General features: G+C 35.4%; 50 protein-coding genes, 1 pseudogene and 1 other annotated feature (1 of these 52 running past the window's edge). Of the genes and pseudogenes, 15 read left to right on the forward strand and 36 right to left on the reverse strand.

What is annotated here, in order from left to right; all coding sequences use genetic code 11:
• The first annotated feature begins 103 nt into the window (after positions 1–103).
• Complete coding sequence (locus JZO69_RS06245; protein ID WP_207112035.1) at positions 104–1,591, forward strand: helix-turn-helix domain-containing protein; 1,488 nt, start codon at positions 104–106, stop codon at positions 1,589–1,591.
• 100 nt (positions 1,592–1,691) lie between these two features.
• Here JZO69_RS06245 and JZO69_RS06250 read toward each other — a convergent pair whose 3' ends face one another.
• The 8 genes from JZO69_RS06250 to nox form a co-directional block, all read right to left on the reverse strand.
• Positions 1,692–2,003: a HesB/YadR/YfhF family protein gene (locus JZO69_RS06250; RefSeq protein ID WP_207112036.1), complete on the reverse strand. Its 312-nt coding sequence runs from the start codon at positions 2,001–2,003 to the stop codon at positions 1,692–1,694.
• A gap of 190 nt (positions 2,004–2,193) precedes the next feature.
• Complete coding sequence (locus JZO69_RS06255; protein ID WP_207112037.1) at positions 2,194–2,859, reverse strand: potassium channel family protein; 666 nt, start codon at positions 2,857–2,859, stop codon at positions 2,194–2,196.
• 165 nt (positions 2,860–3,024) lie between these two features.
• Positions 3,025–3,657, reverse strand: a complete 633-nt coding sequence (locus JZO69_RS06260; protein WP_207112038.1) for a response regulator — start codon at positions 3,655–3,657, stop codon at positions 3,025–3,027.
• A complete protein-coding gene (locus JZO69_RS06265; protein WP_207112039.1) occupies positions 3,632–4,735 on the reverse strand; it encodes a sensor histidine kinase in 1,104 nt (367 codons plus the stop codon). Before JZO69_RS06265 ends, JZO69_RS06260 begins: the two co-directional genes overlap by 26 nt.
• The gene (gene liaF / locus JZO69_RS06270) at positions 4,732–5,463 is read right to left on the reverse strand and encodes a cell wall-active antibiotics response protein LiaF (RefSeq protein ID WP_207112040.1); all 732 of its coding nucleotides are present in this window, start codon (positions 5,461–5,463) and stop codon (positions 4,732–4,734) included. The genes JZO69_RS06265 and liaF overlap by 4 nt, the downstream gene beginning before the upstream one ends.
• 233 nt (positions 5,464–5,696) lie before the next feature.
• Positions 5,697–6,170 (reverse strand): transcription elongation factor GreA, encoded by a 474-nt coding sequence (gene greA, locus JZO69_RS06275; RefSeq protein WP_207112041.1) that lies wholly within the window; start codon positions 6,168–6,170, stop codon positions 5,697–5,699.
• A gap of 257 nt (positions 6,171–6,427) precedes the next feature.
• Positions 6,428–7,567, reverse strand: coding sequence for an endolytic transglycosylase MltG (gene mltG, locus JZO69_RS06280; RefSeq protein WP_430733253.1), 1,140 nt, complete (start codon positions 7,565–7,567; stop codon positions 6,428–6,430).
• Between the two features lie 478 nt (positions 7,568–8,045).
• Positions 8,046–9,383: a H2O-forming NADH oxidase gene (gene nox, locus JZO69_RS06285; protein WP_207112043.1), complete on the reverse strand. Its 1,338-nt coding sequence runs from the start codon at positions 9,381–9,383 to the stop codon at positions 8,046–8,048.
• A 258-nt stretch (positions 9,384–9,641) separates the two neighbouring features.
• On the opposite strand from nox, the gene JZO69_RS06290 reads away from it, so the two are divergent.
• Positions 9,642–10,145 (forward strand): cupin domain-containing protein, encoded by a 504-nt coding sequence (locus tag JZO69_RS06290; protein WP_207112044.1) that lies wholly within the window; start codon positions 9,642–9,644, stop codon positions 10,143–10,145.
• 52 nt (positions 10,146–10,197) lie between these two features.
• Here the strand turns inward: JZO69_RS06290 and JZO69_RS06295 are convergent, their stop codons facing one another.
• Together JZO69_RS06295 and JZO69_RS06300 are read right to left on the reverse strand one after the other, a co-directional pair.
• The gene (locus JZO69_RS06295) at positions 10,198–10,851 is read right to left on the reverse strand and encodes an HAD family hydrolase (RefSeq protein ID WP_207112045.1); all 654 of its coding nucleotides are present in this window, start codon (positions 10,849–10,851) and stop codon (positions 10,198–10,200) included.
• Positions 10,852–10,960: 109 nt separating this feature from the next.
• Positions 10,961–11,830, reverse strand: a complete 870-nt coding sequence (locus JZO69_RS06300; RefSeq protein ID WP_207112046.1) for an SPFH domain-containing protein — start codon at positions 11,828–11,830, stop codon at positions 10,961–10,963.
• Positions 11,831–12,003: 173 nt separating this feature from the next.
• Here JZO69_RS06300 and JZO69_RS06305 point away from each other — a divergent pair, with 173 nt between their 5' ends.
• Both JZO69_RS06305 and JZO69_RS06310 read left to right on the forward strand, forming a co-directional pair.
• Complete coding sequence (locus JZO69_RS06305) at positions 12,004–12,975, forward strand: ring-cleaving dioxygenase (protein ID WP_207112047.1); 972 nt, start codon at positions 12,004–12,006, stop codon at positions 12,973–12,975.
• 23 nt (positions 12,976–12,998) lie between these two features.
• Positions 12,999–13,619 (forward strand): flavin reductase family protein, encoded by a 621-nt coding sequence (locus tag JZO69_RS06310; RefSeq protein WP_207112048.1) that lies wholly within the window; start codon positions 12,999–13,001, stop codon positions 13,617–13,619.
• Between the two features lie 36 nt (positions 13,620–13,655).
• Here JZO69_RS06310 and JZO69_RS06315 read toward each other — a convergent pair whose 3' ends face one another.
• From JZO69_RS06315 to JZO69_RS06330, 4 genes are all read right to left on the reverse strand, one after another.
• Complete coding sequence (locus tag JZO69_RS06315; RefSeq protein WP_207112049.1) at positions 13,656–14,006, reverse strand: iron-sulfur cluster biosynthesis family protein; 351 nt, start codon at positions 14,004–14,006, stop codon at positions 13,656–13,658.
• Between the two features lie 52 nt (positions 14,007–14,058).
• Positions 14,059–14,550 carry a gamma carbonic anhydrase family protein gene (locus JZO69_RS06320; protein ID WP_207112050.1) on the reverse strand — a complete coding sequence of 164 codons (492 nt, stop codon included), beginning with the start codon at positions 14,548–14,550 and terminating at the stop codon, positions 14,059–14,061.
• Between the two features lie 125 nt (positions 14,551–14,675).
• Positions 14,676–16,442, reverse strand: coding sequence for a multidrug efflux ABC transporter subunit EfrB (efrB, locus tag JZO69_RS06325; RefSeq protein ID WP_207112051.1), 1,767 nt, complete (start codon positions 16,440–16,442; stop codon positions 14,676–14,678).
• Entirely contained in the window at positions 16,439–18,169 is a 1,731-nt protein-coding gene (locus JZO69_RS06330; RefSeq protein ID WP_207112052.1) for an ABC transporter ATP-binding protein, read from the reverse strand. Before JZO69_RS06330 ends, efrB begins: the two co-directional genes overlap by 4 nt.
• Positions 18,170–18,362: 193 nt before the next feature.
• Here JZO69_RS06330 and JZO69_RS06335 point away from each other — a divergent pair, with 193 nt between their 5' ends.
• The 3 genes from JZO69_RS06335 to rnjA all read left to right on the forward strand — a co-directional run bounded on the left by JZO69_RS06335 (position 18,363) and on the right by rnjA (position 20,927).
• Complete coding sequence (locus JZO69_RS06335; RefSeq protein ID WP_207112053.1) at positions 18,363–18,755, forward strand: YbaN family protein; 393 nt, start codon at positions 18,363–18,365, stop codon at positions 18,753–18,755.
• A gap of 287 nt (positions 18,756–19,042) precedes the next feature.
• The gene (locus tag JZO69_RS06340) at positions 19,043–19,255 is read left to right on the forward strand and encodes a DNA-directed RNA polymerase subunit epsilon (RefSeq protein ID WP_010770914.1); all 213 of its coding nucleotides are present in this window, start codon (positions 19,043–19,045) and stop codon (positions 19,253–19,255) included.
• A 1-nt stretch (position 19,256) separates the two neighbouring features.
• Complete coding sequence (gene rnjA, locus JZO69_RS06345) at positions 19,257–20,927, forward strand: ribonuclease J1 (RefSeq protein WP_207112054.1); 1,671 nt, start codon at positions 19,257–19,259, stop codon at positions 20,925–20,927.
• Positions 20,928–20,982: 55 nt separating this feature from the next.
• On the opposite strand, the gene JZO69_RS06350 is transcribed toward rnjA, so the two are convergent.
• The gene (locus tag JZO69_RS06350) at positions 20,983–21,432 is read right to left on the reverse strand and encodes a universal stress protein (RefSeq protein ID WP_207112055.1); all 450 of its coding nucleotides are present in this window, start codon (positions 21,430–21,432) and stop codon (positions 20,983–20,985) included.
• A 177-nt stretch (positions 21,433–21,609) separates the two neighbouring features.
• Between JZO69_RS06350 and JZO69_RS06355 the strand changes: the two genes are divergently transcribed.
• Positions 21,610–21,759, forward strand: a complete 150-nt coding sequence (locus JZO69_RS06355) for a hypothetical protein (RefSeq protein WP_207112056.1) — start codon at positions 21,610–21,612, stop codon at positions 21,757–21,759.
• A 301-nt stretch (positions 21,760–22,060) separates the two neighbouring features.
• Here the strand turns inward: JZO69_RS06355 and JZO69_RS06360 are convergent, their stop codons facing one another.
• The 4 genes from JZO69_RS06360 to JZO69_RS06375 all read right to left on the reverse strand — a co-directional run bounded on the left by JZO69_RS06360 (position 22,061) and on the right by JZO69_RS06375 (position 25,379).
• A complete protein-coding gene (locus tag JZO69_RS06360; protein ID WP_069636133.1) occupies positions 22,061–22,261 on the reverse strand; it encodes a cold-shock protein in 201 nt (66 codons plus the stop codon).
• A 147-nt stretch (positions 22,262–22,408) separates the two neighbouring features.
• Positions 22,409–23,077: a RadC family protein gene (gene radC / locus JZO69_RS06365; RefSeq protein ID WP_207112102.1), complete on the reverse strand. Its 669-nt coding sequence runs from the start codon at positions 23,075–23,077 to the stop codon at positions 22,409–22,411.
• A gap of 86 nt (positions 23,078–23,163) precedes the next feature.
• Complete coding sequence (locus JZO69_RS06370; RefSeq protein WP_207112057.1) at positions 23,164–23,823, reverse strand: HAD family hydrolase; 660 nt, start codon at positions 23,821–23,823, stop codon at positions 23,164–23,166.
• A 236-nt stretch (positions 23,824–24,059) separates the two neighbouring features.
• The gene (locus JZO69_RS06375; protein ID WP_207112058.1) at positions 24,060–25,379 is read right to left on the reverse strand and encodes a bifunctional folylpolyglutamate synthase/dihydrofolate synthase; all 1,320 of its coding nucleotides are present in this window, start codon (positions 25,377–25,379) and stop codon (positions 24,060–24,062) included.
• Positions 25,380–25,747: 368 nt separating this feature from the next.
• On the opposite strand from JZO69_RS06375, the gene JZO69_RS06380 reads away from it, so the two are divergent.
• Both JZO69_RS06380 and JZO69_RS06385 read left to right on the forward strand, forming a co-directional pair.
• Positions 25,748–28,315 (forward strand): YfhO family protein, encoded by a 2,568-nt coding sequence (locus JZO69_RS06380; RefSeq protein WP_207112059.1) that lies wholly within the window; start codon positions 25,748–25,750, stop codon positions 28,313–28,315.
• Between the two features lie 21 nt (positions 28,316–28,336).
• Positions 28,337–28,930 carry a TVP38/TMEM64 family protein gene (locus JZO69_RS06385; protein WP_207112060.1) on the forward strand — a complete coding sequence of 198 codons (594 nt, stop codon included), beginning with the start codon at positions 28,337–28,339 and terminating at the stop codon, positions 28,928–28,930.
• Positions 28,931–28,987: 57 nt separating this feature from the next.
• On the opposite strand, the gene JZO69_RS06390 is transcribed toward JZO69_RS06385, so the two are convergent.
• The 7 genes from JZO69_RS06390 to JZO69_RS06420 all read right to left on the reverse strand — a co-directional run bounded on the left by JZO69_RS06390 (position 28,988) and on the right by JZO69_RS06420 (position 38,488).
• On the reverse strand, positions 28,988–31,633 hold the full coding sequence (locus tag JZO69_RS06390; protein ID WP_207112061.1) for a valine--tRNA ligase: 2,646 nt from the start codon (positions 31,631–31,633) through the stop codon (positions 28,988–28,990).
• Between the two features lie 76 nt (positions 31,634–31,709).
• Positions 31,710–31,929 (reverse strand) — a binding site (T-box leader).
• Positions 31,930–31,973: 44 nt separating this feature from the next.
• Positions 31,974–32,465, reverse strand: a complete 492-nt coding sequence (gene tpx, locus JZO69_RS06395) for a thiol peroxidase (protein ID WP_207112062.1) — start codon at positions 32,463–32,465, stop codon at positions 31,974–31,976.
• 93 nt (positions 32,466–32,558) lie between these two features.
• Positions 32,559–33,212, reverse strand: coding sequence for a redox-sensing transcriptional repressor Rex (locus tag JZO69_RS06400; RefSeq protein ID WP_207112063.1), 654 nt, complete (start codon positions 33,210–33,212; stop codon positions 32,559–32,561).
• 153 nt (positions 33,213–33,365) lie between these two features.
• The gene (gene thiI / locus JZO69_RS06405) at positions 33,366–34,571 is read right to left on the reverse strand and encodes a tRNA uracil 4-sulfurtransferase ThiI (protein ID WP_207112064.1); all 1,206 of its coding nucleotides are present in this window, start codon (positions 34,569–34,571) and stop codon (positions 33,366–33,368) included.
• A 3-nt stretch (positions 34,572–34,574) separates the two neighbouring features.
• Positions 34,575–35,723, reverse strand: coding sequence for a cysteine desulfurase family protein (locus JZO69_RS06410; RefSeq protein WP_207112065.1), 1,149 nt, complete (start codon positions 35,721–35,723; stop codon positions 34,575–34,577).
• Positions 35,724–35,870: 147 nt separating this feature from the next.
• On the reverse strand, positions 35,871–37,592 hold the full coding sequence (gene ezrA, locus JZO69_RS06415; RefSeq protein WP_207112066.1) for a septation ring formation regulator EzrA: 1,722 nt from the start codon (positions 37,590–37,592) through the stop codon (positions 35,871–35,873).
• A gap of 230 nt (positions 37,593–37,822) precedes the next feature.
• On the reverse strand, positions 37,823–38,488 hold the full coding sequence (locus tag JZO69_RS06420; RefSeq protein WP_207112067.1) for an HAD family hydrolase: 666 nt from the start codon (positions 38,486–38,488) through the stop codon (positions 37,823–37,825).
• A gap of 194 nt (positions 38,489–38,682) precedes the next feature.
• On the opposite strand from JZO69_RS06420, the gene JZO69_RS06425 reads away from it, so the two are divergent.
• Positions 38,683–40,035: an aspartate kinase gene (locus JZO69_RS06425; RefSeq protein WP_207112068.1), complete on the forward strand. Its 1,353-nt coding sequence runs from the start codon at positions 38,683–38,685 to the stop codon at positions 40,033–40,035.
• Positions 40,036–40,145: 110 nt separating this feature from the next.
• Here the strand turns inward: JZO69_RS06425 and JZO69_RS06430 are convergent, their stop codons facing one another.
• From JZO69_RS06430 to JZO69_RS06445, 4 genes are all read right to left on the reverse strand, one after another.
• Positions 40,146–40,667, reverse strand: coding sequence for a pyrophosphohydrolase domain-containing protein (locus JZO69_RS06430; protein WP_207112069.1), 522 nt, complete (start codon positions 40,665–40,667; stop codon positions 40,146–40,148).
• A 163-nt stretch (positions 40,668–40,830) separates the two neighbouring features.
• The gene (locus JZO69_RS06435; RefSeq protein ID WP_207112070.1) at positions 40,831–41,670 is read right to left on the reverse strand and encodes a Cof-type HAD-IIB family hydrolase; all 840 of its coding nucleotides are present in this window, start codon (positions 41,668–41,670) and stop codon (positions 40,831–40,833) included.
• Positions 41,671–41,706: 36 nt separating this feature from the next.
• Positions 41,707–42,540, reverse strand: coding sequence for a DUF72 domain-containing protein (locus JZO69_RS06440; protein WP_207112071.1), 834 nt, complete (start codon positions 42,538–42,540; stop codon positions 41,707–41,709).
• 198 nt (positions 42,541–42,738) lie between these two features.
• Entirely contained in the window at positions 42,739–43,503 is a 765-nt protein-coding gene (locus JZO69_RS06445; RefSeq protein ID WP_207112072.1) for an acyl-ACP thioesterase domain-containing protein, read from the reverse strand.
• Positions 43,504–43,953: 450 nt separating this feature from the next.
• Between JZO69_RS06445 and JZO69_RS06450 the strand changes: the two genes are divergently transcribed.
• From JZO69_RS06450 to JZO69_RS06460, 3 genes are all read left to right on the forward strand, one after another.
• Positions 43,954–44,799, forward strand: coding sequence for a helix-turn-helix domain-containing protein (locus JZO69_RS06450; protein WP_207112073.1), 846 nt, complete (start codon positions 43,954–43,956; stop codon positions 44,797–44,799).
• 206 nt (positions 44,800–45,005) lie between these two features.
• Positions 45,006–45,590 carry a lytic polysaccharide monooxygenase gene (locus tag JZO69_RS06455; protein WP_207112074.1) on the forward strand — a complete coding sequence of 195 codons (585 nt, stop codon included), beginning with the start codon at positions 45,006–45,008 and terminating at the stop codon, positions 45,588–45,590.
• A 31-nt stretch (positions 45,591–45,621) separates the two neighbouring features.
• Entirely contained in the window at positions 45,622–46,671 is a 1,050-nt protein-coding gene (locus JZO69_RS06460) for a chitinase (protein WP_207112075.1), read from the forward strand.
• Between the two features lie 133 nt (positions 46,672–46,804).
• Here the strand turns inward: JZO69_RS06460 and JZO69_RS06465 are convergent, their stop codons facing one another.
• From JZO69_RS06465 to JZO69_RS06480, 5 genes and pseudogenes are all read right to left on the reverse strand, one after another.
• On the reverse strand, positions 46,805–47,428 hold the full coding sequence (locus tag JZO69_RS06465; RefSeq protein WP_207112076.1) for a recombinase family protein: 624 nt from the start codon (positions 47,426–47,428) through the stop codon (positions 46,805–46,807).
• Between the two features lie 47 nt (positions 47,429–47,475).
• Positions 47,476–49,617 carry a peptidase domain-containing ABC transporter gene (locus tag JZO69_RS06470; RefSeq protein ID WP_207112077.1) on the reverse strand — a complete coding sequence of 714 codons (2,142 nt, stop codon included), beginning with the start codon at positions 49,615–49,617 and terminating at the stop codon, positions 47,476–47,478.
• Positions 49,618–49,630: 13 nt separating this feature from the next.
• The gene (locus tag JZO69_RS06475) at positions 49,631–52,729 is read right to left on the reverse strand and encodes a type 2 lanthipeptide synthetase LanM family protein (protein WP_207112078.1); all 3,099 of its coding nucleotides are present in this window, start codon (positions 52,727–52,729) and stop codon (positions 49,631–49,633) included.
• A 228-nt stretch (positions 52,730–52,957) separates the two neighbouring features.
• A pseudogene (locus JZO69_RS16855) lies at positions 52,958–53,014 on the reverse strand (hypothetical protein); the annotation flags it as partial.
• Between the two features lie 132 nt (positions 53,015–53,146).
• Positions 53,147–55,885, reverse strand: coding sequence for a SpaA isopeptide-forming pilin-related protein (locus tag JZO69_RS06480; protein ID WP_242586611.1), 2,739 nt, complete (start codon positions 55,883–55,885; stop codon positions 53,147–53,149).
• Between the two features lie 227 nt (positions 55,886–56,112).
• Between JZO69_RS06480 and JZO69_RS06485 the strand changes: the two genes are divergently transcribed.
• Entirely contained in the window at positions 56,113–56,985 is an 873-nt protein-coding gene (locus JZO69_RS06485; RefSeq protein WP_207112079.1) for a helix-turn-helix domain-containing protein, read from the forward strand.
• 29 nt (positions 56,986–57,014) lie between these two features.
• On the opposite strand, the gene JZO69_RS06490 is transcribed toward JZO69_RS06485, so the two are convergent.
• Positions 57,015–57,671 carry the final stretch of a VWA domain-containing protein gene (locus tag JZO69_RS06490; protein WP_207112080.1) on the reverse strand. It continues 1,584 nt past the right edge of the window, so the window shows 657 of its 2,241 coding nt (coding positions 1,585–2,241); its start codon lies off the right edge, out of view; its stop codon occupies positions 57,015–57,017.

The following is a 57,671-nucleotide window of genomic DNA, read 5'->3' on the forward strand; positions in this document are numbered from 1 at the left end:
GTTATTATGTAAATAGTAAATGTTTTTTATGATATATTCATTTTTGTGAAAAGAATAACTTTTAATCAAAAAATTATAATTATTTATTGAAGGGAGACTAAATATGTTAGAAGACATCTTATTAGATGATGTTGCCCAGCGTAAAATCAGTGTTTTTAATCAACTCTTAACTACTGCAGACGGTACATACAGTATTCACTATTTTGAGCAATTCACAGACTTTTCTTATGCTCGCTTGAACTCAATATTCTCTGAAATACATGAAGATCTCATGGAAAAGCAAAACCTTAGTTTATTAACTGATCAAGGGAAGGTACAAATTGATTCCTCAAAATTAAGAGATATTCCCTACTCTCAATTTTTATTTCGAAAAAGTTTACCTTATAAATTTTTACTTGCTACGATTTTAGAAAATAATTACACTATAGAAAATTTTTGTAGAGATCATTTCATAAGCCGAGCATCCATTATACGAAGGCTTCAACCATTAATCAATTATTTAAAAACTTTTGATATTCAACTAAATTGTTCAAAGCTTCAACTTACAGGAAAAGAAAACTTAATTCGAATTGTTTATTTAAATTTTTTTTGGATTACATCTTATGGAGAGGATCTATTTTTAGCTTTGGGTGAAGTTAAAAGAGGAATCGACCTATTTGATCAAGAAGATCATCAGTGGATGACTTATGCTGAACCAAGAGAATGGTATCTATTAACCACTATTTCCAAATTACGAATCAAAAAAAAACATTTTATTATTGAGCCTCCTTTTAAGCAGTTGGTGTTTCCTAAAACCAATACTTCTTTTATTAAAGAACTGGAAAAATTCAGGTTACCCCAACACTACATAGATAGAGAAGCTACATTCCTTTCATTTATGATGTTTTATTGGAATGTTTACGTTTACGCAGACGATCCCAGAATAAGCTATGTAAAAGAGTACATGGATAGTGAACAACAGCCATTAGGTAATTTAATTGGACGTTTTGAAGAGTTTTACCTACCGTTATTTTCTGAAAGAAAACTAACTGTTGATGAAAAAGAATTACTTAATATCAATATTTTCATAACATGTCTAAATCACTCTGTTTTAGAAGATTCTTTACCATTAACAATCAATTTTATGGAAACTTGTATGAAAGAACAAAAACCTTTGTACGTACATCTTTCTTCAAAAGTCAGGGCGTTCCTAAAAGAAATTATTTTAGAAACTGAATTTGCCTGGATAAGAAACTGCTTAGAGGACTTGGTTTATATTTGTTCATTTTTGCTACTCCCTTTTTATGAAAGAAGTAATAAGAAATATCAGTTGAATGTCGGAATTATTTTATCGCCTAATGCGATTTTCCTTCAATCTCTCTATGATTTTTTAGAACAAATTTCGTTTGTTTCTGTTTCATTTGTTACCTCAACCTCTGATGACAGCTATGATTTTTATATAGCTACATCCAAACTTCTATTGCCTGATAAGATCAAGCAAGCTAAAAATTTTCAAATTATCCCTTTATCACCAGCATTAGATTATCAAGTAAAACTCATTGATACATTACATAAAAGATACACAGAAAAGTCTTCTTATATAAGTGTTTGATACAAATAAAAATAAGCAGGTCAGACTAACATGTAGTTTGTTGTCTAAATCTGCTTATTTTTTTATTTATTTCTCTTTATTATTCATAGCATAATTTGCTTTATTGCTTTAAATCTTCACTATTTTCAGCGAATACATATTTGGGTTCATCTTTCTCTTCATCATAATCCACCAATAAATCATAGCCTTTAAAAAACCAGTCATCTGTTTCTTCTACGAAATAAGTAATGCCATCAATCACTTCTTTGACTAATGGTTGATCCGGTGCCTCAACGGACATCGCAATCGAAAAGCCTTCATGTACATCTGTTTTGCCATAAATTTTACCATAAAAGCGAATACCACTATCTGAGGTAACACCTACTTCATCGTTGAACCATTGCTGCGCACGCGGCGTAATTGTCAATTTCATCTTCGATTTCCTCCTAACATAAAAGCGTAGCCGGCTCGTCGAGTCTCAACTAAAAATAGGGAAAAACCGACTGTGATGTTTTTTCACATTCCATTTTATCTTTTTGCTGAGAAACTTACCTGCAAAGCTTACTACCACACTTTTCATTTTAGCATAGACTCAGATTTTCAGAGAATAAAGTGCTTAAGCCTTACTCGTTCATTTTTTCATCTAATAAATCAACATCATCTGTCTCTCCAACGACTAATAAATTGTCATTTTCCCTGACCATCTCTTCTGCTGCAGGAGATGCAATGACTTCGGATTTTGATCGGCGAATTGCAACTACTGTCAAGCCGAAGCGTTGACGAAAGTTCAGTTCACCTAATGTTTTTCCATAAAATTTAGGGTTTGAAACACGAACTTCTGCTAAAGAAACTTCATTTGATAATTCAATATAATCTAAAATATTTCTGGAAACTAACTTATGAGCTACTCTAATCCCCATATCTCTTTCAGGATGAACAACTAGATCTGCACCAATCTTATCAAGTACTCTTGCATGATATTCATTAACAGCTTTAGCTAACACATTAGGTACACCCATCTCTTTGACCATTAAAGTAACCAGAATACTGGCTTGGATATCCTCACCGATTGCTACGACCACATGATCGAAATTACGGATCCCTAAAGAGCGCAAAGTTGTCTCATCTTGCGCATTAGCTACAACTGCATGGGTTGCTATATTCATGTATTCATTTACTCGATCTTCATTGCTATCAATGGCTAACACTTCTTGACCAGATTCAATCAATGTTTGACAAATACTGCCACCAAATCTTCCTAAGCCGATAATTGCATAATTTTGCTTCATTTTTCCTTCTCCTACCCTTACATTTGATTTTAGTATAACAAACACCTAGACAATTGAACAGAATCAGCTGTACCTTACGCTTTTTTTACTCTGCTTTATAGTATGCAAAAAAGCAACTAAGACAAACTAATTACGTTTATTTTAGTTACTTCATTTGATTCATTTTTATTTTGCTAAGCCATGTTGAAACGCATAAATGGTCGCTTGTGTGCGGTCTTCTACATCTAATTTAGCCAAAATATTCGATACATGAGTCTTAACCGTTTTAAGCGTAATGAACAACTCATCCGCAATCTCTTGATTACTACGACCTTTAGCTATAAGCATCAAAATTTCGTTTTCTCTGTTCGTCAAATCTTCGTGAAGAACGGGTTCTTGTTTTTTAGTTAAACGTTCCATCATTTTGGTCGTGACTTCTGGTTCCAAAACTCGTTCTCCTCTTGAGATAGCTCGGATTGCATCTGCAATTTCGTGAGCCGTTGAGGTCTTCAATAGATAACCTGCAGCTCCGGCTTCAATCGCTGGATAAACTTTCTCATCATCAATAAAACTAGTGACAATAATGATTCGTGCTTGCGGCCAATCTTTTAAAATCGCCTTTGTTGATTCAATTCCATCCATGACATCCATAACTAAATCCATTAAGATTACATCTGGGCGTAATTCTAACGCTTTTTCATAGCCGATCTGGCCGTTTTCAGCTTCTCCAACCACTTCAATATCTTCTTGAATTGATAAATAAGAGGATACGCCTAATCGTACCATTTCATGGTCATCCACTAACATTACTTTGATCACTTGTTATTTCCTCCTTTATTACAGGCACTTTGATCTCAACGCTTGTTCCTTGTCCTTTAAAGCTGATTATCTTAACGATGCCGCCCATACCTGCGACACGCTCACGTATATTTTTTAAGCCGTAACTACCGGCTTTATTATCATTTTCGCTCATATCAAAACCAACTCCATCATCCACCAAACGCAATAGCACATTTTTATCTACCTGATGTAGGTAGACTTCAAGTTCTTTTGCTTTCGCATGACGAAGTGTATTAGAAAGTAGCTCTTGGACGATTCTAAACAGATGATCTTCGATACTGTTATTCAGATGAACATCTTCAACATCCCAAGTCAGCTCGATCTTGATTTTTGTTTGCAGTTCTTTTAATAATTGTTCGATTCCTTTACGTAAGCTTTTTCCTTCTAAACTTACTGGACGTAAGTGCAACAACAATGCGCGCATTTCAGATTGAGAAGCATTAATGATATCTGTGACTGTCACCAGTTGTTTACGAAACATCTCAGGTGTTTCACTTCGTTGTGCTTGCTCATTTAGCGCAGAGAGCATCATCATTGCAGCAAACAGCTGTTGGCTGACAGAATCATGAAGCTCTCTGGCCAGTCTATGACGTTCTGCTTCTAAAATCTCTTCTTTGGTTTCTCCATCCATTATTTGTGGACGGCTATTTAATAATTGCAGTTCCTTTGACATTTCTAATAATTTCGTTCTAATTCTTAAAATATCTTGATCGACTTCACCAATATATTGATCATTGCTAGCATGAGGTACACTCTTAGCTATCAGCGGATTCTCATAGCTACCTCTTGCTAATAGTCGCAGTTTTTCTTCAATTCTACCATATTGTGCTTTTTGCACAATAGATACGAGTAAAAAGGTCGATAACCCAACTAAAAGAGAAATCAAAAGCATATGGAAAATCAATGGAATGTAAAAAACTTTTCTTTGAATTAATTCCAGCATCCAGTTTTTCTGCTTGATCGAATGAAAGTATGAAAAGAGAGTAAGTAAAACAACAATAAACGTGCTGCAAGCAGCGTATAAAGAAAGCATCTGTCGTGAAACCTTACCCATCATACACGAATCACCTCAACATCTCCGACTAATGTATTAGTAATGATTTTCAAACGGCGGTTATTAGTATCAAAATCACCACTATACACTTTTAATGATTCATTTTTCAGATGATATTTTTCTTCTTCAAAGTTAACATTTCCATAAAAAGTCGAATGTTCTAACATCACTGCAACTCCTAGAGGAACTAAAATTCTTGTCCGTCCAAATCCTTTGCGAATAATAATGATGCTGTCATCTTTGGGTAATAGTGTGTTCCCCAAATCAACAATCGTGTCGCCTGAAAGAATATCAATATTAATGTCATCCCATTCATAAACGTTACTGCCGATACGTTCATTAGCAAACCAAGGACGCTTGAAACGACGCCCGCTTTTTAGTTCAACGTTGGTTGTTTCCACCATAATCATTTGTTTCTTTCGCCAAGGTGCTCGTTGTGTAATATCAACTCCGGCAATTTCTACGCCTTTTAACCCAATAAATAAAATGCCGAATACTAGCATCAACCAAAATGCAGGACTATTCATCACACCGATCAAAATCAAGATGACCCCCAACACGAGTTGAAAGTTATTGAAATTACTACGATGAACTTTTTTCATTGTATAAATAACGCTTAAGATACCCAATACTAATAAAACAACTAGACCTGGGTTATGTAAAATTTGCCATAATGCTAAAAGAAAAAGTAATGCCTCTACTACAATAAAAAAACGCCATGGGTTATTCATTATTATCCCCCTTTCTATAGAAATAGTATACCTTGATTCCCATTTTAATGTTAGTTGCTTGAGTCGCATTTTACTATAGGACTTTAGCCCTAATTTTTCAAGAAAACGTGAGTGGGATATAACTCTGCGAGTCATATCCCACTCACGTGGGGTCCAGATAAACGTTGGAATCAAAAGTATTTTCTGTCCCAATTTCGTGCAATTTTGTCATTCATCAAAATTTGCTTAGCTTTTTAGCCAACCTTGGTGATTCTTACTTGCATATCTCCACCCGGAGTCGCAATAGCTACTTGATCATCTAAACGTTTACCGATCAATGCTTGTGCAATAGGTGAATCGTTTGAAATCTTACCAGAAAATGGGTCTGCTTCTGCACTTCCAACGATTGTATATTCTTCTTCTTCACCATCAGGTAATTCAATAAATGTTACCGTTTTTCCAATTGAAACCTCATCTGAATCTACGCCATCATTATCAATGATTTGTGCAAAACGAATCATATTTTCTAATGTTGTGATTCGTCCTTCTACAAATGCTTGTTCATCTTTAGCTGATTCATACTCTGAGTTTTCAGATAGGTCACCAAAACTTCTCGCAATTTTTATACGTTCAACGATTTCTTTTCGCTTAACTGTTTTTAATTCTTCTAATTCTTGTTCTAATTTTTCTTTTCCTTCAAGTGTCATAGGAAATACTTTTTCTGCCATGTTAATTTCTCCTTCTTAACTTACTACATTGTCTTATTTTATCTTCATTGAAAAATTCCGCTTTCAATCCAGAAAAGAGTACCACGCTTTAAGCAAATTGTAAATAATATTCCCTTAATTTTTATAATTCTGCTAGAATTTTTTTGGAACTATTGACTCTTTATCCACTTTCTGAACGTAATTCATGATCTGAAGTAAAGCGAAACGAGCCGCCCATCTAACAGGTTGGCTCGTATTATAGTACGCAAACTTAAACATTATTCGCTTTTTTCAGTTTCTTTATTTACATATTTATCTACAAACTCTTGATGTTGTTCATAGGTCTCTGCAAAATACACATTACCAGTTGAGATATCAGCAACAAAGTAAAGATAATTATTTTGTGTTGGATTCAACACTGCGTTAATCGCTTGCTCACTAGGACTATCTAATGGTCCTGGACCATAACCAGTATTCTTATATAGGTTATACGGTGAATCTACTTCTAAATCCGTATAAGAGACTAATTCTTTATGTTCACCTAAAGCATAGAGAATTGAGATATCTGACTGTAACGGCATATTTGCTGCAATTCGATTAAAGAAGACTTGTGCGATTTTCTTGCGATCTTCTTCTTTTACGCCTTCTTTTTCAACTAGTGACGCAAGTGTCAATACTTGTTGGATCGTCATTCCTTTAGCATGGACCATTGGAATAAATGGTTCCATCACACTATTTGTTTTTGCAATCATTTGATCTACAAAATCTTCTAATTTTGCATCTTTGTAGTAGTCATAGGTTGCTGGGAATAAGTATCCTTCAAAGCGATAACGAACATCTTTTGCTTGCGCAGCACTTGCTAATAATTCAGGATATTTTTGATTCATTGTATTGAAAAACTCTTGATTTTTCATCAATTCAATAAATTGATTTTTCTTAAAACCAGTATTTTTTTCGATTGCATCACCGATTTTGTCAATGTCAAAACCTTCTGGTATCGTAAGCTTTCCATCTGCAAGCTGTGTTGGTTCGGCTGTTCCGCCTTCTCGCAACAGAGCACCAATTTCATCTAGTGTCATGTTAGGCGACATTTGATAGTATCCCGCCTGAAAATCAGTTAGATTTTTAAATTTAGCATAATAATTGAAGACCATGCCACTTTTGATGACTTTGCTATCTTCTAAAATATTGGCAATTTTCTTATTAGATGAATCTTCTGGGATATGCACCTGAACTAATTTTGTATCTTTTTTATCCAACGGCTGTAACCCAGAATTAACATACTTATAAAGAGTAAAGCCAAAAATAGCAATCACTAATATTAAAACAGAGGCCACGATCAATACAATTCTACTGACAATTCGGTCTTCTTTTTTTCTAGTGCGTTTGTTTTCGTTATCGTCATTAGGTTTCTGTATATTATTAGATTCTTCTGTTCCAGTTTCCTTATCTGCACGTCTTGTATGGTGCTCTGAGCTACGTGAGCCAACTGATTCCACCTCGGTAGATTGTACAGGTTCTTTTTGGTAATTATTTGGTGAATTGTCTGTTCTAATATATTCTGCTTCGTTATGCTGTGATAAGTTCTGAGCATTGTGTTCAGAGGAAGCTGAATCATCATTTCCAATCTCTTCTCCTCGCAAAGAACGCAAAACCTGATCTTTGAATGAAGATGTGGAATGATCTTGATTATTTTGGTTATCGTCTGCCAAAACAAATCCTCCTTACTTTCTATGTATCGTCTTTAACTTTAACCATTATACATGAAAGATTTTTAAATTTAAACTTTTTTAGAGAAAAGTCACTAACTTGTAAGAATCGTTTTCTGTGCTTAATAAAAAAAGGCATGGAACTTGAGCTTCCAGCCTCTTGATTAAAAACGCTTTTTCTTCTAGATTACTCAGCACTAAGTGCAGCCATCGTAATATAGTTATAAGGCTGATTGAAATGCGGTAAGAAGAAAATATCTAATAATTTTAGTTTGTCGATTGTTACTTGTTCTTCGATTGCTAATGAGAACATGTGGATTCCCATTGAAATATCTTCGTAGGAAGCCATTTGTGCGCCGACTATTCTGCGGCTGTCTTCTTCATAAACGATTCTGATTTTTACTTTATTGTTTTCTTTCATGAAGCCTGGTTTTTGCAGGTCTTCAAATTCAGTGTATTTTATTTTTAGTCCTAATTTTTCTGATTCTTGCACTGTCAGACCTGTAGAAACCATATGATAGCCAAAAATTGAAATACCGTTTGAGCCTTGAACTCCGATTGATTCTAATGGTGTACCACCAATATTATGTGCTGCAACAATTCCTGAGCGAACAGCATTTGTCGCTAATGCGATATAGGTTGTTTGTTGCACAGCGTTTGAGAAGATGGTTGAACAATCGCCGACTGCATAAACATCTGGGTCGCTAGTTTGTTGATGCAGATCAACAAGATAAGCTCCATTGGCAAACAATTCTAAGTGATCTTTTCCTAAAGCATTATTTGGTCTAAACCCAATGGCATTGATCACTAAATCAACTGCATATTCGCCTTTATCTGTTACGATAGCTTCAACTTTTTCAGTTCCTTTGTATTCTTTGGCTAATTCATTGTAATGAAGATCAAGACCATTGTCCGCTAAGACTTTGTCCATGTCATCCGTGAACCATTTGTCGTAGTAATTCGGCAAGCATCTTTCGGCTGCATCAAACAGCAAGACATTCTTACCACGACGCTTAGCGGCTTCCGCAATCTCAACTCCGATGTAGCCAGCCCCGATTACAGCAACGGTTTTAACTTCTTCTTTTGCCATTGCAGCATCGACTGTTTGACCATCTTGAAAAAGTTTTAAAAATTCAACATTTTTCAAATCTCTTCCAGGAATATTTGGATTGATTGGCGCTGAACCTGTTGCCAAGATCAATTTATCATAGCTTTCTGTAAATTCTTCTCCATTGTGTTTTTTACAGTGAACAATTTTTTGTTTAAAATCAACACGCTCTACTGTTGTTTCCATATAAATTTTAGCGCCTTTTGCTTCAAAAGCTTCTTTGTTCGTATAGAATAAATTCTCGTATGATTCGATTTGACGACCTACCCAAAGCGCCGTCCCGCAACCTAAATAACTAAGGTTGGTATTTCGGTCGATCATCACTACTTCTTGATCCGGATAAGTATCCAATAATGTATTCGCCGCGGCAATCCCTGCATGGTTTGCACCTACAATAACAGTTTTTATTTTGCTCATAAGACTCTCCTTCATGTGATTTATTGAACTTAATTATAACCGAAGAAAGGGTTTTCTTTTATCAAATTCTAAGGATATTATTAAAATATTTGAGAATTACTAATTTTTGCCGTAGAACCAATCGATTTCAGCGTTTTTCCACATTAAAAATTTCATTTTTTTCAACATAACAGTTAAAATGTATCTATTGAAGAACGACGATGACTGTATAAAAAAACGATTGTTGAACTTCTATTTAAATTACTCGGAGGAACGATTATGGAAAAAAATCAAGATTATTGGATTGCTCAACTTAAGCTGGAACCTCACCCAGAAGGCGGTTATTTCAAACAAATTTTACGCTCTGAACAATCACTACAAGTATCAGCTGATACAACAAGGCCTTATTACACAAGTATTTATTTTTTATTGACCAAAGGAAATCCTTCTCATTTTCATCGCTTGACCTCGGATGAAGTGTGGTATTACCATGCTGGTTCTCCTTTAAGTATTCATTTGCTACATCCAGATGGTCGCTATGAAATAATTCAATTAGGAACTGATTTAGAAAAAGGAGAAGTGTTGCAAGCTATTGTACCTAAAAATGTGATTTTTGGCTCAAGTATCGAAAGTAGTGGGGAATTTGCCTTAGTCAGTTGTATGGTTTCTCCTGGATTTGATTACCAAGATTTCGAGTTATTCACAAAAGAACAATTGAATGTGCTTTATCCTGAACATAAAGAAATCATTGCACGCTTAGCTTATGACCAATTACCAGAATAAAACAAAAAAAAGAGCTTCATACCTAGTTTGGCATCGAACGCTCTTTTTTACTTTAGTCATTAATAATTATTTTTTCAATGTCGCTAGGGTTTGCAGCGATAAATGAAGCCCCTGCCCTTTTCAATTCTGCTACATCACCAAATCCGTATAACACACCAATACTAGCTAAACCATTTTCTTTAGCTCCTAATATGTCATGGCTCCGATCACCGATCATGATCGTTTCATTCAAAGAGGAAATTTTTGCTTCTTTTAGCGCATAACGAATAACATCCCCTTTTTTTGAGCGACTTCCATCTAGGCTAGCTCCATAAATACCATTAAAATAATCGCTTAAATGAAAATGCTCCAAAATCTTTTTCGCATAAATCTCTGGCTTAGATGTTGCAATATACAAACGACAATCAGCTTTTTTCAAGGTCAGCAATAATTCCAAAATTCCCTCATAAACATGATTTTGGTACATTCCTTTCACCTGGTAATATTCACGATAATAACTCACTGCCTGTTCCGTTGATTTCTCATCTAAGTTATATAACTGTTTAAACGAGTCATTTAAAGGCGGGCCAATAAAAGAATAAAGTTCATTTTTTGTAGGTAGCGTCAAATTCATTTTTTCTAAAGCATAGGTCACTGAGTTGATAATGCCTTCACTAGAATCTGTGATTGTTCCATCTAAATCAAATAAAATTGTTTTATATTGCATAATAGACTCACTTTCTTTTTCTTTTATCCTATCATAATTTTAGATATCAGCTAAATAAAATAAAAAAACAGAAGTCCTTAAGTATGGACTTCCGTCTGTAAAAATTGTTCTATCTTTCATGAACTTCCCCAGTATTGATCACAGGCTGAGTGCCTTTATCTGTAATGATCGATACGAGAAGATTGTTGATCAATTGAACTTTACGGTCGTCAGTAAAATTGATTTCTTGCCCATCTTCTATTTGCTCCAGAGCCATTTGCGTCATAGAAACTGCTCCTTCAACAATAATTTGTCGTGCAGAAAGAATGGCTTTGGCTTGTTGCCGTTGCAGCATTGCACTGGCAATTTCTGTCGCATAAGCAAGATGGTTTAAGCGAGTTTCGATCACTTCAACGCCAGCTACAGATAAACGTTCTTGCAATTCTTTGGCCATTTCCTCTGAAACTTCAGTTGTATTTCCACGTAAAGTCAAATCATCGTCATTAAACGTATCATAAGGATATTGTGTCGCAATATGGCGAATCGCTGTTTCACTTTGGATTTCTATAAAATCTTGATAGCGATCAACATCGAACAAGGCTTTCGCTGTATCAACTACTTTAAAGACGACAACTGCAGAAATTTCAACGGGATTCCCATCTGAATCATTTACTTTTAACAATGAGCTATTAAAGTTGCGTACTTTTAACGAAACATTGATTTTTTGAGTTAAAGGTGTTGTCACAAATAAACCATTATCTTTGATCGTACCTAAATATTGTCCAAAAAATAAAATCGCTTTCGCTTGATTTGGACTAACGATCGTTAATGAACTTAAAAACAAAGCCGAGATTACCCACAATACCAGTCCAATCGTAATCATGCCAAAACTTTCATCTGTTACACCAAAATAAAAACAATACCCTCCAATGACAATTAAAATTACCAACACGACCAAGGCAATATAACCGTTAACATGAAACGTTTTTTTCTCTTCCATGATTTTTCCCCCACTCTCTTTTTCCATTTAATATCCCTATAGTACTCCTTCTTAACATTTCCATCAATAGTTAAGAAAAGATAAAAAAGTTGCTTATTTCTTAGTTTAGATGTAAACTTACTTTTAGTAAGTGAATAACAAAAGAATAACTACTAATTTGGAGGTTTTATATTATGGATACACAAATTCGCGGAATTCACCATGTTACAGCAATGACATCAAGTGCAGAAAAAATCTATCGCTTTTTTACTGATACTCTTGGATTACGGCTAATCAAAAAAACAGTCAATCAAGATGACATTCAAACTTATCATTTATTTTTTGCAGATGATCTTGGGTCTGCTGGTACTGATATGACCTTTTTCGACTTTCCAGGTATTCCACAAGGCAGTAAAGGGACAAATACTATTTCCCGCACATCTTTTCGTGTTAAAAATGATGCCTCTTTAACTTATTGGATCGATCGTTTTAACGAGCATAAAATCGATCACGGAGAAATTCAAGAACGTTTCGGTAAAAAGTACCTTGAATTTGAAGATTTCGACAAGCAACAGTATCAATTGATCTCTGATGAAAACAATCACGGTGTAGCAAGTGGCACGCCTTGGAAAAAAACAGACGTTCCAGCTGAGCATGCTTTGATTGGATTAGGTCCAGTCTTTGTCACTGTAGCAGATTTTGACCATATGCAACGGGTTTTAGTTGAAGTCTTAGGCTTTAAGCTTGTAGATGCGCAAGGTAGTTTTCATCTATTTGAAGTAGGTGAAGGTGGCAATGGCGGAAGTGTTATCGTTGAACATCGGGATGATCTTCCAGATGCACAAGAAGGTTTTGGAAATGTTCATCACCTAGCTCTTCGTGTAGCTGATCAAGATGCTTTACGCTTTTGGATTAACAAAATCAATCAACTTCAATTTCCTAACTCTGGTTTTGTTGAACGTTTTTATTTCAAATCTGATTATTTCAGAGCGGCTCCTCACATTTTATTTGAATTAGCCACTGATGGACCAGGTTTCTTGGAAGATGAAACTTATGAAGCTGCAGGAGAAAAATTGTCTTTACCACCATTTTTAGAAGGAAAAAGAAAAGAAATCGAAGAATTTGTTCGTCCATTTAACACTTCTGACGCCAATAAAACACGTTAATAACAGAGAAATGGAGGAGCCTTATGTTGCATTATCCAACCAAATTTTTGTCAGCAAAACAAGCTTATAAATTTCTATCTGGCAGTATCATCCCACGTCCTATCGCATGGGTAACAACGCTGAATAAAAATCACGAAACCGTAAACGCAGCACCATTCAGCTTTTTTAACGCTGCGGCTTCTGATATTCCATTAGTCACCCTATCGATTCTTAGACGAGATGGAGAAATAAAAGATACTGCTAGAAATATTATAGACACGAAGGAACTGGTAATCCACTTAGTGAACGATCAAGTCGTTGAATCGATGAACCAAACAGCTGCCTCTCTAACAGCTGATCAAAGTGAAATTATCATCAATAAAATAGAAACAACTGCCAGTAACTCGGTGACAGTTTCCGGAATTAAGGCTGCACCTATTCGTATGGAAGCACGATTACATCAATATGTCCCAATTAAAAATCATGACGATCAGATCATTACTGATTTATTTATTGTTGAAATAACCGATTTTTATTTTGATGAAGCTATATTTGATCAAGAAAGTGAATACATCTTACCAGAAGTCTTCAAACCGATTGCACGTTTAGCTGGTAATACGTATGCTCATATTGATAGCTTATTCGATTTAAAAAGACCAAACTAAAAAAACGAGAAGGAATTTCCCTTCTCGTTTTTTTAGTTACGGTCGTAAATCTACAATCGGAACATTCCCATCCAAAATACCACTAGGACTTTTCAACTTAAATACTTGTAAACGAGGATCAACTTCTAGCGCCATCTCTGCATCTAAATAGCGTTTAGAGTAATCCTTGATATAAATAGCGCCAATAGACGAATCTACTGTCAAATTAAAATCAGATTTATCCTGCATTTGATCCAATATCAATAAACGGAAACTTGTATCAAGAGAACAAACACCCATTTTAGAATACTTGCCAACACCATCATCTAAATCCAAAATAATCACTGCTTTACTTTCAATGTAAGGGGTCAATTTTACTTGTGCTTCATCACTAATAGTTAGAAACATTCCTTCCTCGCCTCTTTCTTTTCTTGTATCGTCAGCCTACTATTACACTTTTTTAGTTTAAACGTTCAAAGTTTCCTGCAGCAAATTCTTTCGATAAATCCACATAATGTTGTGCATTTTCTTTGTTTTTACGAATTTCTTCTCTCGTCAAAGGACGTATAACTCGAGCTGGACGTCCGAATGCTAAAACATTAGGTGGAATCTCAGTTCCTTCAGTGACTAAAGAGCCTGCACCAATCAAACTATTTTTCCCAATCTTAGCATGATTTAAAACCGTTGAACTCATGCCAATCAAGGCTCCGTCTTCTATCGTACAACCATGAAGCATGCAGTGGTGTCCAATTGTTACATTTTCTCCAATTATGACTGGTGCATCCTGATCAACATGGATCACGGTGCCATCTTGTACGTTACTTCCAGCATTGATCGTAATTGCATTGTTATCTCCTCTAAGCACCGATTGAAACCAAATACTAGTATCTTTAGCTAGCACAACATTACCATAAACATCGGCACTTGCTGCAATAAAATACTCTTTTGTCATATCGTTCACCTCTTCTACTGACCTTAGTATAACAAATTCGGCTAAATTACGTAGTTAAAAATGCTTCTTCATCCCCATCAAAAAAAGGAAAGACCCCCTTAATCGGTGTCTTTCCTTCATACTTGTTAATCGTAATCGCCATCTTCAGCAAATTGACTATTATACAGCTTTTCATAAAAACCGCCTTGCTCTAATAGCTCGTTATGCGTTCCTTTTTCAATGATTTCTCCTTGGTTCATAACAAGAATCAAATCAGCTTCACGAATCGTTGATAAACGGTGTGCGATCACAAAACTTGTGCGCCCTTCCATTACTCGTTCCATCGCTTTTTGAATCAAAGCTTCCAGACGAGTATCAACTGAACTTGTCGCTTCATCTAAAATCAAAATTCTTGGATCAGAAATTACTGCTCTAGCAATCGTCAATAATTGTTTTTGCCCTAGAGAAACATTGTCTCCTTCAGAATTGATTTCCATCTCGTAGCCATCAGGCATTGTGCGGATAAAGTGATCAACATTAGCTGTCTTAGCTGCATCCACAACTTCATAATCAGTCGCATCTAATTTACCAAAGCGGATATTATCAGCAATCGTTCCTTCATATAGCCAGGCATCCTGTAAGACCATCCCAAAGACAGAGCGGACATCACTTCGATCCATTTTCTTCGTATCGATACCGTCGATTTTGATTGCTCCAGCATTAACATCATAAAAGCGCATCAATAAATTGATTAATGTGGTTTTTCCGGCACCAGTTGGACCAACTATAGCAACTGTTTGACCTGCTTTTACTTCAAAGTTCAAATTTCTGATCAATGGTTTCGCTGGATCATAACTAAAGCTGACATTGTCAAACTGAACAGAACCTTGAACTTTTTCTGGTAACGGAATATTATGTTCATTCAATTCTTCTTCAGGCTCATCCAAAATTTCAAACACGCGTGTCGTTGCGGCAGAAGCGCTTTGCAATGCTGCTGACAGTTGCGTGATGTTTCCCATTGGCTGACTGATTTGCCAAATATATTGGATGAATGCTTGTAATTGTCCAACCACGATAGCTCCAGTAATCACATAATAACTACCTAAAACAGCCATACCGATATAGGTACCATAAGCTGTCATTTGAACAAGTGGTAACATCAACCCTGAAATAAATGTTGCTTTAAAACCAAAGCTATTCAAGTTATGGTTAACTTTTTTAAAGCCTTGTAAGGTTTCTTTTTCTCGTCCGTAAAGTTTTAACACACTAAAACCAGTCATATTTTCTTGTACATAACCATTTAAATTTCCAAGTGCATTTTGCATTCCTTGGAAATATTTTTGTGAGATACCAACGATTGTTTTTGAGATAAATAATGACAAAGGAATCATTATGATCGAAATCAGCGCCATCAACCAATTGATATAAAACATCATCACAACAGCCATTACAATTCCTAAAATAGCTGAGACAATATTAATGAAACTTTGCTGCATCGCATTACTCACAGCATCCACATCATTCGTTACACGAGATAAAATATTTCCTTGTTGATTTTTATCAAAATAAGAAACTGGCAAGCGATTGATTTTTTCATCGATATCTCGACGTAAATCGCGCATAGAATGCTGAACAACTGTTGCCATCAAAAATCCTGACAAAAATTGTGCGGCACAATAGCCAAGTCCTACAATCAAAATCCAAATCAGGCATTGAATGATATATGAGTAATTCAAACCCGTTCCTTCAGCAACATTTTTACTAATTTCTGTGATGGGCAGTCCTGAAACATACGGCAACGCAGCATTAAAAGCAACAGTTAAAATCGTAAAGATAATCACTAAAATAAATGTTCCTTTATACGGGTTGATATATCTACCTAAACGTCTAATAGAAGAGAGTGCGTTTTTCATGCTAATTCCTCCTCTGACAATTGAGAAGCAGCAATATCATAATAGATAGGGCAATTCTCAAGTAATTCACGATGGGTTCCGATGCCAACGACATCTCCTTCATTTAAAACAACGATCTTATCTGCATGCATGATCGTTCCCACACGTTGTGCCACGATCAGAACAGTTGATTCGGTTGTTTCTTTTTTCAAACGAGCTCTTAAATTTGCATCGGTTTGATAATCTAATGCTGAGAAACTGTCATCAAATATATAAACTTCTGGACGACGTATTACAGCTCTAGCAATTGCCAAACGTTGTTTTTGACCACCCGAGAAGTTTGTTCCACCTTCTGAAAGAAGCTCATCATAGCCATCAGGCTTTTGAGAAATAAACTCTGTCGCTTGGGCAATCTCGGCAGCTAATTCCATCTCTTCAAGAGTTGCGTCCTCTTTACCATAACGCATATTTTCTGCGATTGTTCCTGTGAATAGTAACGCTTTTTGCGGAATATAACCGATCTTATTGCGTAGTGTACTTAATTTGTAATCACGTACATCCACTCCATCAAGCAATACTTCACCTTCTGAAACATCATAAAAACGTGGAATCAATTGGATCAAAGTAGATTTCCCACTCCCAGTACTTCCGATAAACGCCACCGTTTCTCCAGGGGATGCTGTGAAATTAACATTACGGATCACAGGACTTTCTGAATGTCCAGGATAAGCAAATGTAACATTTTTAAATTCTAAGTAGCCTTTAGTTTTTGTTTCTGTTACGCCTGCTTCATTTTCACGAATCACTGGCTCCATATCAAATGCTTCTTGAATTCGACGAGCTGAAACAGCCGCACGAGGGTACATCATGAACACACTGGCAAATAACATAAACGAAAATAATGCGTGGAAAATATATTCAATAAACGCAATCAAATCACCAACTAATAAGCTGCCTTGGTCGATTTGTAGCGCACCATTCCAAATGATTAATACCATTACGATATTAAATAAGAAGAAAAATCCTGGTTGAGCTGCTGCCATCAAACGGAACAAGCTTTTTGAGCTTTTCGTATAGTCTTCATTGACTTTGCTAAAACGGCTTTCTTCAAACTTCTCATTAACAAACGCCCGGATCACTCGTAAACCGGAAAGATTTTCTCGTAAAATTCCGTTGATTCCATCTAGATTTTTTTGTTGTTTATTTGATAAAGGTTCAGATATTTTAGCAATCAATACCACGGCGGCCAAAAGAAACGGCAACGCACCTAAAACAAACCAACCTAATGACGGACTTGTTCGCATAACCATATATAAGCTGACGAAAAACATCATCGGTGTCATGAAACCAATACGCAAAATATTCCCCATAAACAACATGATTTGATACGCATCATTTGTCGTTCTAGTAATCAGCGAAGATACACCTATTGTTTCATATTCACGATGGGAAAAAGTCTGTACTTTTTCAAATAGATCATCTCGAATATCACGGACAATATTTGTTGTCATTCGTGCGCCAAAATACCCCAACATAATATTCATCGCCACACCAACAACTGTGATTCCGATCATCAACAAGCCTTGCTGTTTTACATAAGCATAGTCATTATTTTTGATCCCCACATCGATCATTCGTGCTAAAATCGTTGGTAATCCTAGTTCTATCAATATAAATCCAAAAACACAAATGAAATCTAAAAACAATAATTTCTTATATCTCATCGTGTAACGCCACATCAATTTCAATCTATCATCTCCTATTACAATTTTTTACCCAGTACTTCCACTATAGCATAAAACTAATAGTCAGGTAAATTATATTTAAATGAAAATCCTACAGTTTTCAAGTGAATACTAAACTGGAACATTTTTACTATGTTATAATGGTAGTTACTTTAATTTTCAAACTAAAATAGGATGAAAGCGATAGGATCAAGCTATGAAAAAAATACTTTATATTTCTTTAGGATGTCTCACATTTGGGTTAGGAACTTTAGGGATTTTTCTACCAATTTTACCTACAACGATTTTTTATATTTTAACTGCCTTTTTCTGGATGCGCAGTTCTGATTATCTGTATACAAAATTTATTAAATCCACCTATTATCAAAAATATATCCAAGAATCTATTGTGGAAAAAAAGATCACACCGCTAGGCAGAGTAAAATTATTTTCAACTTTATTTGTGGTTTTTGCGATTCCTTGTCTGATTGTCCAAAACCCATTGATGACCACTACCTTAGCCATTGTCTTTTTACTTCATCTAGTTTTTCTGAATTTGTATTTTAATAAAAAGAAATCTACTCCTTTAGACAAACCAAATGAATACTAAGGTTTTCTTTAAAGTAACAAGTCTGTTTCTATACTTATTCGCTGTTTTATGATAAAATACGATTAATTGTTGTACAACACAACACAAGGGACGGTTGAAGAAAGATAGTTTCCATAAAACAAGTAACGTGAAGCAAAGTCGAGGCTTCATATCATCATCAACTGATGTTTTTGATGACAATTGTTTTTCAGGTGGTCAACCACCTCATTTTGTTGTGTTCAAAATTACAGTAAGAAATTATTAAAAATAAATAACCAACTGCATTGGCAGATAAAGGAGAAAAAACTATGATTTATAAAGTTTATTATCAAGAAACAAAAACAAGAAACCCAAAAAGAGAAGATACAAAATCAATCTATGTTGAAGCAGAAAACGATGTTATCGTTCGTCAACAAGTAGAAGAAAATACCCCATATAATATTGAATACATTCAAGCGCTTGATGAAAATCACTTAGCTTATGAGCAAGAGCATGCGGAATTTTCTTTAACGGAGTTTTAGTATGAAAGTAAATATAAAAAACAATGAAACCGGCGTTTTTGCTATAGGCGGTTTGGGCGAGATCGGAAAGAACACTTATGGGGTTCAATTCCAAGATGAGATCATCATTATTGATGCTGGAATCAAATTTCCAGAAGATGATTTGCTTGGGATCGACTATGTTATTCCAGATTACAGCTACATCGTTCAAAACCTGCACAAAATTAAAGCGTTAGTTATCACTCATGGACACGAAGATCATATCGGTGGTGTACCGTATTTATTGCGTCAGGCAAACATACCGATTTATGCTGGGCCTTTAGCTTTAGCTTTGATCACTAATAAATTAGATGAACATGGTTTATTGTGTGATGCCGAGATGCATGAAATCAATGAAGATACAGTGATTCGCTTCCGTAAAACATCTGTAAGCTTTTTTAGAACAACGCATAGTATTCCCGATGCTTTAGGTGTAGTCGTTAAGACTCCTTCCGGCAATATCGTTGCAACAGGTGATTTTAAGTTTGACTTTACGCCAGTCGGTGAACCAGCAAACTTACATCGGATGGCAAAATTAGGTGATGAAGGCGTTTTGTGTCTGCTTTCAGATAGTACAAACGCTGAAATTCCAACCTTTACTAAATCAGAAAAAACAATTGGCTCTTCTATTTTAAAAATTTTCGAAAAAATCGAAGGACGAATTATTTTTGCCAGTTTTGCTTCAAATATTTTCCGACTGCAACAAGCTGCTGATGCAGCGGTTAAAACGGGGCGTAAGATTGCGGTATTTGGGCGCAGTATGGAAAATGCGATTGTCAATGGTGAACGTTTAGGTTACATCAACGTTCCTAAAGGGACTTTCGTAGATGCCTCTGAATTAAATCAGCTGCCTGCAAATGAAACAATGATTTTATGTACAGGCTCACAAGGTGAACCGATGGCTGCTTTGAGCCGGATTGCTAACGGAACTCACCGTCAAATTTCAGTACAGCCTGGTGATACTGTTATCTTTTCAAGTTCACCAATTCCTGGTAATACAACAAGTGTAAACCGTTTGATCAATCTTCTTTCAGAAGCAGGTGCCGAAGTTATCCATGGTAAAATCAACAATATCCATACTTCCGGTCATGGCGGGCAAGAAGAACAAAAATTAATGTTGCGTTTAATGAAGCCAAAATATTTTGTCCCTGTTCACGGTGAATTTAGAATGTTGAAAATCCACGCTTCGTTAGCACAAGATGTCGGTGTTCCTGCTGACAATTGTTTCATTATGGAAAATGGTGATGTTTTAGCACTGACCGCTGATGATGCACATATTGCTGGACACTTTAACGCTAACGATGTTTATGTAGATGGTAACGGTGTCGGTGATATCGGTAATGTGGTCTTGCGTGACCGCCGAATTCTTTCTGAAGAAGGATTGGTTCTTGCCGTTGCTACAGTCGATATTAAAAATAAAGAAATCTTAGCTGGTCCAGATATTTTATCTCGCGGATTTGTTTATATGAGAGAATCTGGCGAAATGATCCATGAAGGACAACGTTTATTATTTAACGCGATCCGTGAAGCATTGCGTGATGAAAATTGTACAGAAGCAAAATTGTGTGATGCAATTACAGCGGCTTTACAACCGTTCTTATTTGAAAAAACAGAACGTCATCCAATGATTTTACCAATGATCATGACATCATGAGTTTGACTATCAAAAAAAGGCAACTGACGGATTTTATCTGTCAATTGCCTTTTTTCTATACTATATTATTCACCACTAAAACATTGGCCTTTGTATGATTAACAACGTAAGAGGTCGTTGAGCCTACCATCAACCTTTCAAAACCATTTAAACCAGTTCTGCCAATTACAATCAAATCGATTGGTTCTTTTGACTCTGTAAAATCAGCAATCAACGTTTTCGGATAGCCATACATAACATACGTAAATACTTGGGTCAGTCCTAGTTCAAGAGCTTTTGACTCTCTTTCCTTCATTGCTTCTTCTTCTCTTGTGCGAAGTTCTTCCATCATTGTTCCCATTGACATTGTCAATTCGCCAAAATAATTGCCCATTTCTTCAATAACATACAAAATGTGTAATGCAGCATTATTTCGTTTAGCAATTTTAACCGCTTCTTGAAATGCTTTTTCTGATTGATCCGAACCATCCACAGCAACTAAAATATTCTTATACGTTTCTCCCATGATAAAAACCTCCTTCTTTGATAGCTTCATTGTACTACAAAAAAGGGCTTTCAACAAAAATACTGCTAGAACTTAAACTTCCCTCTTTACACTTTTAGCAAAGCATGTTATAGTAACCATGGAATTTCGTTATCAGATATCGTTGCCTTTCATAAGAATCAAGAGAGGAGAATTATTATGACATTTGGTAATAAAGTATTAAAATACCGTGTAGCACTTGATACAAAGAAAAATTTGTTTATGGCTATTGATGCAAATGACCAAGCAAATATTGCTTATGGTATCACGATTACACAAGCAGTAAAAGAATTGAAAAAATCTATTTAAGGAGTTATCAACCTAAATGAACGATTCAAGTTCTAATACGATTTAAAGGTATCTAGTGAATAATAGTCACAGATGCCTTTTTTGTTTTGTATTAGATTTTTTCTTGCTTAGTTCTTTTTTTAATTGAAGGTACATTAATGATTTTCTTTTTTTAAGTATAAATGCAGGTGTTTCACTAGTAAGGTTACTACTCTCCCTTTGGTCGTCTAGTACTGTTCAACATCTGCTCTGTTTCTCAATCGCAGTGTTTCACAGCAAAAAAAAACATCTGACAAATGTCAGATGTTTTGGAATGGATGAATTAGTTTTTTTCTACGTTTACTGCTTGAGGTCCACGATCTGAATCTTCAACATCGAAGCTTACTGATTGGCCTTCTTCTAAAGTTTTGAATCCGTCTCCTTGGATAGCTGAGAAGTGTACGAATACGTCGCTTCCGTCTTCGCGAGAGATAAATCCGAATCCTTTTTCTGCGTTAAACCATTTTACTGTTCCTTGTTCCATTCTTTGTTCCTCCTCGTGCTTAAGCACTAAATATTGTAACATTGCCCGTATACGATAGAGGGTTTTAAAATTAAAACTTCTATATTGTCCCAAACAAGATTACACTAACATTGTACATGCGAACCCTTATTTTTGCAAGAAATCTAGTTAGTCTGCCGCAAAAAAATTTTCTTCTCTCATGCTGATGTAAACTTGTTCTCCAATGATAATATGATCTAGTACCTCGATCCCCATCATTTTCCCACATTCTTGCATTCTTTGCGTGAAATGAATATCACTTTCCGATGGAGTCGGATTGCCTGATGGATGATTATGAGCGAGAATCAAGCGTGCAGCAGAATACTTTACCGCACTGCGAAAGATTTCTCTTGGATGTGCAACACTTTGGTTCAGCGATCCTTTAAAAACAGTCTCTTGTTTGATCACTTCATTTTTCGTGTTCAAATATAAACAAACCAAATGTTCCTGTTGAAAATCCTGTAATTCGTACATTAAATTTTGAGCAATCTGGTAACTAGAAGAAACCTTGCCTAACTTCATCTGAGTACTCTGCTGAATCCGATAGCCAAACTCAATTGCTGCTCTAAGTTCGATTGCTTTGATTCGGCCAATTCCTTTGATCTCCATCATTTCAGTAAGTGTAGCATTTTTTAATTCATATAGATGATTGAAGTAATTCAAAAATTTAGAAGCGACTTCCATTACATTTGTATTCTTAGATCCAGTTCTTAGTAAAATTGCTAATAGCTCTTGATTTGATAAAGCTTTTTCACCTACAACTTCCAATCGTTCACGAGGTAAACAATCTTCCGGCATTTCTCTAATAAATAATTTTTCTTCTTTAATCAAAAAATCACTCCTTTATACGCTTCTAATAAAAGATACGCAAAGGAGTGCTAAATTTATTTTTTTAAATACGCTGGAGCTTGTGTCAGGCTGTTCAAAATTTCTACTGTTTTTTCTTTGATTTCACTTGTTGGGGCTAATAAGTCTGGTACCATGATTACTGGAATCCCTGCTGCATCAGCCGCGGTTACACCATGAAATGAATCTTCAAAAATCAACGTATTATCCGCTTTTGTCCCAAGATTAGCTAGTGCTTTTTGGAAAATTTCTGGATCTGGTTTTGCTCGAGTCACATCTTCTGCCGAAACAATTCCGGAAAAGCGATTCTTGATTCCAGCACCATCTAGTAATAATTCAATTGCTGGACGGACATTGCTTGAAGCGACGATTCTTGGAATCTCTTGTTGATCAAGAAAATCTAGTAACTCCAAAACACCTTCTTTTAATGGAACTTCACCTGATTCAAAGACTTGATAGGTATCGTCATACGAACGTTGGATAAACTCATCCACTTTTTCTTTACCGAAATCCTGATAGATTCGATGATAATTTTCTTGTACTTCTTCATCTGATACTCCTAAAAACTGCAAATAAACTTCTTTGCTGTATGGAAAGTTCATCGCATCTGCGATTTTTTGCGTTGACTGATAATAAATCAGTTCTGTATCAAATAACAATCCATCCATATCAAAAATTACGCCATCAATTTTTTTCATCTTGTCCTCCTAATTTTAAAAGCTGAACGAGCTCGTTTAGCTTTGACTGAAAAATAGGAAATTATGACTGAGATGCTTTTTATCTCATTCATTAATTTATCTTTTTTCCGAAAAGCTAGCTCGTGAAGCTAGATATGATCAAAAGCTGAACGAGCTGGTTGACCCTGGCTGAAAAACAGGAAAATCTAAATAAGGTGTTCTTTACCTCATTTAGGTTTTCTCTTTCTCTCAATAACCTACCCCTCATCGTCTGAGCCTAGATTCAACAATAATTCACGTACTTGTGAAACAAAGTAAAGGGATCCCGTCACTAACATCAAATCATCTGCCGACATTTTTTCTAAAATCTCACCCAACCCAAATTGCCACAATGAAACGATTTCCGTTTTATCATCTTCAAAATGTTCCATTTTTGTTAAGTCGATTGCTTTTGGATAATCGAAGGTTGTCAAATACAAATGGACATTGGGTACTTTTCTTAATATAGCAATCATTTGCTCGATATTTTTCGATGCTAAAGCTGAGAATAAGATGTGGATTTCTCGATTTTGAAATTCTTTTTTCAGATTTTCAGCTAAACGACGCATCGCATGATCATTATGAGCACCATCCAACACAATCAACGGTTCATCGCTGATTTTTTCCATTCGAGCTGGCCATTGCGCCTGAGTTAAGCCTTGATACACATCTCGATCCGAAAAATTGATTTGCTGCATTTGACAATAAAGATAAAATAGTTGAATGGCCACAGCCGCATTTTCTACTTGGTGACGCCCTAACAACGGGACTTTTACATTAGGTAGTTTTCCAGATTCTCCATAAAAATGAAACACTTCACCCCAGTTTTTATCTGGATGCAGATATTCAACTTTATAATCTTTATCATAACGGTATACTTTACTGTGTTTTTCCCTAGCAACTTCATCGATCACTACAAATGCTTCTTCTTCAATATTACCAGTCACAACAGGAATTGTTTCTTTAATGATCCCAGCTTTTTGAAAGGCAATTTTTTCAAGCGTGTCACCTAAAATTTCTGTGTGATCTTTGCCGATCGTTGTAATTGCTGTCAGAAGTGGTTTGACTACATTGGTGCTATCTAACAAGCCACCAAGTCCGACTTCAATGATAGCGATATCTACTTGTTCATCTAAAAAGTAATCAAGTGCCATAACAGTCAATGTTTCAAATTCAGTGATTCCTGCACTCTCCGGCTGTTGATCCATTTCTTTAATTAATTCTTGGTATTTTTCTACATATTGGATAATGTGAGCGTCTGTTATGCCACGTCCATTAATCGAAATCCGTTCGTTAAAATGCTCAATATATGGAGAAGTAAAGGTTCCCACAGTAAGCCCTAATTCTTCTAACATACACCGTAGATAAGTTACAGTCGAACCTTTTCCATTCGTACCAGCAATATGAATGGTTGGTACTTTTTCTTCTGGATTACCGACTCTTTTTAATAATGCTTCCACTCGATCAAGACCTGGTCTAGAACCAAATGGCAGTCTGCTATGGACCCAATCTATTGCTTCTTCTATCGTTAATGACATTTTATCAACTCCTCATCTTCTATTATATCGAAAGCAAGAATGCTTTTCACTAATTAAAGACTTTAATTGCATAAATCATTGATTTACTATAAAAAAATAGACACAACAGACTTCAAGCTTTTAAATAGAAACAATTATGATAAAATAAACAAGGTTCTATGTTCAACGTGAACATAAATTCTTTTGCATCAAGACCTAATCCCATGATAGACTAGAATCTTAGAAAGAAATTCAATAAGTTTCATTTTGTAAATAATTCGTTTTCAAAAATAGAATTGTGGCAGGTAGCTCGTTTGGTTTTTCAGGATCGATTAGACCTTTATCCTAAAACAGTTACAAATCATTAGAATAGAGGAGCAGTATAAAATATGTCAAAATCAAAAAAAAGTTTATTGATCGGCGGTAGTTTTCTTCTTCCGTTTTTATTATTGATCATACTTTGGTCAATTTTAGGTTTAGCACCTTTTGGAAATAATAATCTCTTAGTTAGTGATCTAGGTACACAATACATGCCGTTTTTAAGTGCATTTAAGCAATTTTTCCAAGGTGAAACTTATTCACTTTATTCATTTTCCGATGCACTTGGCGGAACGATTTTACCTCTAAGTGCGTATTATTTGTTAAGTCCATTCAATATTTTAGCGTTGCTGTTTTCTTATGAACAGCTACCACTTGCTATCTTACTGATTATTACTCTAAAAATTTCTTTTATGGGTAGTTCGATGTTTTATTATCTTCAAAAAACATATCAGCAATCTACATTTGCAACGTTGCTTTTTTCGACTTCATATAGTCTATGTGGGTTTGTGACTGTCTATTGTTTGAACTTTATGTGGCTAGATGCATTGATTTTACTGCCTTTACTGGTATTGGGGATTCAGCGGTTATGGGATCATAAGAAGTATGTTCTTTATTCAGTATCATTATTTTTAGCAATTGTTACAAATTATTATATGGGGTATATGCTCTGTATTTTCGCTGTGTGTTATAGCTTTTTTTGGTATTATCAAAAAACGGAAACGTCAGAAAAAAAATCTGTGTGGCACTTTATCAAAGAAGGCCGCTTGTTCTTTGTGACTTCCTTTTTAACAGGGATTAGTACAAGTTTTATTTTGATTCCAGCTATCGAAGGGATGTTAGCGACAAAGAAGACAAGTTTTGATTGGCATACATTTTTGCCTACACCCAATTTTGGTTTTAATTTTCTTTCGCAACTAGGTCTTGGCAGTGTTAATTTTGAGTGGCGCTTAGAGCATTTGCCAACGATTTTTTCTGGACTATTGATGGTCTTACTTTTTATTGCATATTTCCAACTATCCACGATTTCTAAAAAGGAAAAACTTGGAGTAGCCTTTCTAGTTGGATTTATTTTCTTGAGTTTCTGGTTAGAACTTGTTAATACGATTTGGCATATGTTTCAAAGTCCGGCGGGATTCCCTTATCGAAATACATTTATCTTTAGTTTTTTGATGATAAAGTTTGCGTATGAAGCGTTTCTGAAATTAAAACAAGGAGCTACATTAAGTATTGTCGTACCAAGTGTCTTTTCTGCGTTATTGATTATTGGTTATGTGGCGCTAAAATTTTCAAAAGAAAAAATTTTTTTGTTATCCGATCATTATTTTCTTATCAGCCTATTTGGTATTTGGCTAATATATAGTCTCATTATTTTAAGTCAAAAAACACGAGGCCTACAACAGATTGGAATTTATACAGTCCTATTCTTAATTGTCTGCTCTGAATTAGTCTTTAATTTTTGGATTAGTTTTAAGGACATCCCTTTTGGTAATCAAGAAAAATTTGCACACACGTATCAAATTCAAGATACGATCATTTCTGATTTGCAAAATAAACAAGGGGATTTATTTCGGATCAAACAGACGATTGACTCTGATGATGCAGGATATCGCGAGAAAAATAATGGCTATAATAATCCGATTTTATATGGTTATGCTGGTGTTTCAAGTTATACCTCAACCTTGGATGCTAAAACACAAGATACGCTGCATGCGCTAGGTTTATATCAAAAAAATGATCGTAGAATCGCTTATGTTGATGAATCTCAAGTTATCAATTTACTTTTAAATGTGAATTATCAACTGACACCAGAGCTGAAATTACACCAAGAAAACCTGTCAAATGATCCATCGACAAATGTTTATGAAAATAATGAAGCAATTGGTATGGGCTTTTTAGTGCCACAAGAATTCGGTGAGCTGAAATTAGCTAAAAATCAACCGTTAAAAAATCAGGAAATGATTTTGCAACAAATACAAGAACGGAAGCAAACTTATTTTCAAGATACACAAAACGTAGCTTGGACTGCACAAGCAGATAATAACTATACCCTTACTACAAAAACAACAGCAAATGGGGAACTTTATCTTTATGCTCCAGAAATCGACTGGAAGAAAGTCACTTCTTTTAAAGTAAATGGGGAAAAGATTCAGCCAGCTGTTTATATCGTAACAAATCAATTGTTTAATCTTGGTTATTTCAAAAAAGATGAAGTTGTACAAATCGAATTTGAGTCTGAAAAAGAAGTTGGGGAACAAAAAATTGAATTAAAAACGTTACAGCAAGAGGTATTCGATTCATTTATTACCAAACAAAAAACTCAAGCGATCCAGCTTGACCAAGCAGTATCGGGCACATTAAAAGGAGAAGTCACAGTTACAGATTCAGAGAATTCATTGCTATACTTAGCAGTGCCTTACGATAAAAATTGGCGCATCACAGTTGATGGGAAAAAAGTTAAAGCGACATCTGTTTTAGGGAATTTTACAGGAATTGAATTAACTTCTGGAAAGCATCACATCACGATGCATTATCAGCAACGAAATTTCATTGTGGGATTTTTGATTAGCATTTCTGTTCTTTTAGGCGTATTATTTTATCAACTATTAAAACGATTTAAGATACGAAAATCGAAGTAACGGTGAAAGGAAACTGCAGCCATGGGGAAAAAAATTCTAAAACGAATTATCTATGTACTGCCGATTATAGGAGTTATTTGTTTTACTGGTTTAGTGATTTACGGTTATTATAAAGGTATTTTTCATTCTGTTCAGTCTTTACATGATTTTATAAATCAATTTGGAGAATACGCGATTTTGATCTTTATCTTTTTGCAAATGCTCCAAGTGATTGTGCCGATTCTTCCAGGTGGAATTTCAACGCTTGTGGGTATGCTGATGTTTGGCAGTATCCCAGGGTTGATTTATAGTTATATCGGTTTGATGATTGGTGATGTTATCGTCTATTGGCTGGCACGTTATTACGGAAAACCATTTGCTCAGTTGATTCTTTCTAAGAAACGGTATTTAAAATTTGAAAAAATGTTAGACCGTCCTGAAAAGGGCATTAAGAAGTTAATGATTGTTACGTTGTTGGTTCCTTTTGCGCCAGACGATTTGACTTGTTTAGTTGCAGGGCTAGCTGAGCTACCGTTTAAGGAATATATGAAAGTCTTGTTTATTTTTAAATTTTGGTCAGTTGGAACTTATGGATATGCGTTGTTGTTCTTGTTTAATCGGTTTTTGATTAGTTAGAACAATTAAAAAAGACAGAAATGGCATAAAGCATGTCATTTCTGTCTTTTTTGTTCATTAATTCACTGTACGTAATTGTGCAATTCGTTCTTTCACGACTACTTGTTTCTCTAGATAGTCTTTTTCTTTTGCTTTCTCAGCTTCTACAACATCATCTGGTGCATTGGAAACAAAACGTTCATTCGCTAATTTCCCTTGAACACGTTTGACTTCTTGTGTCCATTTATCTAATTCTTTCTCTAGACGAGCAATTTCTTCTTCCACGTTGATCAAACCAGCAAGTGGTAAGTATAGTTCTGCTCCTGTTAACACAGCTGACATCGCTAATTCAGGCGCAATAATATCACTTGCAATTGTTAACTCATCTGGATTACAGAAACGCTCAATATAATTTGTATTGTCGATCAAAAATTTATCAACAGCTTCATCACTTGTTTTGATCAATAATGTGATTGGCTTAGAAAGTGGTGTATTCACTTCAGCACGAATATTTCGCACTGCACGAATCACTTCTTTTAAGACTTCCATCCCACGAGCGGCTGTTTCATCTGAAAATTCTTCGTGAACTACAGGATAATCTGCAACAACTAAGGATACACCTTCATGCGGAATATTTTCCCAGATTTCTTCTGTCACAAACGGCATGATTGGGTGTAATAGACGTAAAATTTGGTCTAATGTATACACTAAAATACTACGTGTTGTTTGTTTTGCAGATTCATTTTCGCCATATAGAATTTCTTTACTCATTTCGATATACCAGTCACAGAAATCATCCCAGATAAAGTTATATAACTGGCGACCTGCTTCACCAAATTCAAAGCGGTCAAATAAATCAGTAACACGTGCAACTGTTTCGTTTAGACGCGTTAGAATCCAGCGGTCTGCTACAGTTTTTTCACCACTAAAGTCAATATCTTCATAAGACATTCCTTCAACATTCATGATCACAAAACGACTAGCATTCCAGATTTTATTGATAAAGTTCCAAGATGCATCCATTTTTTCATAGCTGAAACGCATATCTTGACCTGGTGTTGAACCATTTGACATAAACCAACGCAACGCATCTGCCCCATATTTATCGATGACTTCCATTGGATCGATTCCGTTACCTAGTGATTTACTCATTTTACGTCCATCTTCTGCTCTGATCAAACCATGCATCAAAACATTTTTAAACGGCGCTTTTTCAGTAAACTCTAAGCTTTGGAACATCATACGGCTAACCCAGAAGAAGATGATATCGTAACCTGTCACTAATGTACTTGTTGGGAAATAACGTTGATAATCAGCTGCTTCCTCATCAGGCCAACCCATTGTTGAAAACGGCCATAAAGCAGAACTAAACCAAGTATCTAATACATCTGAATCTTGGGTCCAATTTTCTGCATCTGCTGGTGCTTCCATACCAACGTACATTTCTCCCGTTTCTTTATGATACCAAGCAGGAATTTGATGTCCCCACCATAATTGACGTGAAATTACCCAGTCATGAACATTTTCCATCCAACGTAAGAATGTTTGGTTAAAGCGTGGTGGATAAAATTCTACTGCATCTTCTGTGTCTTGATTTTTGATGGCTTTTTCAGCAAGTGGTGCCATTTTAACAAACCATTGTGTGGATAAACGAGGTTCAACAACTACACCTGTACGTTCTGAATGTCCAACACTGTGATTCATTGTTTCAATTTTAATCAAGCGACCCATTTCTTTTAGATCAGAAACAATCAATTTACGTGCAGCGAAACGATCCATCCCTGCGTATTTACCAGCTAAATCGTTCATAGAGCCATCTTCATTCATGACATTTACACGAGGTAAATCATGACGGTTACCCACTTCAAAGTCATTTGGATCATGAGCTGGTGTAATTTTTACCACACCTGTTCCAAATTCCATATCTACATATTCATCCGCAATGATTGGGATTTTTTTGTCCATTAAAGGCAATGTAACTGTTTTGCCAATCAACGCTTGGTAACGCTCGTCATCAGGATGAACCGCGATCGCTGTATCTCCCAACATAGTTTCAGGACGAGTCGTTGCGATTTCCACAACTCCTGTGCCGTCAGTCAGTGGATAACTCATATGGTAAAACGCACCTTCGATATCTTTGTGGATAACTTCGATATCAGATAAAGCCGTTTTCGCTTTTGGGTCCCAGTTAATGATGTATTCGCCACGATAGATCAAGTCTTTTTCATATAAAGAAACAAAGACTTTGCGGACAGCTTCTGACAAGCCTTCATCTAAAGTGAAACGTTCACGGCTATAATCTAACGAGAGACCCATTTTTGCCCATTGTTCACGGATATGAGAAGCATATTCCTCTTTCCAATCCCACACTTGCTCTACAAATTTTTCACGTCCTAAATCGTAACGGGAAATATCTTGTTCTGCTAATTTTTCTTCAACCTTTGCTTGTGTTGCAATACCCGCATGATCCATTCCTGGAAGCCATAAAGTATCAAAACCTTGCATTCTTTTTTGGCGGATGATCATATCTTGTAATGTTGTATCCCAAGCATGACCTAAATGTAGTTTACCAGTCACATTTGGTGGTGGGATTACGATTGAATAGGGTTTTGCTTCTTTATTGCCGTTTGGTTTGAATAAATCTTGGTCCAACCATTTTTGATAACGGCCTTGTTCCACTTCTGTGGGCTGGTATTTTGTCGGTAGATTTTTTTCTTCTGACATACAGGTTCCTTCTTTCTGTTTTTAATTCAAATTATGGTAGTGATGAACATGCAAAAAGCCCTAAAATACTTTCGTATTTTAGGGCGTATAAACATTATACGCGGTACCACCTAAATTGTGCCTGACTATCCAAACACCGCTCATTCGTGAGGTAACGATCACTACTCGAATCATTCTACTGAATTCAAATCATTGACTCCCAAGCTACCTTCTTACTGGTTATGTGAAAATCTTCCACCAAATGATTTTCTCTCTATGACGATGCCAGTAGTACTCCTCTTGTTCACGGTCTTTGTTACATTTTAACATTGAAGTTGAATAGAAGTCAATTTGAAAAAAATTAGCGAACTGCTTTTACTTGTTCTAGCGCAGTAGCATAATCCGGTTCTTCCGCAATTTCTGTAGAAATTGCTTCATAAACAATCTTGCCTTCTTTATCAATAATAAAAATGCCACGAGCTAAACGACCCATTGCTGGAATAAATAAACCATAAGCTTCGCCAAATGTTCCTTCTGTATCATGAAGAAGTTCCATATCAACGCCTTCAGCTGCACACCAATTTGCTTGTTCTTCTTTTGTATTGTTAGAAATCGTGATGAATTTTACGCCTTCTACTCTAGCAGCTTCTTGATTGAATCGTTTTGTTTGTAATGAACAAATTCTCGTATCGATATCAGGTACCACGCTGATCAAAACTGGCTGTCCTGCAAAATCAGATAAGTTTACTACTTCGTCATTTAAGTTCTTTAGTGAAAATTCTGGTGCTTTTGCATTGACTTCAGGTTGTACACCGACTATTTCTACTTCTTCGCCTTTTTTTGTTACTTTCATACTTCTTTTCCTCCTCTAATTTAAAAGCTTAACAATTTCTCTATCTCTTTTTAGTATAGAGGAAGCAAGGATGGAAGACAAAGTTCTTGCCTTTTATATTTTAGTTTTTGAAAATGTTTCATCAAAATAAATCAATGTCTGCAGTTCAGTCGTCAAATCAATATATTGAACATTTACATCATGTGGTACAGTAACACGATCCGGAGCAAAGTTTAAGATCGCAGTAATTCCAGCATCAACGATTTTGTCGATCGCTTCTTGCGCAAATTGACTTGGAACTGTGGAAATCGCTACTGTTACACCTGATTTTTTGATTTCTTCTGCTAAATTTTCCATTGGTTGGATAATAATGTCATCGATCGATAATCCGACTAGTTCATCTTCTATATCAAATGCACACACAATGTTCAAATTTTCATTTCTTCTAAAATTATTTTTGACTAATGCTTTACCTAAATTACCACAACCGATCAAAGCAATTCGCTTTTCTTCCTGAGTATTTAAAATATGGCTAAAAACATCAATTAAATAAGGTACATCATACCCATAACCACTACGTCCTAACTCCCCTAAGTGAGAAAAATCACGACGGATCGTAGCTGGCGGCACTTGGATCACATCACTAAATTCTTTAGACTTGATCCGTGTCACTCCAGAATCTCCTAACATTTTTAAATAGCGTAAATACAGTGGCAATCGTCTTGCAGTTGCTTTTGGCATTTTTTTTTCTTTATGTAATTCTTTCATTTTCTAGCCTCCTTGTTACTTATTTCACATATATAGTTTAGCATGCTTCGAGAATAGGAGCAACTTGTTTGTGAAAAATATAACTGGTATTAGAAAAACCTAATAAAAAAAAGAACAGATTCGATAGCGTTATCAAGTCTGTTCTTTCAACTTTTATAGGAAATCAGAAAATTCTTCGTTCTGTTCACTTGTTTCAGTTATTTCACTAACTTTCAGCCCTGCCATTGATCGAGTCATCAATCCTTCAATATCTAAACGAGCTTCATAAGCTTGGGCTTTGTCTAGTTTTGGTCTGGTTTTTGGCTGAGGTGGAGCAAAAATTGTACAACAATCTTCAAATGGCTGGATCGCTAATTCAAACGTATCGATTTTTTCTGCAATTTCAATAATTTCACCTTTATCCATTGAAACAACAGGACGAATGATCGGCGTAGAAGTCACTTCATTGATCGCTACCATACTTTGTAAGGTTTGTGAGGCTACTTGTCCTAGTGATTCTCCATTGATGATCACTAATCCTTTTCTTTGTTCACGAATGGCATCTGTTAAGCGTAGCATCATCCGGCGAGTCACCGTCATTAGATAACCTTCTGGCACGACTCGTTTGATTTCTTCTTGGATTTCAGTGAATGGAACTTCAATAAACTGGATACTACCAGCGTAAGGCGCAATTTTTGCAGCTAAGTCCTTAGCTTTTTGCAATGCTTGCTCACTTGTGTATGGTGGGCTGGCAAAATGAACGGCTTCGACTTCGACACCACGTTTCATTGATAAATATCCAGCTACCGGCGAATCGATTCCACCAGAAAGCATCAACATGCCTCGACCGCCTGTTCCAACAGGTAAGCCACCAGCACCACGAATTGTTTCAAAGGAAAGATAGGCGCCTTCTTTACGGATTTCAACACGAATTTCGATATCTGGCTTTTTCATTTGTACAGCTATTTCTGGAAACACCTCAAATACAGCACCGCCAAGTTCTCTGTTTAATTCATTTGTATCCAATTCAAAACTATGATCTGAACGTTTAGAGGTGATTTTAAATGTTTGCCCTGGCTGATAGGCAGATTTGATGATTGTTTGGACCATTTCACGAATGGCCGGCACTGTTTTTTCTACACGGACACTTGGAGAAAAGTTTTGAATACCGAAGACTTTTTCTAATTTAGGCAAAATTTGTGCGCTGTCTTCACCATTTAATAATAGATGCATCCGGTCTCGATCAGCATGGATTTTGACAGCTGGGAAATCTCCGAGTACTCTTTTGACGTTTTGTGCTAGTTGAGAGATAAATACTTTTCTATTTTTTCCTTTAGTTGAAAGTTCGCCGTAGCGAACCATAATTTCTGTATAATTCATGTTTTAACCCCTTATTACTGAGAATTTTTTATACAATTGATTAAAGATAATCATAAACTGTTCTGCTTCAGCGATCGTATTACTTTCGTCTAAACTAACTCGAATAGCCGATGTTGCCAAGGAATCTGGAACTTTCATCGCATGCAAGGTACTACTTGCTAGTTTTTTCCGACTAGAGCAAGCACTTGTGGTTGACGTATAGATTTGTTTTTCTTCTAATGCATGAACAAGCACTTCTCCGCGAATTCCTTTTAAAGCAAAACATAAAATATGAGGTGCAAAATCATCTGTTTCTTTTGAAAAGACTGTAACATTTTCATATGCTTGTAAGGCTTCAATCAAATAACGCCGAATCAATGCTGTATGTTTTGGTTTTTCCGCTTTTTTATCTGTATACAAACGTAAAGCTTTTGCCATTGAAACAATCCCGGCAACATTTTCCGTGCTGCTTCGTTGGTTGTTTTCTTGTCCGCCGCCATTTAATAGTGGTTCCAATTTACGACCATGTTTCCAATAAATAAAACCGACTCCTCTTGGCCCATGGAATTTATGGGCAGAAAACGTGGCAAAATCTACTCGGGGAATTAGCCACTGTTCTTGACTGATTTTTCCGATTGCTTGAACAGCATCAACATGAAAATGAATCGTTGGATATTCAGATAAACAATCACTGATAGCTTGGATCGGCTGGATCGAGCCAATTTCATTATTGACTGCCATAACTGAAACAAGAATCGTATCTTTACGAATTAGTTTAGCCAGTTCGTCCACTTTCACAAAGCCGCGTTCATCAACTGGTGCAACCGATACCTCAAAACCATTTTCGGCTAATTGACTAGCAGTTTCAGAAACCGCAGGATGTTCGATATTTGAAATAATAATATGACGTCCAAAAGACTTTTTCTCTAAAGCCGTTCCTTTCAAAACCCAATTGTCACCTTCTGTACCTCCGCTAGTAAAATAAATTTCATTTGATTTCACTTGGATCAAATCAGCAATCTGCTTGCGTGCTTGTTCTAGCAAACGATTAGCCTGAGTACCTAAATCATGTAAACTAGATGGATTGCCAATAATGCGTTGGCTGACTTTTATATATGTATCTAATGCTTGAGGATAAATTGGTGTTGTTGCACTGTTATCAAAATAGATCATCTAAAAAACCTTCTTCTTTTAAAATTCTTTCCTATTATATACTTTCTATTTTGGTAGTTCAACCAAACGATCAGAATTCCTTAAATAATAAAGAGAAACAAGCAAAAAGACGAGACCATTGTCCCGCCTTTTTTGCTTTACTTGATCTTACATTGCATCAAGATTATTAAAGTAGAAATCTTCGATTCTTCTAAATGCTCCTGGCTCCACTCGTTCAAGGGCAGTTCCAATTTCATCTAAAGCATCTTGATATCTGTATTCTTTTGAAAATAGTTCTAAACTGTTTTCCATCGCAACGCGAATCGCTTCATGTGTATGGCGATAACGGTTTGCATATTGCATCATTTGCTCTGTTAATGCAGCAGAGTTAACTAAATCTTTGGTTTTCTTATCTAGTAATTCTAAATCTTCATTACAAAGATCAGAAAGTTTGTTGATTTCTTCCATGTTGATTCGGATTCGGTTTAAGGCTTTACTCATCTCTTCAATACGATCTGTTGCGACAAAGAAGAATTCTAAGTAATCAGCTGGTAATCCAGGTAAACGTTGTTTTTCAACATAACGTTTGATGTTGCGTAAACGGAAATCATATTGATCAACTTTTTCTTGTGCAGCTTTTTCACCTTTGCGTAGTTCTTTTAATGAGTCATCGATTTCAACTTGTTGATTTTCAATGTCATCCAAAATCTTGTAGCAATCTTTGAAGAATGCTTGTACTTCTGAATAAGGAATTGTATGTTCTTTCATTTTTGGTTCAAAGTCTTCGTAACGGCGAATCAGTTCTTCGATTTCTGTTTGGAAACCTCTTGAACGACCTAACTCGTTATGGTTCAATGTATAACTTTGAGAGGTGTGATCAAGTTCGATCATTAATTGACGATTGTTTTTCAATGCGTGAGCAATGTAATCTCCCACAACTTTTTGGTTTGTGAATACATATTTCTTAGCATTGATCTCACGTTCCATGATTTCATATAACGCATCAATTGCATTCGCTGTATCACGATTTGCCACTTCAACTGCATCAACTTCAGTTTTTTCTAAATCAACTGTTGAATTTTTTACACGTTTTTGGACACGTCTTAATTCATCTTCAAAATTCTTTTCAGGGAACACATAGTGGTCGGCACGTAGACGTTTGTATCCTTCCTCGATCTCTTTTAATTGATCTGGAAATGTTCGGTTCAATTCGTCATATAATGGCGGAATGCGTTTCATCACATCATCTAGTTCGTAAGTATGACGTTCAGCATTTTCTAAAACCTCACGCGCTTCGATCGGATCTCCAGAAGTATTCAATGTCACAAACTGGGTAAATTCGATTTCGATATTTTTGATTTGTTTTTGTAGCTCAGGATAAGCTGAACCAAATTCTGATTTTTCATCATGAAGTAATTTACTGATTTCTTCATAAACATCTAAAGCTTTTTGCACTTCAAGTGAATTACGTTCTTCACTTTCACGCAGTTCTTTTAGACCATTACGAATAATCTCAACTTCTGATTCCATCTCAGTCATTGTCTCGTCAGCTTCAGCTACTGCTTTTTTCGCTTTCATAAAACGGAAGGTTTCATTTAAGTTTTCAACTTCAAATATCTGACTTTCTAACTCTGCAAAAGAACGAGTAGAAATCTCAGTCCAACGTTGATTCCATTCTCTAAATGTGTTCTGACTTTGACCAACCATGTGCATCTTTTTGACATCGTCGACCTCTTCAATCACTGGTAAGTCGAACAGCTCTTCTTTCCTCTTTTCCAGATCATCGAGTTTCATTTGATTTTTCTTTCTCATAAAATAACCAACTAAATACAAAACTGCTGCGATGATTATTATAGCTAAAACTACGATAATGATCAGATTATTCTTCATTCATGGTTCCTCCGTTTATTAGTCCATATATGATCATGCAACGGCTGATAAATAACAAAAACACGATTATCTGCAGTCACACTATTCTCTTATCTACTTAAATTTGCTTAAAAACACCTACAGAAAATTATATCACAAACCACTCAATCAAGCACTAACTAATTGTATTTTTTTAAGAAATGTTTTGACTTTGTAATATTGTAACAAATTTTTGGCATTCATTTGTTAGTTTAACCGATTTTCTCTGCCTTTTGCAACTTTTTACACATATCACTTAATGTATCCAATTGTCTATCCGCTAATTCCTGATTCATACCAAAGTGAGTGTCTTTCACAGCCCAAACAGTCATGCCTGCGTCATGAGCAGAGCGAATCCCTTTTTCAGAATCTTCAATAGCTAGACATTTTTTAGGATCAAGGCCTAATTCTTGTGCTGTATGCTCATAAATTTCTGGAGCTGGTTTGCTTTTCTTAAATTGCGAGCCACTTATGATCACATCAAAATAACTCGTTAATTGACCGACTTTCAATACTTCTTGAATCGCATCCATCATTGATGATGAAGCTAAACCGATTTTATATCCTTTTCTTTTAAGAAATTGTAAAACCCGTTTTGCATCTGGATCAATCGAGTTACTATAGTCAATCGGATGTTCACTTTTATATTGAAGATACTTCTCGCTCAAAAAAGCCTCATCGTATATTGTATCATTAACTTCAAAAATCGTCTTCCATAAACTACGCATATCTGCTCCGACAAATAATGGAATTGGGATTTCTTCAATAGATAGACCATATTCATTGAGGAAGGCTTTTCTGCGTTGATAATAAAACTCTTCACTGTCGACCAATACCCCATCCATATCAAAAATAATTCCTTCATAATCCTGCGTCATTTTGGCGCTCCTTTTTTACCTATTCTCGTTCAGCTCTACCAGTCTAACAAAAGTTTGAAAAAAAATGAAGAAATTTATTGAAAAACAATTGAAAAGAATAAATATTTGTCATTTTTGCGGTTGCTTTTCGGGCAATAGTTCGGTATTCTTTTACTATTATAATGAAAAATCTATTAAAATTAGGAGTGAAAAAAGTGAAAGTCATAAAATTTGGAGGAAGCTCTTTAGCTTCTGCTACACAATTAGAAAAAGTTTTACGAATTGTAAAAGGAGATCCTTCACGAAAGTTTGTCGTTGTTTCAGCTCCTGGTAAACGTTCTTCTGAAGACATTAAAGTAACCGATTTACTCATAGCTTATTACAATGCTTATTTAAATAATGAAAATACCACGGAACTTGTGGAAAAAATTGTTGGTCGTTATGAAGGAATTTTAGATGAGTTGGGTATACATAAAGAGATTTTGGCTGATATTCAACAAGCTATTCAGTCATTAGCAACCTTACCTAAAAAAGATAATCCTCATCTTTTTGATGCTTTTTTAGCTAGTGGTGAAGATAATAATGCTAAATTAGTTGCATCTTTTTTTCAACAGCGTGGATTAAATGCACGTTACAAAAACCCTTTAGACCTTGGCATCATCGTATCAGATGAACCTGGCAATGCACGTATTTTGGCTTCGTCTTCTAGTAAAATCAATCAGTTTAAAGAAACAGAAGAAATTTTAGTGATTCCTGGTTTTTTTGGTTTTACTGAAGCCGGCGATATTTGCACATTTTCTAGAGGTGGGTCAGACATTACTGGATCGATCGTTGCCGCAGGTGTGGCAGCCGATATTTATGAAAATTTTACTGATGTCAATGGCATCTTTGTCGCTCATCCTGGCATTATTCAAGAGCCAAAAACAATTAAAGAACTAACCTATCGTGAAATGAGAGAACTTGCCTATGCCGGTTTTGCTGTGCTTCATGATGAAGCTTTGATGCCTGCATATCGCGCCAACATTCCTGTAGTCATCAAAAATACAAATAATCCTGAACATCCTGGTACGTTGATTACAACTTCTAGGACGATTAAACATGACCCCGTCGTAGGTATAGCCAGCGATCAAGGTTTCGCCAGTATTTATATTAGTAAATATTTAATGAATAGAGAATTAGGTTTTGGTCGTCGGTTACTACAAATCCTGGAGGAATTAGGCTTGAGTTATGAGCATATGCCTTCTGGAATTGATGACATTTCGATTATTTTAAGAGAACGTCAATTAACGATAGAGATTGAAGAAGAATTAATGGAACGTTTAGAGCACGAACTTGAGCCTGATGAGCTGAGAATCACACATGGCTTATCAATGCTGATGGTCGTTGGTGAAGGAATGCGTCAACGAATTGGGGTTATGGCGGATAGCACAGCCGCATTAGCTTTTAACAAAATCAACTTAGAGATGATCAACCAAGGTTCTTCTGAGGTCAGTATTATGTTTGGTATCCGAGAAGACCAAGAGAAAAAAGCAATCCAAGCTTTATATCACACATTTTTTGATGTCTAGTTAGTATATAAATCAAAAAAAAGAAAGCTCATATTTTGAGTTTTCTTTTTTTGTTTTTTTGGTTTAATCGAGTGCTTCTCAATACTTACCTCTGGAATCCTCGATTGAGATTACTCTGCTTCAGCAGCCTTACGTTGCCGCTCTAATTCTGCTTTTATCTTGGGTTCCGGCGCAAAATCAGCCTCCCAATTATCTGGCTTTAGGACTTTATGCGTCACTGGATGATAATGAGGTTTTCCATCTGGAAATAATTTCCCCATATTGGCTTCATGAACGATAGAAAATATTTCTGTTGGGTCAACTCCTAGTAAAGAAAAAGAACCATATGTAAAATACAATAAATCGATCAATGCATCCACTTGCTCCACTAATGGTTCAGTTACTTCTTTTTCTTTGCTAAGCACCTTTTTTTCCGCCTGATCGACCGATTCTTTTAATTGATTTACTAACTCTTTGAAAACGACTGGATCATTATTTGCAGCTCCATATAAAAATTCAACCAATTCTTCCACTTTAAATCCCGCTCGGTCGGCTGCTTGTTTAGCAGAAAATAATGTTGGGGTTTTCGGTCTCCGATTATCAAATAATGTATGAAATTCTTCTGTTTTTTCAAATGGATTATCAATTTTCATTGGGTTCCTCCTAAATATAAAAGTGAAATAGGCTCTTTCAGCTCCGACAGAAAAATAGGAAAATATGTTTGTGACGCTTTTTGTCACAGGCCTATTTTATCTTTTTTCCGAGGAGCTAGCCCACGTAGCTAGATAACATATGGTAATAACTTTAGTCCAATATCTAAACAATCACACCATAATGCAATAACGCCTGGTAAATACCAGCTTCTTCATTTGTCTTAGTCACATATTTTGCAACTTTTTTTACTTCTTCTTCCGCATTGCCCATAGCCACACCAAAACCCACACCGCTTAGCATTTCTAAATCATTCCAGCTATCACCGAAAGTCATCACTTCATCTAATGAAATATCAAAATATTCAACACATTTTTGGATTCCTACTAACTTTGAACCGCCGACTGGAATAATATCTACCGTATAGGGATTCGAACGTGTTATCCGACAATCTGGCAATTGTTTTTCCAGGGCTAATTCCTCTGATTTTGGGCTTAAAAGAAGACATTGATAAATCGGTTCTTTCAAAATATCAAGCTTGTGATATCTCTGATCTTTTCTATGAATCGAAAAACGGCTGATCATATTTTTCACTAGCGTTGCTGGAAAATGTTTCGGCAAAAATCGCACAAGTTTTTTTGCCCATTTCTTTTGACCAAAACGCATCAATGAACTACCGTCCATGCTCTGCCGACTGCCAAACATGATTTGACGGTGAAACTGGTCAGAAAACAACACAATCTGATTCAACGCTTCCTCAGAGAAATGCTCTGCATGGATCGTTGTCTCATTTGTATATACTAACTGCCCATTGTACGTGACAAACACATCAAAATTCAACTCATCGATTTGCTGATTTAAGTGAACTGGACCTCGTCCTGTTGCAACACCACAAATAATTCCTTGTGCTTGAGCTAATGCGATCCCACGCTTGGTGGATTCTAGTGCCTTAGCATTTTTAGTCACTAAGGTACCATCGATATCAAAGAAAATAGCTTTTATCATAGGATTCCTTTCCTTGGTCAACCTAATATTTTTCTATTAAAACAAACCCATTTGTTTAGGATTTAGATTTTCATACTCCAGTTTTAGCGCTGCTTTCATTTCTAATAAATTCCCTGCTGCGTCGCCACCTGAATTATTGTTAAAGATCACACCGACTTCTTTGGTTTCACGAGCGACTTTTTCCACAGCTTCACTTAAATCTGCTATCTCATCTGAATTGTATCGGTATAAAGTACGCTTTTTGCGCCAATCTTTATCATTTGCCATCCAGCCTGCGGCATTACGACCATGAAAACGGAATAGCGTAAATTGGTCATTTGTTACAAATGGATAAAACGGCACTGGATTCGTAGGAATTTGGGGTTCGTCAACAACAACAAGTGAAAAATCGTTGTTTTTCATAAATGATAATGTTTGTTTGATATATTTTGCTGTATACCACGAGCCATTTCGTAACTCGATTGCAATTGGAAAACCTAAAAACCACTGTCGAATCTTCTCTAAATACTGAACATTTTCTTTTGTACAGCTAAACGTTCCAGAAAATTGGATTAAAAAAGCAAAAAGCTTACCGCTTTCGGTCATCGGTGTCATACTCGTCAAAAATGCCTCAACCATCTCTTCTTCACTTTGATAATACTGCTGCCATTCTCCCTGACAGCTGATACCGCTATAGACTTTCATCACAAACCGAAAATTTTCAGGAACTGATTTTGTCCATTCTCTTACAGACTCTTGTTTTGGAATGCCATAATAGGCTGTATCCATCTCGACAAGCGGTAAATATCCTGCATATTCATATAGCGTGGAACGCTTTTTCCCAGTTAATTTATCATGCTCATTAAAAGAAGTTAGACCTAATCGAATCATAACGTAATTTTTCCTTTCTATTTCTTCTCAAGTTTCTATTATGTACATATTGAATGATTACTTATTCTTGTTTTATTTTATATCAAAAAAGACCTAGACAAAACAAAAAGTTGTCTCGATCTTAAATAAAAAAGAATACCAAAAGGAACGAGGCTGGAATTCACAAAAATTGGAAGAATAATCTTCATGAATTCCTTCTTATTTCTCGGAGCTAAAGACTTTTGACTCATCCTCTTTCCACTTCATATTTGCTTCACAATAGATTTGACCATCGATCCGAATTTCATGGCGTGTTGTTTTTCCAGATTCTGTATCAAGCATTTCATAATGACTTTCTACTACTTGACCATATTCTACCTCTTTATCGAATTTTACATTAATAAATGTTGGTTCATTCGTACTCAAGAAATCATAACCTAAAACATCTAGCATCCAATTGAAGTATATCGCATTATTAACATGCTGATTTCCATCAATATCAAAATAGCGTACACGATAAGGTAAAAATTCCCCATCTTCTACTTTTTCGATTTTTTCACTGCGATAAATTTTCTTGATTTTTTCACTTTCATACGGCGCAATAATTTCAGGCAGAACACTGCTCATTTTGCGATTTTCTTTATCCATCAAGACAAATGTAGACTTGATCAATACGCATTCGTTTCCTTGTTCATCATGAATCCAAAAATTCCGATAACAAAAATATTTATTATAAGCGACAGCTTGCGTCGTAACAGAGATGTTTTCTCCAACTTTAGGTAAACGCGTAATATGGATCTCATAATTGGTAATGACCCAGCCAAGGCCAAACGAAGCAACGAAATCAGCACCTCGCTCTAAAGCATCGCTTTGTTCTTCAGATGTTTTGATCACAACAGCTAACATTGAAGGAATTGTCATTTTCCTTGTGATATCCCCATCGTAATATGCTACTTCATAAGGGGTTGTATATTTTTTTGCCACTGGATCTCCTCCTTTAATGTTCCAATAACTAACTAAATTATAACATAAGAAACTGAGTTGATAAGATATAAAAACCAGTCACTGGATCTATTTTCCCTAATTCTTCGATTTTATATTTTTTTGTAAGAAACATTTTAATTAAAAAAGAATAATTAGCTATATAATGATATCTTTCCGATACAATTCAAAAAAACTTTTTAAACTTGACAGATAAATAATCTCAAGTTAAAAAAAGTTTTCCTGCCCTACCTATTTGTTAAATAAAAGCCTCTATTAACTAATTTTTTCAAACTATACGTGTCCTGTATTTCCGTAGCCAAGCACTTCATTCACTAGCTCCAAAAGCGTTTCCATCGTTATCCCTCCAAAAAATTAGTTGATTCTAAAAGAATAATACCATACTATTATATAAAACCAGAACTATAAAGCATAAACATAGAGGGGAAATTTATGAGAATCAAAGGAGACATTATTCGTACAGTAAGAAAACAAAAAAAATTGTCGCAAGTCACTTTAGCCGCTGGAATTTGTACACAGGGAACTGTCAGTAATATTGAAAATAAGAATGTTTGTGACAGCCTTGAGATCCTTGATGCCATTTGTAAAAGACTAAACCTCAGTCTGGAAAGTGTATTAGATGATAATGATGAAAAAAAGTTAACCTCTTTATTAAATCATGTAGAAGAATTATGCAATACATTTAAACATAAAGAAGCTCATGCACTTTTGAAAGAAACATCCATCAATGTGGCTGATTTTCAAAATAAAGAATTGGAAATTCGCTGGTTCTATTTTATGGGGATCACTAATTTATTAGGATTTAACAACACAACGGATAGTTTATTTTATTTTTATCGGGCCGACGAACTTGGTGATTCAAATTCTATTTATGCCATTCTTTCTGTCAACAGCTTAGGCATTGTCTATGAAATGGTAGACGAATTGGATAAAGCACAAGTTTACTACGAAAAATCAATCGATATGCTTCGTAAAATGACGATTACGGTACCAATCGAAGCAACTAAAATATTCTTTAATACCGCTAAATTTTATTCACTCATCAAAAATTATAAAATGGCTTATGATTTGGCTTCAGAAGGTATGGAGTTAAATAAAACATACCAATCACTATATATGCTCGATCTGTTAGCTTATGAAGCAGCTTTTAACGATTTTATGAATTCATCAGCCATAACTACACCAGATTTTAGCAGTGCTAAAGTCTTTGCAGCCTTTAATAATAATAAAAATTTATTAGCTGTCATTGCTAACGATGAAAAAACGTTAGTCCGTTAAACGATCATCACAAAAAAATCAGCCGTGAGAACACTGTATTCAGTGCCTACTCCTCGGCTGATTTTTTTAATTTTTCAAAAAATCCAAAAGAACTTCTCACTAAATTATCATATTAAAAATGGTAGCATATCATTTGAATAATACATAACATTATGTTATATTCCAAATTGTAAGCGCTACAAAAAATACTTTTAGGAGGAATCACAATGAAAAAAGCAATGCTGAAAACAGTCCTTACACTAGGTATACTAGCAGGAGGATTATCTCTTTCATCTACTGTCACACATGCCCATGGATATGTCTCATCCCCAGGAAGCCGCGCGTACTTCGGCAGCTCTCAAGGTGGAAAAATCAATAAAAATGTTGGTCGTGCCGAGTGGGAACCTCAAAGTATCGAAGCAACTAAAAATACATTTATTCCAGGAAAATTAGCTAGTGCAGGTGTTAGTGGGTTTGACCCATTAGATGTTCAGACAACTGATCGTTGGCATAAATCAGATATTACAACAGGACCTCTTGCAATCAATTGGACATTAACAGCCCGTCATAGAACTTCCACATGGGATTACTATATGACAAAACAAGGTTGGAATCCAAACCAACCGTTAGATATCAAAAACTTTGATTTAATTGGCCGTGTTGATGATAAAGCAGCAATTCCAGAAGCCTCTGTCAATCATACGATCACAGTCCCAGCTGATCGTAAAGGGTATCATGTCATCTATGCAGTTTGGAATGTTTACGATACAACAAATGCTTTTTATCAAGCAATTGATGTCAACGTAAAATAATCAATAAAACAAACGAAAAGGAGATACGCCTATGAAAATCAAACAATTAATTCCAGCTGTTTTACTTATTTCAGGTGTTTTTGCCGGAACATTCCTTGCATCAACACCAGTTGAAGCAGCAGATTCGGCCAGTGAAATGGTGAGTGTAGCAAATAAAAAAGTCCTTGTTGGCTATTGGCATAACTGGGCTTCTAAAGGTAGAGACGGCTACAAACAAGGAACTTCCGCAAATATTTCTTTAGCAGAAGTGAATAAAGCTTATAATGTAGTGCCTGTATCATTTATGAAAAGTGACGGTGTCAGCCGCATTCCAACATTTACACCCTATAACAAAACAGATGCTGCTTTTAGACAAGATGTGGCAACACTCAACAGCCAAGGTCGCGCTGTCCTACTTGCTCTAGGTGGTGCTGACGCTCATATCCAATTAAAAACGGGTGATGAACAAGCTTTTGCCGATGAAATTATTCGACAAGTAGAGACCTATGGTTTTGACGGACTTGATATCGACCTAGAACAATCAGCAATTACGGCTGGTGATAATCAAACAGTCATTCCAGCTGCTTTGAAAAAAGTTAAAGAACATTACAAAGCACAAGGTAAAAATTTCATCATCACTATGGCACCAGAATTCCCTTACTTAAAACCAGGTGGTGCCTATGAAAAATACATTACTTCTTTAGAAGGTTACTATGACTATATTGCGCCACAGTTGTATAATCAAGGTGGAGATGGTGTTTGGGTAGATGAAATCAATAAATGGATTCCACAAAGCAATGACGCTTTAAAATACGAATTTCTCTATTATATGTCTGACTCTATGATTCATGGCACACGGACATTCTTGAAAATTCCAAATGACAAACTAGTTTTAGGCCTGCCAGCTAATGTTGATGGTGCTGGAAGTGGATATGTCATCGATCCAACAGCTGTTTATAAAGCACTCGATCAATTAGCAAAAGATGGTAACCCAATCAAAGGGTTGATGACTTGGTCTGCTAATTGGGATGTTGGTACAAATGTAAATGGCGTATCTTATAATAATGAATTTGCTACAAGATATTCCCGAATTTTACAATAAATTTCAAGAAGAGGTTGGGGCAGAAGTGTTTAACTTCGGGAACCAAGCAGTTGCTTTTGCCCCCACCGTGTCTTCGGATTTAGAGCCCGAATCAAAACTGATTTTTAGTTTTTTCTCGGGCTCTCTTCTTTTTCTATTTATGTTTGCTAGTACTAACTAATAACTCATCCAGCTTAGGTGTTTCACCTGTTTTTTTAGTTCGGTAAATACCGTCTTTTCTTAAGTGATGGTAAATTGTTGAAATAGAAATGCCGCAGCGTTTCGAAATTTCATCAATTGGTATATCCGTATTATGATACAAATAAATAGCTTGATTAACTTCATTGACCAGTGGCGGACGACCTAAGATAACCCCATTTTTTTTAGCTGCACTTAAACCTGCTAAAACACGTTCACGAATCAGTTCAGCCTCCATTTCAGCAAAAGCACCCATGATGGTAAAAAAGAAGCGTCCCATTGGCGTAGATGTATCAATATTATTTTCAATACTGACAAAATTAATATTTTGATCATTAAATTTTTCCAACAACATCAACAATTGTTTGGTTCCTCTAGCAAGCCGATCCAATTTAAAAATTACAAATGTATCTCCAGGTTTCAAAATATCCAATGCTTTATTTAATTCATTCCGATAGACTTTTCGTCCGCTTTCATGTTCCTTGAATATTATATCCACACCATATTCTTCTAATGCCTGTTGCTGAGAATCAAATTTTTGATAATGTGTGCTGACACGCATGTAACCAATAACTGTCATCATCCTCTCCCCTTTCTTTCCGCGTTGCCTACCATGCCTCAGTTCTTTTACGATGTCATGCTCATTGGATCAAAATAGATTGAATGATAATAGCCTTTTAAAGCAAGTAATGTGTCATGCGTTCCTTCTTCAACTATTCGTCCTTGATCCATCACTAAAATCCGATCAAAATGTTTGATTGTGTTCAATCTATGAGCAACAATAATACAAGTAAAATCATAGGTTTTTAAACGATTCATAATAAAGTTTTCAGAAATATTGTCTAAAGAACTGGTTGGTTCATCCATTAATAATAAACTCGTTTCCTTTACTAATGCACGAGCAATCGAAATCCGCTGCATCTGACCACCTGATAAATTCATTCCACCTTCTGAAATTTGAGTTTCTAATCCCAATGGTAAATTCATGATGATTTCATCGACTCTTGAATCAAAAATCGCTTGTTCCGTTCTGGCTTGAGTCGTATTTTCTTGATCAAATACAATATTGTCATATAATGAAGCGTTAAAAATCGTTGGTTGCTGGTTCACAATACTAATACATTTTTTTAATGAGGTTTCATCAATTTGTTTTAGATCAATCGTATTAAACTTGATAACTCCAGAAGTAACATCATATAATCCAGCCAATAGCTTCAATAAGGTACTTTTTCCCGAACCGCTTTTACCAACAATTGCTACTTTTTCACCAGCTTTCACCTCAAATGAAATAGAACGCAAAATCTCCTCTTCAAAATGACTATACTTAAACGAAGCATCCTCAACAGTTAAAGACTCTACTTGAGAAATTTCTTTTCCCTCATTGGTTAAACGAGGATTATCCTTAGCCTCTAATATTTCATTTAATTTTCCAAAGTAAGATCGTAATAATAAAAACTCCGTGTATGAGTCAAAAACAGTCACGATCGGTGCAATAAAAGCGCCAGATAATGCATTAAAACTTATCAGTTGGCCTAATGTCAATTGTCCTTTTGTCACTTGAAACAGCCCAACATAGATCAATACGATCGGTAAAATAAATTGGATGGATGTTTGAAGTGTTCTAACCCAAGTTGAAAAACGATTTTTTTCTGTTCTCAGATCAATTTGATTTTTAAATGCCTCTCGCCATTTCGTATAGAATTGGTTTTCGGAACCTGACGATTTGACGGTCTCCATCCCTTCAAAAAGTTCTACTAAAATTCGTTGTACATTGGATTGAGCAGTCAATTCTTTATTGGTAATTCTCTGCACTTTTTTTGAATTAACAACCGAAATAGCGCCCATCATAAAAGCACCAAAAACAGCGATCAATGTCAAATTCATTGATAAATTGACCATTAAAATCAAATACACAAATACAAAAAGAAAGTCGACTGTAATCGACAGCATTCGCTGACTCATAATTTGCTGGATGATCACGCTAAGGTTTGCCCGAAAAATTAAATCACCTGTTGAACGATTGACAAAGAAACGTAAAGGTAAATGAATGATTTTCTTCATAAACTTCTTCATCAGAGTGAGATCAAATAAATTTTCCAATACAATCAATACCAAGCCTCTAGACACTTGTAGTAGATAATAGGCAACTAAAAGCGTCACGATCGTTAAAGCAATTTGAAAAACATTCGTGACTGCTACACTTGTATTATCAATAATTTTTTGCGTTAACCTAGGAATCGAAATGGTCACCATTTGAATCGAAAGAGTTAGTGCAATAAACAAAACTAATCTTGTTTTTTGGTTCTTTAATAGATCCTTTAAAATCATAGCTGTAGCATTCTGTTTTTTGCGTTGTGTGATTGTTACATCGACATCAGTTAAAATCAACGCTATATTAGAAAAACTTTCTTGAAACTCGTTTATTTTGATTTTTTTTCTAGCGCTTGAAGGATCTAAAATGATCGCTTCTTTAGCCGTTAATTTCTCTAAAACTACATAATGGCTTTCTTCCCAAAAGCAAATAACAGGTGCTCTCTGCTCTTTCAAAATAGCCAAATCAAGTACTCGAATCGCTTTCGTTTCAATCCCTCGATCCAATAAAATTTGACTTAGATTTGTCAGCGTATTACCGCCCTTAGGTACACCATAGATGTCTCTAAGATGACCGAGTGTCACATTATCATTATAATAATTTAAAACCATCGCGGCACAGGCTAAACCACATTCACTATGCTCGCTTTGTTCGGTAAAGGGTACTTTTTTTACCAACTTAATCTCCCCCTTATTTCTTTGGCAACTCCAAAGTCAGTATATCTGCAACCAAATTGGCATCATGAATACGTAATAATTGATGCCCGATTCCTGCTAATCCGGTAAATAGACCATATTTTGGAATTGTTGGTAAACCTTCAAATGTATATTTTTTATCTACAATTTTCTGGTTTGCTTTTTTTATTCTTGCTTGGATTTCTTCTTTTTGCTGTTCAGTAGCAATGGATGTTTTCCCATATTCGATTAAAAATTCTAGATCTCCAAAATAACCATGACATAAACAATCGTCTCTTTTTTCTTGTTTCAGCAAACGTTTTGCCGCAATTTGAACTTCTTCTGTTAATCGCTGATCTTCAAAATTACTATTTATTAAATCTAAATAGGCTATGCCAATTCCTGTTGAACCATAACACCAAAGATCATTAACCATTGGAGGAACAGGACGTAAATCCAGCCAGCCTTCTTGTTCAATGTCAAAAGTAAGTCGTTCTTTCGCTAAATATTTTTTGATTAGTAAGGTTAATTCTGGATCAGACTCCACCTTCAGCACACTGTTTATCGCATAAATCACACCTGAATAGCCATGTGCAAAGCCACCTTGGATGATTCTCGTATGATCTAAATCTGAAATCAATTGTTTCGCAAATTCAAAATAAATTTCCTTGCTTGTCACTTGATATAAATGAACAAAGACTTTTACAATAGAAGCCGTTCCACTTGTCCAGTCATAGTTTTCAATTGCGTTACGATCATATCTGGTCATATATCTCTCAGCAATTGATTCCGCTGCTTGCAACAAGTTCGTTTTTCCATTGTATTGATAGGTATAAAGCAATGGATAAATAGCCGCAACTGAGCCATAAAATGCTGAAACACTGTCTAGATAATCGGCTTGCAGTTTCAAAACAAGAGCTTCCGCAAGTTCGTAAGCTTTTTTGAATTGGGTATCTCCTGTCACATGATACAACTCACTAAAATAAAGATACATTCCTGTGATCCCATCATAAAAATTCTCATTCATAACATGGACAACATAATGATCCGGTGCAGTTTCTTCAATATTTTTCCAAGCAATTGAATCCTTACCCAAAAAAGCTGCTTCTAGGATTGCTTCACCTACCGCAATCGACCCATTTAAAAACGTTTCTACTTGTTTTAATGGAATTGTTTTCTCCTGTAAATCTGTTGCATGATACAAACCAAAAGAGGTTTTCAGATAATCCATTTGTTGTTCTTCTTGTTCCTTGGAAAAATTCTTTAGACGTGCTATTTCTAGATCAATTGCTTTTTCCCGATACATCTCAGGGATAACCTCACCTTGACTGGCAATTAAGCTACGAGAACTTGTACAATTAAAGAAAATTGGTACATCATGCTGCAGCATATCTCTTACTTCATAAGGAACTGGTTTTGAATTAGAATAGTCATGCATCCAAAGATTTTCAAATAGCTTCTCTCTTTCAATATAATCAACCATACAAGTCGGATGAGTGGAATAATCTAATAAATCACCATAACTTTGTGTCGGCTTAATTACATTACGAACCAGACAGTCTGAAAATATGTTTTCGGCTAAAGTAACTAGTGCCTGTTTATTTTTCAAAGCAAACGCTGAAAACTCCTTAAAGCCAGCAAAAATTGTTTCAATATAAGGCACAAAGTCAACCTTTTCTCCATTTAAAAGCGGAATATTCTCTGCTGCATCTGTAATATGTTCTTGGTACATAAACTGCATATTCACAGAATCAAAATTGACTACCTTCAAAACTTTGTATGGTAATTTTTGTTCGCCACCATTAAGTGCACTTAGCTGGATTCCTTGTGAGGCTCCGTTTACACCTGTCCGCGCTTCAAATAAATAAATGGGTACTAAACCACTCATTACAACGGATTCTCCATTTTCTTGCATGATTTTAGTGATCGCATTTTGACTATCTTGCATTGGCAAATGATTTTGAATAATCGTTTCAAGATCGATCAAAACAGGATTTTTCCCAATAGCCATCACGTTTTCTAAATGAAAGTCATTACCATTCAATAAATAAACCAATCCAATCGTCTGTCCAAATTGACGATAATACTGAATAACTTCTTCTTTAGATTGACATGAGGTATGAATCAAGCGTTCTTCAAATGTATAATTTTCCTTCACAATTTTTGTCGTTAAATAAAAATCAAAAGAGTCATCTATTTTGTTGATTTCTCGAACGAAACGATCAAAGCGCTCGCTGATGATTAGATTCTTTGGTTTAAAGACCAGGTCAACTTTGTTGTTGAAAGTTAATATTGCTACTGACTTTCCTCGATCATGTGAATCTCCTGCACCCATCTTTATGTTTGTTAGGCTGATTGGCGTGTCTATTTTAAACAATTGACTCAGCTCTGTTTCACTTTCTGTAATGGCTTGAATTAATGCTTCAAAGTTGGCTAGTTGAAAGTGGATTATTTCGGCATAAAGTCTCGTTACTACAGGATATTGAGTGAAAAAATCGGCTAACTTTTGTTTCGTATCAAACCGATTTACTAAGTACTGTTGGAACTCTTCTTTTTCATTCATCGATTCTGAAAAGTGCATAGTTTCTTTTTCTACATGTAAATCATAGACAAGTGTTCGTAAGCCGATTTCCATAAAGCGGTTGATTATTTCTTCAACAAAGTCATTGATTGCTGTTTCTCTAACCTGAATCGTAGGATACTTCGTAAGAATTTGTTTTAATTGCTTTTTAAAATAATCAATATGTAGACGTAGCGCATAAGTAAAGCTCACTTTATTTTCGTCTAAAACATCTCCTGAAAAATAATCTTCTTGCTCAAAAACTATCTGTGTTGTTTTCACCCACTCATCATCAGAAATAGCAGCATAAATGTATCCTTTTTCCTCAGAAGTCAATTTTTTGATTGCAAAGTCAAAGTCTTCTTCCGTTAATTGCATAGATTGCAGTATTTCCTTAAAACGTTCGTCAGTCACAGTTGTAGGGCGTTTTCGCCAACTTGTATAATTTTCTAAGTGGTCCCCTGAATAAGGCATTTGATTTTTTGAATAGTACTCTTTTAACAGCGCTTGTCGTTGTCTAATTGATGTTGCTTTGGCTAAATTTTTAAGATTCATCTTACTCTCCTTTGGCTTGTTTATTTATGTAAATGTTCTGCATTTCTTTGATTAAAAACAAGCGCTAGACAAGTCACTTGTTAGTAGTCACTCGTCTAGCTGCTTGTTTATTTTAAATTACCATCCACAACATCTTGAAGAACAGCAGTTGTAGCTACATCTTGTTGAGTAGCAGCAATTTGATCCCCAATGCATCCACCAACAGCTTCCTTGAACATTGTTCATTTCTTCAGGTGTCAATTCTTCAAATGATTTTCCAATTTTTGTTTCAGCTTTTTTGTTCATAGTGTTTCTCCTCCAAATGTGTTTTTTAGTGTGTGGATAATAAAATGTGCACTTTTATTATCATATATTTAAAATAGATCGCTTTTTGACGATCTATTTTAAAACAAATGTTAGTGTCTCACGTTAATTAAATTAAACTGTTAATTTTACAATCGTGAATTTTTTTGCTTGAATCTTAAATTTCGTTGGTTCAGATGTGCTATATCCTTGTACAAAAGGTGCAATTTCATATTCACCCGGCGGTAGATTAAGACTGATTTGTCCAAATGCGTTAGTTACCGCAATTGTATCGAATCTCACCCCATTGGCACTGGTAATAATATATTCCAAACCTTTGAGGTCTTGTTTGGTATTATTGCTTGAAACATAAACTAGCATGCGACCTTGTTCTTGTTTAGCGGTATTATAGAACTTTTTATCTACAATTTCTCCCACAGTAATTTCTGCTGTCTGTTCGGTACTATCAAGTTCATAACCATCTGGAGCTTTGGTTTCTTTTATAGTACTTTTACCACTTGGCAGATTTGGGAAGAATAATTCACCATTTACATCAGTTACACCTTTATGAACTTTCCCTGTAGAATCCGTCACTTCAAATTCAGTATTCGGAAGAACCGTATCTGTTTCGAATCCTTCTTTAGTTTTCGCATATTTAACGATCTTCAGGCCGCCCAGATTATCTTTTTTGACGTTAGCGTGTCTTATTTCTGCGACTTTTCCAGCTTCTACATCTATTTCATAAAATGTTGTATCTTCTTCATATCCTGGTGGCGCTTCTATTTCAACAACATAATATTTACCTTCAGCTAAATCATTTAAAATAATTTCACCGTTTTGGTCTGTTGTATAGCTTCCCATCAACTCTGTATCGCTGTCATAAACACCAAATACTGCACCTGGTAAATACACGATTGGATTTGAATCTTTCACGTATTTAATGATTTTTAAGGTTCCTGTGGTTGGTAGCACTTCTTTTTTGTTAATCACATCAATGCTTGAGGTACCATTTGGATCATCTTTAGATACTTTGATAAATTTTGGTGTTGCATCTAGTTCATAACCAGTTGGCGCTTTAGTCTCAATCAATTTATACGTACCAAACGGTAAATTTTTCAAACCAGCTACGCCATTGGCATCTGTCGTGATTTTATCCACTAATTTATCTGACGCATCATACACTTCAAATTCAGCATCCGCAAGTAACGCACCTGCTTCATCTTTTTTGATTACTTCTAAATTACCTGTTGTTATTTCTTTTTTGTTCGTAATGGTAATACTTACGACACCGTTTGGATCACCTTTAGATACTGTTACTTCTTTAGGTGTTACATCTAATTCATAGCCTGCTGGTGCTTTCGTTTCAATCACTTTATACGCTCCAAATGGCAAGTCTTTTAATTTACCTACTCCATTAGCGTCTGTCGTAATTTTCCCTACTAGCTTATCTTTTGCATCTTTCACATCGAATTCAGCACCTGCAAGTAACGCACCTGCTTCATCTTTTTTGATTACTTCTAAATTACCTGTTGTTTTAGCTTTCTTATTGACTACAATAATACTTACAACACCCTCTGGATTATCCTTTGATACTGTCACAGAACGTGGTGTTCTATCTGGTTCGTATCCTTCTGGTGCTTTTGATTCGTATACTGTATAGGTGTCAAATGCTAAATTTTCAAGAGTTGCGATACCATTCGAACCTGTAACAACTGTTTTAATCAATACATTTTTTGAATTGAATACTTGGAATTCAGCGCCTGATAATAGTTTGCCTTGCTCATCTGTTTTGATGATTTGAAGTGTTCCAGTTGTTACTTTCTTTTTATTCACGATTGTGATTTTTGCTACACCATTTGGATTGTCTTTTGATATTGTTACATCGTGTAATGTTGGATCTTTTTCATATCCTTCTGGTGCAATTGTTTCAAGAACTGTATATTCGCCGTATGGTAGATTGTTTAATGTAGCTACACCGTTTGTATTCGTTGTAATCGTTCCTACTACCTGATTTTTTGAATTATATACATTGAATTTAGCACCTGCTAATAACTTGCCTTGTTCATCTTTTTTGATGATTTGTAAACTACCAACAGCTTTTTTATTTGTTATATAAATAGTTGCAGTTCCTCCTGGTGAAGAAGAAGAGATCGTAACATATTTCGGTGTTGTATCTAGTTGGTAATCTGCTGGTGCTTTTATCTCTATTAGTTTATATGTTCCATATGGAAGATTTCCTAAATAAGCTACACCATTTACATTTGTTGCAATTCTGCCTACAAATTGATTGTTTGAGTTAAAAACATCAAAACTAGCACCTGCTAAAACTTGATTACCTTCTCCTGTTTTAACAATTTTAAGACTACCTTTTTGAATCGGTAATGCTTCGTTACATTTTGTAAAACAAACAAACTGCCCATTTTTTAATAAATTAAATGTCCGAACACTTGATTCTAATTTATAACCTACTGGTGCTTTCGTTTCTCTGATTGAATAATAACCTAGTGGTAATGTATTGGTATATGCAACACCATTATAATTAGTTTCAATAATTTGAGCTATGCGCCCCCATCTATCATAAATAGTGAATTGCGCTCCTGCCAATCTAGCCTTTGTGCTCTTATCATATTTAACTACTTGCACAGCACCTCTTTTTACAAAACAAAAAGTTCTTGGTGTTGGTTTCTCTAGGACTATTCTTTCTGTCTCTAATAAAGATTGATTCCCCAAATTTTGTGCCCTTGCTTCACTTTCAGTTAAAACTGACCACGAATTATTTCCAGTTGCCTCAGCTGTTTTCCAACCAAAGGTGCTAATTATTGTAAAAATAAAAGTATTGGAAATAATAAATATTTTTTTCTTTGCTTCATACAAAAAACTCCCTTAACAATTGATTTGATTATGAATACTAAACAATGTAACCTAGTAAGTAATAAACCATAAAAACGCCTTCATCATGATAATCAACTCCTTTTCTTTTACAAAAAAAATATTTTTTGTTTTTTAGTTAGTTATTTAATGTTTTTTGTTATAATAACATGTGTAATAGAAATTTTTTCCGTTTGTAAAGTAATTTATACAACAAAAAAAGGAGCGTACTATTGAAAAACTACGGAACACTTTTAAAGAAAATCAGACAAGAAAAAGGATTAAGTCAAAAAGATATCTATAGTGGTATCATGACCAGACAAACTTATTACTTAATTGAAACCAATGTCAGCATGCCCTCATTTGACAAATTTCTATTGATTTTAGAAAAGCTCTTTCTTTCAACCGAAGAATTTTTAAGCTTACTAAATCCAGAAATATTCCCAGCTGAAAACCAGCTTTATTACAAGTTAAGCCAAGCTGTATTTAAAAAAGATAAAAATCACTTAGAGCTATTGGCCCAAACATCGGATCATCTTTATCAAACAACCACGAACGAAAAATATTTACATCTTAACTTAATTACTAGAGCAATGCTTCAGCTAAGCTTCACAAAACAGGATTCTGATACCAATGAAGCCTTAGCTGAGTTAATGATGCCAATTAAAAATTATTTAATTGGCGTTGACAAATGGTACCTTTACGAACTGAAATTACTAAATAATTCTCTTTACTGCTTTAGTTTGACTGAAGCAATTTCTTTAACGACTCTCGTTACTCAAAAAGGCGAAACATTCCCGTTTCTTGAAGAATATCAAGATACAAAAATAAGAATCTATTTAAATCTTTCATATCTATGTTTACACGCCCAAGATTATACGCACACGAAACTGTTTTCTAACTTTGCTAAAGAAAGCGCACAAACAGAGTATCGCCTTTTTGAAGCGATTGCTTCTAATCTTAATTATGAAATTGCCCAATCAGCTAGTACATCCAAACAATTGAATTCAAAAATCAAGAAATACCTTGAAATTTTAGAAACACTGGATTATCAAAATGTCGTCGATGCGTACCAAGAAATTTTGGTTTCAAACAATATTAGTTAATTTTAATTTGTTTTTTATTAAAATTAGTATTAACCAAATTTATTTTCTTTATAGGACCAACTATATGGTCTAGGAGTACTTTCTTGCGTCCCATTATGATCTGTTCCTAAATCGGGAGTAATAAACATCGTTAGCCAATATTCATTATTATTTTGATAATTTAAGGAAACTTTATTTGTTTTCACTAAATCTGCCATGTTGCTTGATAGATGGATTAGATTCAAGTTTGTATCTGTTGTCGTTACAATATAACCAAAGATTCTATAATATTCTGGAATCAAGTCGTTTATTTCTACTTGATTCTGTCCTTTTTTCAAAATAATTTCGTATTTCGTAAATAACTCTTGTCCAACCTCATTTGATGTGTTTTTAGTTGTACTGCCGGAAACAATATTTACTCTTTGTTTTGTATCCCCAATAGTGGATTTATAATAGCCTTTTGAAGGAATAACTAAATCTTCATTTGGTTGAACGACACTTTGTCGGATATTCAAAAAGACTTTTTTTTGCTCAGCGATTGATCTGTTGGTTACAATGATCTGTTGATGAGCATAACTCTCCACAGGTGAAGTAAATTTGAATAGCTTCTTGGCAGCTGATTGCTTTTGACCATTAATGTCGATCTCGGTCTCATATTTTTGACTTTCTTTCAGTAGTTCTTCAACAAAATAATTTTGATCCGCTTT

The sequence above is a fragment of the Candidatus Enterococcus ikei genome (genome assembly GCF_017316105.1).
Taxonomy (GTDB): domain Bacteria; phylum Bacillota; class Bacilli; order Lactobacillales; family Enterococcaceae; genus Enterococcus_L; species Enterococcus_L ikei.

What these genes read in the sequence shown, in the direction of transcription:
- JZO69_RS06255 (WP_207112037.1), bottom strand. Translation starts at nt 2,859, where the DNA reads ATGAAGCAAAATTATGCAATTATCGGCTTAGGAAGATTTGGTGGCAGT.
- thiI (WP_207112064.1), bottom strand. Translation starts at nt 34,571, where the DNA reads ATGAATTATACAGAAATTATGGTTCGCTACGGCGAACTTTCAACTAAA.
- JZO69_RS06245 (WP_207112035.1), top strand. Translation starts at nt 104, where the DNA reads ATGTTAGAAGACATCTTATTAGATGATGTTGCCCAGCGTAAAATCAGT.
- nox (WP_207112043.1), bottom strand. Translation starts at nt 9,383, where the DNA reads ATGAGCAAAATAAAAACTGTTATTGTAGGTGCAAACCATGCAGGGATT.
- ezrA (WP_207112066.1), bottom strand. Translation starts at nt 37,592, where the DNA reads ATGAAGAATAATCTGATCATTATCGTAGTTTTAGCTATAATAATCATC.
- JZO69_RS06440 (WP_207112071.1), bottom strand. Translation starts at nt 42,540, where the DNA reads ATGATTCGATTAGGTCTAACTTCTTTTAATGAGCATGATAAATTAACT.
- JZO69_RS06265 (WP_207112039.1), bottom strand. Translation starts at nt 4,735, where the DNA reads ATGATGGGTAAGGTTTCACGACAGATGCTTTCTTTATACGCTGCTTGC.
- JZO69_RS06320 (WP_207112050.1), bottom strand. Translation starts at nt 14,550, where the DNA reads ATGACAAAAGAGTATTTTATTGCAGCAAGTGCCGATGTTTATGGTAAT.
- greA (WP_207112041.1), bottom strand. Translation starts at nt 6,170, where the DNA reads ATGGCAGAAAAAGTATTTCCTATGACACTTGAAGGAAAAGAAAAATTA.
- JZO69_RS06300 (WP_207112046.1), bottom strand. Translation starts at nt 11,830, where the DNA reads ATGGAAGAGAAAAAAACGTTTCATGTTAACGGTTATATTGCCTTGGTC.
- rnjA (WP_207112054.1), top strand. Translation starts at nt 19,257, where the DNA reads ATGAAAGTAAATATAAAAAACAATGAAACCGGCGTTTTTGCTATAGGC.
- JZO69_RS06360 (WP_069636133.1), bottom strand. Translation starts at nt 22,261, where the DNA reads ATGGAACAAGGAACAGTAAAATGGTTTAACGCAGAAAAAGGATTCGGA.
- JZO69_RS06400 (WP_207112063.1), bottom strand. Translation starts at nt 33,212, where the DNA reads ATGAAAGAATTACATAAAGAAAAAAAAATGCCAAAAGCAACTGCAAGA.
- tpx (WP_207112062.1), bottom strand. Translation starts at nt 32,465, where the DNA reads ATGAAAGTAACAAAAAAAGGCGAAGAAGTAGAAATAGTCGGTGTACAA.
- JZO69_RS06435 (WP_207112070.1), bottom strand. Translation starts at nt 41,670, where the DNA reads ATGATAAAAGCTATTTTCTTTGATATCGATGGTACCTTAGTGACTAAA.
- efrB (WP_207112051.1), bottom strand. Translation starts at nt 16,442, where the DNA reads ATGAAAAACGCACTCTCTTCTATTAGACGTTTAGGTAGATATATCAAC.
- JZO69_RS06375 (WP_207112058.1), bottom strand. Translation starts at nt 25,379, where the DNA reads ATGTCATTAACGATAGAAGAAGCAATAGATTGGGTCCATAGCAGACTG.
- JZO69_RS06420 (WP_207112067.1), bottom strand. Translation starts at nt 38,488, where the DNA reads ATGACGCAGGATTATGAAGGAATTATTTTTGATATGGATGGGGTATTG.
- JZO69_RS06450 (WP_207112073.1), top strand. Translation starts at nt 43,954, where the DNA reads ATGAGAATCAAAGGAGACATTATTCGTACAGTAAGAAAACAAAAAAAA.
- JZO69_RS06465 (WP_207112076.1), bottom strand. Translation starts at nt 47,428, where the DNA reads ATGACAGTTATTGGTTACATGCGTGTCAGCACACATTATCAAAAATTT.
- JZO69_RS06335 (WP_207112053.1), top strand. Translation starts at nt 18,363, where the DNA reads ATGAAAAAAATACTTTATATTTCTTTAGGATGTCTCACATTTGGGTTA.
- JZO69_RS06410 (WP_207112065.1), bottom strand. Translation starts at nt 35,723, where the DNA reads ATGATCTATTTTGATAACAGTGCAACAACACCAATTTATCCTCAAGCA.
- JZO69_RS06390 (WP_207112061.1), bottom strand. Translation starts at nt 31,633, where the DNA reads ATGTCAGAAGAAAAAAATCTACCGACAAAATACCAGCCCACAGAAGTG.
- JZO69_RS06305 (WP_207112047.1), top strand. Translation starts at nt 12,004, where the DNA reads ATGGATACACAAATTCGCGGAATTCACCATGTTACAGCAATGACATCA.
- JZO69_RS06380 (WP_207112059.1), top strand. Translation starts at nt 25,748, where the DNA reads ATGTCAAAATCAAAAAAAAGTTTATTGATCGGCGGTAGTTTTCTTCTT.
- JZO69_RS06310 (WP_207112048.1), top strand. Translation starts at nt 12,999, where the DNA reads ATGTTGCATTATCCAACCAAATTTTTGTCAGCAAAACAAGCTTATAAA.
- JZO69_RS06350 (WP_207112055.1), bottom strand. Translation starts at nt 21,432, where the DNA reads ATGGGAGAAACGTATAAGAATATTTTAGTTGCTGTGGATGGTTCGGAT.
- liaF (WP_207112040.1), bottom strand. Translation starts at nt 5,463, where the DNA reads ATGAATAACCCATGGCGTTTTTTTATTGTAGTAGAGGCATTACTTTTT.
- JZO69_RS06250 (WP_207112036.1), bottom strand. Translation starts at nt 2,003, where the DNA reads ATGAAATTGACAATTACGCCGCGTGCGCAGCAATGGTTCAACGATGAA.
- JZO69_RS06340 (WP_010770914.1), top strand. Translation starts at nt 19,043, where the DNA reads ATGATTTATAAAGTTTATTATCAAGAAACAAAAACAAGAAACCCAAAA.
- JZO69_RS06460 (WP_207112075.1), top strand. Translation starts at nt 45,622, where the DNA reads ATGAAAATCAAACAATTAATTCCAGCTGTTTTACTTATTTCAGGTGTT.
- JZO69_RS06455 (WP_207112074.1), top strand. Translation starts at nt 45,006, where the DNA reads ATGAAAAAAGCAATGCTGAAAACAGTCCTTACACTAGGTATACTAGCA.
- JZO69_RS06290 (WP_207112044.1), top strand. Translation starts at nt 9,642, where the DNA reads ATGGAAAAAAATCAAGATTATTGGATTGCTCAACTTAAGCTGGAACCT.
- JZO69_RS06430 (WP_207112069.1), bottom strand. Translation starts at nt 40,667, where the DNA reads ATGAAAATTGATAATCCATTTGAAAAAACAGAAGAATTTCATACATTA.
- JZO69_RS06315 (WP_207112049.1), bottom strand. Translation starts at nt 14,006, where the DNA reads ATGTTTCTAACTATTAGTGATGAAGCACAAGTAAAATTGACCCCTTAC.
- JZO69_RS06295 (WP_207112045.1), bottom strand. Translation starts at nt 10,851, where the DNA reads ATGCAATATAAAACAATTTTATTTGATTTAGATGGAACAATCACAGAT.
- radC (WP_207112102.1), bottom strand. Translation starts at nt 23,077, where the DNA reads ATGCCGGAAGATTGTTTACCTCGTGAACGATTGGAAGTTGTAGGTGAA.
- JZO69_RS06370 (WP_207112057.1), bottom strand. Translation starts at nt 23,823, where the DNA reads ATGAAAAAAATTGATGGCGTAATTTTTGATATGGATGGATTGTTATTT.
- JZO69_RS06355 (WP_207112056.1), top strand. Translation starts at nt 21,610, where the DNA reads ATGACATTTGGTAATAAAGTATTAAAATACCGTGTAGCACTTGATACA.
- JZO69_RS06475 (WP_207112078.1), bottom strand. Translation starts at nt 52,729, where the DNA reads ATGAATCTTAAAAATTTAGCCAAAGCAACATCAATTAGACAACGACAA.
- JZO69_RS06385 (WP_207112060.1), top strand. Translation starts at nt 28,337, where the DNA reads ATGGGGAAAAAAATTCTAAAACGAATTATCTATGTACTGCCGATTATA.